Source organism: Yoonia sp. R2-816 (genome assembly GCF_046762905.1).
In the GTDB taxonomy this organism is placed as follows: Bacteria; Pseudomonadota; Alphaproteobacteria; order Rhodobacterales; family Rhodobacteraceae; genus Yoonia.
Genome location: NZ_JBKQXN010000151.1, coordinates 1 through 57,671 on the forward strand (window position 1 = coordinate 1; position 57,671 = coordinate 57,671).

Here is a 57,671-nt window from a genome sequence, read left to right on the forward strand (position 1 = left end):
ACCCGATTGGAACCTCGCTCGCGGAATTCATCAGGGCCAGCGGAACACCACCGCATAAACAGGCCGGACAGACGAAGGTACTGACGAAAATGACCGCAAACATCGCCAGAAAACGCTTGCAATGCAGGAGCCACCCACAGAGGTCATTCCCAATGTCGTCAAGCGCCGCGATGCAGCTTCACCAGACCGGACGTTCGCTGCGGCTGCATAATGAAGGTGCCCGCAAACTAACAGTCTGCTGAATTTACGACCGTTCTATCTGCCTAAATGAACGTTGGCTCTGGCGAACCGCTCAAACGGGCGGATCCTATGCTGGTAGTGAAGGGCACGATGCAACGTCAATCAACCGCAAAGTTCAGATCGTTGGACTTGATAAATCAAGTTACACACACGAACATGGTGTATTAGTCGGCGATTGCTAAAGTAATCGCGTCGGCGATCCTTTGAATAACACCCTGGTGGTTGAGAGATTACGGTACGAGAAGCATGAGATATCTATTGGCCTCCATCGCATTGATTGTGTCATCAACCGCAGTGCAGGCTTGTGAGGCCATGCGGCGGTTCAACGCGGTCGCAGTGCTGAATGTTGAGGGTGTACAGTCGTGCATCTCTGATGGTTATGACGTGCGAGCCAACGACGGTTTCAACGGAGAAGGCATTTTGCATCGTGTCGCTGCTATGCACAATGATCCAGCAGTGATGCGCGCAGTGATTGCAGCAGGTGCCGAACCTAATCAGCGTGACGATACTGGACTGACGGCCTTGCATTGGGCCGCCAATAAGAACCCAAACCCGCAGATCATAGACACGCTCATTTCGCTTGGCGCTGACCCCAACCTTAGACGTGCAGATGGCAGTAACGTCACCACACTTAACATGGCATTGTTCAATCGAAATCCGGCGGTGGTGAGTGCGTTGCTGGCTGGAGGTGCTGATCCGTTCCAAAACAGCCAGTACGACCGCAATGTCCTGCATTGGGCCGCGTCAATGGATGCACCACCGCAAGTGATAGAGACACTGCTCGAGGCGATTGGCGATGTTGAGGTACGGGATGACATGATGCAATCGACGCCACTTCATTTCGCGGCTCAGAACGGGGATGATCCGGCGACTGTGATCCTTCTTTTGGAACTTGGGGCTGATATTCAGGCCAAAGATTGGCGCAATAACTCTCCGCTTCATCGTGCGATCGAGAAGAATAATACAACCCAAATTGCAGCGTTGCTAGCACAAGGAGCCGATCCTAACGCGGCTGGGGCTGGTGGCATCACTCCGATGCATTATGCGGGAAAATATGCCCAGAATATGGATATGTTTGACATGCTCGTGAACGCTGGCGGTGATATAAATGCGCGCGCGCCGGAAGACGCCGAAACACCGTTGCATCATGCCGCTGAATACAATGACTATCCAGACGTTGTTCAACATATGCTGGCTTTGGGTGCAGATGCGGATGCGATGGATCGAGACGGAACACGACCTCTTTCCGATGCTGCTCGCGCTAGCGAAACGGTTGACGTTGTAAGATTACTGCTTGACGCAACAAGTGACACAACTGCTGCTAGCCACTCTGGCCGAACTGCACTGCAGTCGGCGTTAAGGTTCAATAAAAATGCCGAGATAGTTGCACTGCTCATCGAAAATGCGGGCACGACCAACCCAACAGCGTTACATCTGGCGACCGGGGCCAGCAATCATTCTTACGATGTTGTCGCATCGTTACTTGATGCAGGCGCTGACCCGAATGCCCTTGATGAAGATGGCGATACGGCGCTTCACAAGGCGTTTGAATTTGATGCTGATCCAACGGTAATTGAGGCGCTAATGGCCGCTGGTGCTGATGTGACGATCAAAGGCAATAACGGCAATACGCCACTGCATCTTATTTCAAGTAAGACTGAAGTAATGAATTTCTTTCAGATATTCGTCGCCGCTGGTGCTGATGTGAATGCGCAAAATGACCTTGGGTCTACGCTTTTGCACAGGCTTTCATATCGCGGATCGGCTGATGCTATTGGTATGGCTCTTGCTGCAGGTGCGGACGCGGATTTGCAAAATTCATCAGGTAGTACTGCACTGCACCTCGCCCTACAATCCGAGTATGATCGATCTCAGGCTGTGGTGGATCTTATACCGCATACTGACCCGAATATTAAGGATGAAGATGGCAATACGGCATTGCACCTAGCCCTAGCAAAACCGGTTTCAGCGCACCTTATCATTGACATTCTGGATGCAGGCGCTGATCCGAATACCCCAAATCGTTACGGAGTCACGCCGTTCGAATTAGTGCTGCGCAGGTCTAATCTCCTACAATTGGTTGAACCGTTCCTTGCAGCGGGTGCCGATGTCGCACAGCCAGGCAGTGAGGGGAGCAGTGCATTGCATGCCGCGGTGCAGACCGGGGATCATGACGTTATTCAGCGGCTGCTGGATCTCGGTGTTGATATCAATGCCCAAGATGATCTCGGCAACACGCCTTTACACAGTGTCTACGAGGCGGATCTGGCTGCGTTTCTATTGGCAGCTGGCGCCGATCCCAATGTAGCCAACCAACAGAGTTATACGCCCCTGCATAGTGCGGCACGATATGATTTAGCGCTGATAATGGTCTTGTTGGAGGCCGGAGCCGACCCAACGGCGCAAACGGATATTGGCCTAACCCCTCTTGCGCTCACATTGCAGGAAGAAGGGTTTGCTGATGATCAAATCATTCTTGCATTGTTAGATGCCGGGGCCGATCCGATTGATCTGCCCACGTCGTGGACACGAATGATCGATTTATTTGATATCCATACTGATTTTGCTGCGGGCAAGCCAAGGCAAAACCATGATTTTGGCGGGGCTGTCGCCTTTCATCAGAGTGATGTCTTGGTGACAAATATTGCCGGACGGTCATCCAGTACAGATGTAAATCGTGATGGGGTCGGATATCTTTATGATGTTGAAACGGGGCAACTCAAAACCGTTTTCGAAAACGCAACAGATCCACTGGTGACTGACTTTGGCCGAGCGGCGGCGCTGACTGGTGAATACGCACTGATTGCCGCGCCTGAATCTGATCGCCAGAGGTCGCAGGCCGCTTTGGATCGTGGTTCGGTCAGCATCTTTGCGTCGGATTCAGGTGCTGGAGTTGGGGTATTGGAAAACCCCAACTCCGACTCAAGCACAACTTTTGGCACTTCGGTCGCGGCACAAGGGAACACTGTAGCTGTCGGCGCGCCTGGCAATTTCAGCATGGTGTCGGATGGGGATACGACCGAAAACAGAGCGGGTTTCGTGCATATCTACGATCTGGACACGAAGGCTTTGCGCCAGTCATTCAACCTACCCGGGGCGAACCGCGCGTTGCGCTTCGGTGCGGCTGTTGCCCTGCAGGGTGACACCTTGTTGATTGGCGCGCCAGAGGACTACCGATCAAAGAACGCGCAAGGAGCGGTGTTTCTGATCGACCTAAAAACGGGTGATCTACTGCACAACTTCGAAAATCCGGACCCGGATTGGCTGCGCAGTTTCGGTGGACAAGTCGCGATAGATGGAAATCGCATCATGGTTTCAGCACAGGCAAGTTTTGACCATCCCGAAACCTTGGATACAGTGTTTGTTTTTGACCTGACCAGTGGCGATATGCTGCACCGGTTCGAGAATCCTGATCCGGTCATGTTTGACTATGGGTTCGGCGACGCAATTGATTTGCATGGAGACATTGCTGCGATTGGCGCACCTCACTCGATTCAAGAGGGCAACGGACCGCAGTTGGGGGCTGTTTTCATCTATGAATTGACTAGAGGCGGACTCGTTCAGCGGATCGACGACCCAGCGGGCGATCCAAATGTCGTATTTGGTAGTAAAATCGCACTGGATGACAAATGGTTGGTAGTCGCCAAAGGACATCGCGGCTTAAATGATGCCTCTGCACTAGAGGAATTACCTAATGTCGCAACGGCTTTTGGTCGGACAAACCTCTCTGTGCAAGCAGGATATCCCCAAAACTCCGGCCGTTAAACAACTGAGCGGCTCGGAATCGGCCCAAAAGAGCCATTGGCCCAGTGACCCGATGCCGCACTGCAGACTCCCGGAGCCGCCGCTCGTGCATCTCGCAGCATTTTTTCGGCCTCACCGTCCATCAGCGAACAAGACCTACCCGCTATTTGGGCGAGGCTTGCTCCGCTTCCTATAGCCGATGTCCGTACGTCGTGAAGCAGGATCTGGATTTTACACTTGGGTTTGACGCGCCAGTGCCAGATTCCAGACGATAAGCCTTGATAGGTCGTAAGCGCTTGTGTCCAGTCCAGTAGGAAGCGCGGCAGAGCGCAACTGTACTGTGCCGCGCTCGCAGTTAGATACTGTATTGCTCTCGGGCGTAGTCGCCCAGACCTACGGCATCAAGTTTGTTCAGAGGCGCCAGGAAAGTCACCTGGATCACACCCGGCGCACGTCCGATTTCGATGGCTCCGTTGACAGTTGCCCGATTGCGAATTTCAGCGACCGTCACATCCAGCAGCTTTGCCGCACGGGCCAGACCGTTTTCAATCGCCTCGTTCAGATTTGCAGCCGTTCCGATGACCGAAATCGGTGCCAGCGCCTCAATATCAGACACCTGCCACTTTTCAGCGAGGCGTGCGCCTTTGCTTTTTTCCGCAGCCGTGAATGGTTTTGCCAAAGGCGGCAGGTCTTCTTCCAGCGGAAACAGGACCGGCCCATCCAAAGGATAGTTTTTGACCACCTCCAGCTGCAGGGTCACGCTGCCTGAGACATCCATCGTATGGCCAGCGATTTCACCGTCGCCCTGGCCTGCATGCATATCGCCCATATAGACGCCTGCACCTTTAACCTTGACCGGACACACAAGAATGGCACCGGCGCGCACGGCGTCGATATCCATGTGTCCGTCGGTCTTATGTTCGGCCAACTGTTCCGCCGTGATGCCGTAATCATGGGGAGCGCCTACCAAGAAGGCTCCAAAATCACCTGCGTTGTGGCTGTCAGGCATCGGCATTGATGGGCAGGTGCCAAGTTGCCCCATGAATGGCCGCATACGAACAAGTGTGCCCGGCATATCCGAAGGCGCATATTTCAGAATGGAGTGCTGACGGCTTTCATCCGGCAATGCTGCATAGTGATCGGCACTCTTAGCGATCGTCTCGGCCGCATCTTTGGGCAGCGTCAGGCCAACGGTGCGCGTTTCGTCAAAGGTGACTGTGTAGCCGTGGACGATCTCAAATGGTTTGACCGCATTCCCGCAAGCATCACATTTGACCGAGTCTTGGCCAATACCCTCAATATGGGTCTCAGGCCAAACCGTATCACAGGTGGGGCATCGTGCAGCCACATAAGGGTCTCCGAGACAGAACCCCTCAGGAGAACTATCGTGGCCGGAGGCCGTCGCACTTGAGGTGACTGTGATGTCGCGAATGCGAATTGCGACACCATCGCCGATCTCGGCGCCTTCAACAAAGACAGGCTGTGTCACTTCGTGGCCGCCGCGCAGGCTCGGGGTGATCATCGGACCCCAGCAGCCTGGCGCGGTGTTAGCTATGATCGTTCCCCCATCCTCAATCGGGCCCAACATGGGGCCATCTGGGTCGAGGACGCTATTGGTGAATTCATGAACGACGACGCTGCGCCGTGCCGGGTTTCTCGCTGTGCTTCCGTCCGCCATTTTACTTCACCTCGCTTTTGAATTTGCAGGCGGCAATGATAGGTGCCATGGCGCAAACAGCAAGAACTTGTGTACTTCACCCGCAGCCAACCTTTGTTGGGATTTCGCCTTGTCAAAACCGGAAAGGAGCAACGTTTTCGGCCCATTGCAGCCGTTCACACTGCCTCTGTCATGCTGCGGCGCGGTCCGTCGAAGGAGACATTCGCTGCAGCGCCGCAAACTTGGGGTTGGCGAAGTGACAATTCGCGGACATAGTAGCCGCAGGCCACCGGGCAAAAAAGCTTCCTTATTAACTGATGGCGGACGGCCTGTTCCAATATTTAGAGCATGTGGTCGTTCGGCAACCTGCGAAACGCGTGTCATGGCGTCTCGACAGTTGTCTCTGATCTCATATTGCAAAGCACTTTGCACCCGCTTCAATAGAAGGCATGCTGCAACACAAGACTCCGAAATCGCGATGGGCAGGGATTGATGGTCGATGGCATAGATCTCGTAATTCAAGACGGTCAGGTGGTTACGCCCCACGGCGTTGTCCATGGTGATGTGGCGATTTCCAACGGCAAGGTCGTCTCCTTGGGTGCACCCGTCGCAGGCGCAAAGGCGCGTATTTCGGCGAAGGGAAAATGGGTGATGCCCGGCGGCGTAGATCCGCATGCCCACATCGAACAAATGTCGGGCATGGGACAGTGGAATGCTGACACGTTTGAAACCGCGACAAAATCGGCAGCAATGGGTGGCACAACCAGTGTCATCTCATTCGCCGCGCAAGCCAATGGGCAACTGCTCTCCGAAACCGTGGCCGACTATGCGGCGCGCGCCTCCAGAGGCGCTATGATCGATTATGCATTTCACATCACTCTGACGGACACCGATGTTGCCGGATTTGATGGCGATCTTGCCGCACTGATCAGTGCCGGCCACAGGTCTCTGAAAGTGTTCACGACCTATAATATCCAACTCAGCGACGCGCAGTTGTTGCGGATATTTCAAAGCGCGCGGCAAAGTGGCGCTTTGGTATGTGTCCATGCCGAAAACGACGCGATCATCGCTAAGGCGAGAGAAGATCTCATCAATGCTGGCCATGTCACCCCTCGGGATCATGCCAGGTCTCGGCCCCGTATGGCGGAGACCGAAGCAGTCGAGCGCATCTGCCGGTTTGCGGAATACGCAGATCAACCCGTGATGCTGTTTCACATCTCGACCCGCGAAGGAGCCGCCGCAATCAAGGCCGCGCAGGCGCGTGGCGCTCCGGTCTGGGCGGAAACCTGTCCACATTACCTTTTCATGACGGAAGACGTTCTGGACAAGCCCGGGCTGGAGGGCGCCAAATGGATGTGTTCGCCCCCGCAACGGACCGAACAGGATCAGGAAGCGTTGTGGACAGCACTGCTGAACGGAACGCTCAGCCTCATCTCGTCGGATCACGCGCCCTATCGCTTTGATGACACGGGCAAACTGTCGGCTGGCCGAAACCCTGGATTCCACCAGATTGCAAATGGTCTGCCGGGATTGGAAACTCGGTTGCCGCTTCTTTTCAACGCGATGGTCACAGAGGGCCGCGGCGGACCCGAAGCCTTTGTCGAACTGACGTCACACGCGCCAGCAAGGATTTACGGGCTGCCGCACAAGGGCGCGATCGCTGAAGGAATGGATGCGGATATTGTCATTTGGGACCCAGGGAAAACAGTGACCTACGGCGCCGACGATCTGCATGACAATGTCGGGTACAACCCGTGGGAGGGATATCAAGTGACGGGCTGGCCGGAACGCGTCATGCTCCGAGGGCGGACTATAGTGGAAAATGGCGAATTCCTGGGCGAGCCAGGACACAGCATGTGGATCGACCGACCGAAATTGGCCACAAAACCAAGGGGGCATGCCAGTTGAGCTCAAGCGAAATACGCCGCCCAGACACAAGCAATGAACTGGCGATCACGTTTCTCTATTATCGGGATCTGCCGAAGGCCACGCAGTTTTACGAGAATGTCCTCGGACTGCCGTTGGCAATCGATCAGGGGTGGTGCAAGATCTATCGGATTTGCCCAGGTGCTCATGTCGGCCTTGTGGACGAGACGAAGGGCATGAACAAATGGTCAGCAACCAAACCTTTACAGCTATGCATCCGCGTTCCCGAGGTGGATGATTGGTACGCCTACGCACAGACCAAGGAATTGGACACCTTGTCTCCGCTATTCGAGAACGATGAAATCGGCATCCGAGCTTTCGTCTTCAACGATCCCGAGGGCTATCAGATCGAGATCCAATCCGCGACACGGCCGGACGCATGAACTCACTGATTGTCATCAATCCAAACTCATCGCAGCATGTGACAGGCGGCATCGACGCAGCCGTTGACCCTCTGCGCAGCTTCGGAATTCCCATCCGCTGCCTCACCTTATCTGAGGGACCACCGGGTATAGAAACTCAACGACAGGCTGATCTGACAATTGCGCCGATGCTGGAACTAGCGGCAGCTCAGAACGATGCTGCAGGATATGTGATCGCCTGCTTTGGCGATCCGGGTCTGCACGCCTTGCGCGACCAGACGTCGAGTCCAGTTGTCGGGATTCAGGAAGCATCCGTCATGACGGCCCTGACATTGGGTCACCGGTTTGGCGTGATCGCTATACTGCCTGCCTCCGTTCCACGTCACTTGCGCGCCTTTGGCGCCATGGGGGTGCTAGATCGGTTGGCGGGCGACCGTGCCCTTGGTCTGGGCGTTGCGGACTTGTCCGACGGTGCAAAAAGCCTTGATGCGATGATCGCGACCGGGAGACGGCTACGCGACGAAGATGGCGCCGATGTTCTGATAATGGGCTGTGCCGGCATGGCCCGCTATCGCGACCCGTTGCAGGAGGCGACCGGCCTACCGATTGTTGAGCCCACCCAGGCAGCGGTGAGCATGGCATTGGGGCAAATCCGCCTCACACTGTCTCACAAATTGCAAAGAGCCGATCATGCTTAATGAATCCACTCAAGGCGTTTTTACCATTGCCGCAACGCCGTTCCTGCCTGATGGCGCGCTTGATTTTGACAGCATCGATCGCTTGGTCGACGCATACATTGAAAAAGGCGCCGATGGTCTCACGATTCTAGGCATGATGGGTGAGGCCGGAAAGCTTACGGCTGCGGAATCCGTGTCGGTTGTTCGGCGTGTCACTTCACGCAGCGCGGTTCCCGTGATTGTCGGGGTTTCCGCGCCAGGATTTTCGGCAATGACAGCGCTCAGCAAAGAAGCCATGGATGCCGGCTCAACGGGTGTCATGGTCGCTCCGCCCATGGGTCTGCAAACCGATGCTCAGATTGTCGGTTATTTTCACAATACGGCAGAAGCGTTGGGCAACATTCCCTTCGTTTTGCAGGATTTCCCACTTGCCACTGGTGTGCAAATCTCACCCTCGGTTGTCCTCAAGATCGTCGAAGACTGCCCGACATGTGTGGTGCTCAAACACGAAGATTGGCCGGGCCTTGAAAAGATCACGGCGCTGCGCAAGGCGTCCGATACCGGATCGCGCCGCATATCCATCTTGTGCGGAAATGGCGGGATGTACCTGCTCGAAGAATTGCTGCGCGGGGCAGATGGCGCGATGACCGGGTTTGGATACCCCGAGATGATGCGGCAGGTGCTGGACGCCTTTCAGGCCGGAGACCTAGAGCGCGCACGGGATATCTTCGACGCCTATATGCCAATGATCCGTTACGAGGCGCAGCCCGGTATGGGGCTGGCGATCCGAAAGCATTCGCTTGTCCGGCAGGGTATCATTCGACACTCAACGCTACGCAAACCCGGAGCTGGGTTGACGGCGAAGACGATCGCAGAAATCGATGCACTCGCCGCGCGGCAAACCAGGCGTTTGAGCGATCTGGGTTTGTAGCCACGATGTTGGAATGGCCGTCTGCATGAGACGCCGAGCTGCAATTTGCCGAACGCTCCGGAAGGTCGACTCTCGGCCGAACTCGGATACGGCGCGGAATCTGCGGCAGTTTAGAGAAAGATAAAGCCGCTCGCGGCCCATTCCGGCCATTGCCGGTGCTGTCTTGCGCTGCGGTGCGGCTTCGCCAAACCGGCCTTTCACTGCAACTGCAAAGACTAGCGCAGTTTTGGTGTCAGCTGTGCGGGACGACGTGGATGTTAGACCACCCAATGTTAAGGTCTGATTCCGGTCAGTCGCGGCCATGTGCGTTTAATACAGAGACGCGATCAATCTGTAGAATGCGTGCGGCTGTTCTCATCTTGGGAAAGCCTCAAACGATACCGCCACCTGCCCCACTCACGGCCGGTCGCTCTGCGGCCACCAGCGCGCGATAGCCTGACGCACGATACACCGCGACAGGGTCAATAGCCCCTCCACTCTCAAGCCGTGACATCGCAAGCACGGGTTCCACATCCGTCCGGAACCCATGCTTCAATGTGGTCGTCGCCATAAGTGCGTCGTTGTCGTCCTGAAAACCGACCAGGGCAGCGCGATCCACCAACAAAGCCTGCGCATAGGCGCGTTGCACTTCGGTGGCGGACACCATGAGGCTTTCAATCGGGTCCGTCACATTGTGACTTTGATCAAGCATGTGCATCGGATTGAAATCAGGGTTCGCCTCGGCCTCCACCAATTCGTTGAAGACAAGGAAAAGACGGTAAGGATCAATGCTGCCGGTATCCAAATCATCGTCACCATATTTGCTGTCATTGAAGTGGAACCCGCCCAGCTTGCCGAACTGGGTCAGGCGCGCGACGATCATTTCTATATTCACATTGGGCGCGTGGTGGCCAAGGTCCACCAGGCATTTGGCCTTGTCGCCCAACTGCTGTGCAATCAACAGGTTGGTGCCCCAATCCTGAACAACAGTCGAATAGAATGCAGGCTCGTACATCTTGTGTTCGGTCAACAGAGTCCAATCGTTCGGTAATGCGCCGTAAACCTGTTTGGCGGCGTCCAGGTAACGTTCGAATTGTTTGGTGAAGTTGGCCTGACCCGGAAAATTCGATCCGTCCCCGACCCAGATCGTCAATGCCTTGGACCCGATTTGCGCGCCCAATTCGATGCAGGCGATGTTGTGGTCCACGGCCTGCTGACGCGTCGCGGCGTCCACATGTGCTAAGGATCCGAATTCGTAGCTGTGTTCTTGATCGGGTTGATCCTGGAACGTGTTGGAGTTCATCGCGTCAAAGCGCAGTCCAATTTTCTCGGCTTTGCTGTTCAGATCGGCAGCGGGCTGTGTGTCCCACGGGATATGCAGCGAGACCGATGGCGTGGCGCATGTCAGCTGATGGATCACGCCGCAATCGTCCAACTTGTCAAAGATATTGCGCGGCTCGCCTGCTCCTGGAAAACGCGCGAACCGTGTGCCGCCGGTGCCAACACCCCAGCTAGGCACGGCCACACCATATTGGGCGACCTTCTCCTTGATCCTGGTAATGTCGATGCCGCGCCGGTCGAGGTGTTCGCCAAGCGCGTCATAGTCGGCCTTCAGTTTGGCCAGCGCCGCGTCATTGGCCTTTGAGATGATATCTGACTGAATCATGTGCCCGCCCCTTACCGTGTGAACGCTTGTACATTGCCTGCGTCCACGTTGATGATGTTTCCGGTCGATTTGGCTGAGAGGTCGGAGGCAAGGAAATAGGCCGCCTCGGCGATGTCTTCGGGCAGCACCGAGCGCTTGAGCATGGACCGCTCACGATACATCGCCTCAAGCCCGTCCTTATCGGTGCCATAAATGCCCGCGCGTTGATCAAGCCATTCGCCCTGCCAGATCTTGCTGCCCTTAAGAACGGCATCGGGATTCACCACATTCACCCGCACGCTCATTGGCGCGCCTTCAAGGGCCAGACACCGGGCGAGGTGAATTTCAGAAGCTTTCGCGGTGCAATAGGCCGACGCATTGGGCGACGCTGCAAGCCCGTTCTTGGACGCAACAAAGACAACCGCTCCGCCGATATTTTGCACCTTGAACAGCCTAAACGCCTCGCGGCTGACAAGGAAATACCCGGTCGACAGGATCGCCATGTTCTTGTTCCACAAATCCAGCGTTGTCTCTTCGACAGGCGCGGAGCTTGCGATGCCTGCATTCGACACCAGAATGTCGACACCGCCAAATTCTGCAGCGATCTCAACATAGGCAGCGGCCACGGCGTCTTCGCTAGTGACATTCATGTTGACCGTGCGCACGACGTCTGCGGAATACCGCGTGCTTAGCGCATCCGCCGTTTCAGCCAATGCCGCTTCGTCAATATCGGCCAGCATCACGCACGCACCTTCGCGCAAGTAGCGTTCCGCCGTGGCAGCGCCAATGCCGCCCGCCCCGCCCGTGACAAGGGCCACGCGGCCAGCCATCGACTTGGGCGCAGGCATGCGTTGCAACTTGGCCTCTTCCAGAAGCCAGTACTCGATGTCGAACGCCTCTTGTTCCGGCAGACCCTGGTATTCCGAAACCGCATCGGCTCCGCGCATCACGTTGATCGCGTTGACGTAAAACTCACCGGATATGCGCGCAGTGGCTTTGTCTTTGGCAAAGGTGATCATGCCAACGCCCGGGATCAAATAGACTACCGCATTGGGGTCACGGATGGCGGGGCTGTCGTCGCGTTTGCAGCGATCGTAGTAGGCCAAATATCCTTCGCGATAATCCGCAATAGCATCGGCCAACCCTGCCAAGGTTTCATCAACATCTGGTTTTGCGGGGTCAAAATCCACCACCAGCGGACAGATTTTCGTACGCAGGAAGTGGTCCGGGCAGGATGTGCCTAAGGCGGCCAGCCGCTCCATGTCTTTGGCATTCACAAATTCCAGAACCGCATCACTGTCGGTGAAATGACCCACCATGTGCTGCTGTCCGGATACCATGCCGCGAATGGCTGGCATGAGGCGGGCTGCCGTGGCACGGCGTGCGTCCGCGTTCAGGCTTTGATGAACCGCTCCGCCGAATGCCGACTTGCCTGCGGTCCTTTCGGCGAACCAATCCATCGCCGTCTGGACCACCTCCAGCGTCAGATCATAGCAATCCTGCGCATCATCAGCCCAGGTGAACAAACCGTGGCTTTCCAGAACCACACCCTTCGCATCAGGGTTCTTTTCGCAATAGTTCGACAGCCAGAGGCCCAGCTCATATCCCGGTTTCTTCCACGGCAACCACCCGATGTTATCGCCAAAAATCTCTTGCGTCAGTGCCTTGCTGTCCTTGGCCGCCGCTATCGCAATGATCGCATCTGGGTGCATGTGATCAACGTGTTTGGCGGGGACATAGGCGTGCAGTGGCGTGTCGATAGAGGCCGCGCGCGGGTTGAGATTGAAGGTGCAATGGGGCAAGTAGGCGACCATCTCGTCTTCAAATTCTACTCCGCGGTACAGCCCCCGCAGCGCATTTAGCTTGTCCATATAGAGCGTCGAGAACCCGTCCATCTTGATCGAACCGACATCCCCGCCTGACCCTTTGACCCACAACACCTCAACCATGTTGCCGCTCAACGGATCAACTTCCATCACCTTGGCGGATGTATTGCCGCCCCCGTAATTTGTGATTCTCTTGTCCGACCCAAGAAGGTTGGACCGATACAGCAGCTTTTCAGGCTCTGTCATCTTGTTAGAGAAGGTAGCATCCCACTTGTTTTCAAGGCGTTGCATATTTGTGGAAGAGGTCATGTGGGTCTCCGTGGACGACGGGTTTAGGCTGCTAACTCCAAATCAAGGTGACTGCACTGCGCGATCAAGTCAATCATTTTCAATCATAATCAATCATGCTGCACTGCAGAATGACTATTATTGACAAATAATGATTGACACTGAGCGGCGACTCAATTCACGTTAGGCCAATCGAAAGGGTATCCAATGCACGAGAAAGACAGACATCGCGTTATCCTCTCCGCCGTTCAGGACCGCTCTGTAGTCACGGTCGCGGACCTTTGCGCCCTGACTGGCGCGTCCGAGGCCACGGTACGGCGCGATATCAATACATTGGACGACCAAAAGCGCCTTCGCCGCATTCGCGGTGGCGCCGAAGCCTTGACCGCGACGCCTTTTGTCGGCCTGTCTGGCCGCCCATTCTCGGTCAATGAAACGATGAACATCGCCGAGAAGCAGGCGATTGCGGCCGCAGCGGTTGAGTTGTGCGAAGACGGCGAACCAATTATCATCAACGGCGGCACGACAACATTTCAGATGGTCCACCCGCTGGCATCGCGTCGGATGCAGGTCTTCACGAACTCCTTTCCGATAGCCGAGCACCTGCTCAAGAACACGACCAATACCGTTATGCTGTCGGGTGGCATTATCTACCGGGAACAGAATATTATCCTGTCGCCTTTCGATAATGATGTGACCCGCAATTTCTATGCCAAGCGAATGTTCATGGGTGCGGCGGGCATCGGCCCGCTGGGCCTGATGGAACAAGACCCGCTGCTTATTCAAGCGGAACAGAAGCTCATCGGTCAAGCCGAAGAACTGATCGTTCTGGTGGACAGCTCCAAATTCGCTAACCGCTCAAGTCTGGTGCTTTGCCCGCTTGACCGGATCGACACAATCATCACCGACGACCGGCTAGAGGACCGCACTGCGACCATGCTGGACGCGGCAGATGTAACACTGATCGTGGTGCCTTCCGGTTCCGCGCAGAAAGAAGGTGTGGCGACGCTGCCAGCCTGATTGAAACCACTCCAGGGAGGAAAACCATGAGTGTATTAAAGAGACTAGTAACTTCCGTCGCGTTGGCCGGCACCATGTTGGGCACACCTGCCCTTGCGCAAGACGATGTGCGTATCGCTTTGGTCGTCAAGGCACTGGGCATCGGGTTCTTCGAAGCCGCCGCTGAAGGCGCAGAAGAAGCCGCCGCTGAGCTTGGCAATGTCGAGATCATTTATACCGGCCCCACTGACACGACGGCGGAAGGTCAGATCGAGGTCATCAACGCACTGATCGCCCAGCAGGTCGATGCCATTGCGATCTCTGCCAACGACACCGACGCTTTGGTTCCTGCGCTGAAGCGCGCCATGCAGCGTGGTATCACTGTGATCAGCTGGGATTCCGGCGTGGCACCTGAGGGTCGCCAGTTGCACCTGAACCCATCGTCGAATTCGCTGATTGGCAACATGATCATCAAGCTGGCCGCCGATCATCTGCCCGAAGGTGGTGATGTGGCGGTTTTGTCTGCGACCACCACCTCGACCAACCAGAACATCTGGATCGAAGAGATGAACAAGGTCATGGGCAACTATCCGGGCATCAATGTGGTCTCGACCGTGTATGGCGATGACCTTGCCGATAAATCCTACCGCGAGGCCACTGGTCTAATGCAGTCTTTCCCAGATCTGGACGCGATCATCGCGCCGACGTCCGTCGGCATCGTTGCCGCAGCACAGGCTGTTGTGGATGCAGGTAAAGTCGGTGAAGTGAACGTGACTGGCCTTGGCCTGCCGTCCGAGATGGCTGGTGCAATCGAGAGCGGTGCGTCCCAGTCCTTCGCGATCTGGAACCCGATTGATCTGGGGTATTCCGCCACTATGCTGGCCTATGAGCTCAGCCAAAACGGTGTCGAAGCCGCCCCCGGTGCGGAAATTCGGATGGGCCGCATGGGTGCCCTTACGCTGGACGAGAACAACGAAGGCGCCATGGCCGATCCGTTCGTCTATGACGCCAGCAACATCGACCAGTTCAAGTCGATCTTCTAAACGACCCTCCCTGACTGGTCCGGCGTACTACGGTGCGTCGGGCCGGACAACGTCGCCCCGCTCCAAATGAGGTTTCGAATGACGACGCAACCCGCGCCAAATTCGCCCGTCGTGTCCCCGGTTGTTTCCATGGACATGATCACCAAGACCTTCCCCGGAGTGAAGGCATTGGATGAGGTCAAACTGGACCTGTATCCCGGCCAGGTTACCGCCCTTGTGGGCGAGAACGGCGCCGGCAAATCCACCACGGTCAAGATCCTCACTGGAATCTATTTCCCTGACGGCGGCACAATCCGCATCGACGGCGACCCCATCGCCTTTTCCAATCCCAATGATGCCTCCGACGCGGGCATTACCGCGATCCATCAGGAAACCGTGCTGTTTGACGAACTCTCCGTCGCCGAAAACATCTATATCGGCCATGCTCCGCGCACGCGGTTCGGATTGATCGACAACGCCGAAATGCACCGCGCTGCTACCGCTCTGCTCGAAGAAATCGGCGCGCCGTTCAGTTCACACACCCAATTGCGCGATCTTGGCATTGCCAACAAGCACCTGGTCGCCATCGCCCGCGCCCTATCCGTTGATGCCCGCGTGGTGATCATGGACGAACCCACCGCCGCCCTGTCGCACAAGGAAATCGAAGAGCTGTATGAACTGGTCGAGACCTTGAAATCCCAGGGCAAAGCAATCTTGTTCATAAGCCATAAGTTCGACGAGATTTTCCGCATCGCCGACCGCTACACCGTCTTTCGCGATGGCGCGTTTGTGGGCGACGGTCTGATCGCAGACATCGACGAAGACGCGCTGGTTAAAATGATGGTTGGCCGCGCCGTAGACCATATTTTCCCCGACCGTAATCCTGTTGTAGGCGAGGATGTTCTACAAGTCGTGGGCTATCATCATCCGACCGAATTCGCCGACATCGGTTTCACCCTCAAGCGCGGCGAAATCCTCGGGTTCTATGGGCTTGTGGGCGCGGGTCGCTCCGAATTCATGCAGGCCTTGTTTGGCATAACCAAACCCAGCAAAGGCGTGACCAAAATCAACGGTGATATCTGCGTCATCCGGTCCCCCGCAGATGCCGTGAACAACGGGATCGTCTACGTGCCCGAAGATCGTGGTAAACAGGGCGCGATTATCGGATTGCCGATATTCCAGAACATCACCCTGCCGTCCCTTGGTCGCACGTCCCAGCGTGGCTTCCTGCGGCTCGCCGAGGAATTCAAACTGGCGCGCAAATATGCCGAGCGGTTGGATCTGCGCGCTGCATCCCTTGATCAGGACGTAGGCAATCTGTCGGGTGGCAACCAGCAAAAGGTCGTCATCGCCAAATGGCTGGCGACCCAACCACAAGTCATCATCCTTGATGAACCCACCAAAGGTATCGACATCGGATCAAAGGCAGCGGTGCACGAATTTATGGCCGAACTGGCAGCACTTGGCCTGTCTGTGATCATGGTCAGCTCTGAGATCCCTGAAGTGATCGGCATGTCTGACCGTGTGATTGTCATGCGGGACGGGCGTATCGCGGCTGAACTCGTAGGCGATGACCTGGCCCCGGAAACGCTTGTTCGGCACGCCGCAGGCATCTCTACAACTCCCGAGAGTTTTCCGGCATGACCCGTCTTATTCCTGTCCGAGAAACCATACTTGCCGCCGCCATTCTGGTGCTGATGATCCTGATCGCCTCGCGGTTTCCCGGCTTTGTCGCGCCCTCGAACCTCGCCAATGTATTCAACGATACAGCACCTCTGATCATCCTTGCCTTGGGGCAGATGGTCGTGATCCTGACGCGCTGCATTGATTTATCTGTGGCGGCTAATCTGGCGCTCACGGGCATGGCCGTGGCGATGATCAACGTCGCGATGCCCGGCCTGCCAATCCCTGTGATCATTGCGATTGCCATCGGATTGGGCGCCGTCATGGGCGCGATCAATGGGCTGCTGGTCTGGAAGCTGGCGATCCCGCCCATCGTGGTCACTCTTGGCACAATGACCATTTACCGCGGCATGATCTTTCTGATCTCGGATGGCAAATGGGTTAACTCGCACGAGATGTCGCCCGCGTTTACGGCGTTCCCGCGAGCCGAATTTCTTGGTTTGCCAGTTCTGTCGTGGATCGCAATAATCTGCGTTATCGGCTTTGCGGTCATGATGTCTCGCACCCCGCTGGGTCGGTCCGTCTTTGCGGTGGGCGGCAACCCCCATGCTGCGGTCTATACCGGGATCAATGTCGGCAAGACGCAGTTTCTGGCCTTCGTAATTTCCGGGGCTCTCGCTGGATTGACCGGCTATCTTTGGGTGTCCCGCTTTGCCGTAGCCTATGTCGATATCGCAGGCGGATTCGAGCTTGAGGTTGTGGCTGCCTGTGTCATTGGCGGCATCTCGATCGCGGGCGGTATCGGATCGGTCGGTGGTGCAGTCCTGGGCGCGATCTTCCTTGGGGTCGTGAAAAATGCATTGCCTGTCGTCAACATCTCACCGTTCTGGCAACTCGCTATCTCCGGCAGTGCGATCTTGATTGCCGTGGCCTTCAACGCCCGTGGAGGCCGCACCAAAGGCCGTATCATCCTCAAGTCAGCCGAAAAACCGCTGGAGGCCGCGGAATGACCGATACTAGCCTTCAGACCCGCCATGTGCCCGACCGTCTGCAAAGCCGCGCGTATCGGACATTCCGCAGTTGGGAAGCGCTGTTGCTCGCTGTCGCGTTGGCGATCTTCATCGTCAACAGTTTTGCCTCACCCTATTTCCTGAGCGCTTGGAACCTCAGCGACGCGACCTTCAACTTCACCGAAAAAGCCATGATCGCCTTTGCGATGGCGCTGCTGATCATCTCGGGCGAAATCGACCTCTCGGTTGCGTCGATCATCGCCCTTGCCAGCACCGCGATGGGCCTTGCGTTGCAATACGGCGCGGGCACGCCGGAACTAGTGATCATCGGCCTCACAGTCGGCCTCTTATGCGGAGCGTTCAATGCGGTTTTCGTCACGATCCTTGGGTTGCCGTCCATTGTCGTCACCATTGGCACGATGAGCCTTTTTCGTGGCATCAGCTTTATCATCCTGGGCGATGACGCCTTCCGGGGTTACCCTGCCAGCTTTTCGTGGTTCGGCCAAGGGTACATCTATTGGGTCTTCACAGTTGAAATGCTGCTCTTCGTGATCATCGCGATCATCTACTTTGTGCTCTTGCACAAAACCAACTTTGGCCGCGCGGTGTACGCCATCGGCAACAACCCCACCGGGGCGGTGTTCAGTGGCATCCGGGTTCAGCGTGTGAAGTTCATCTTGTTCCTGCTCACCGGCCTGATGTCCGGCGTGGCGGCGGTTTGCCTGACCTCACGCCTCGGTTCCACGCGCCCCAGCATCGCCACGGGGATGGAGCTCGAAGTAGTCACGATGGTCGTTCTGGGTGGCGTCAATATCCTTGGCGGATCTGGGTCGATCCCCGGCGTGGTCATTGCAGCCTTTGTCATGGGACTTGTCACCTTTGGCTTGGGTCTGCTGAATGTGCCGGGCATCGTCATGTCTATCTTCATCGGCTTGCTGCTGATCGGCGTCATTGCCTTGCCACGCCTCTGGACGATGGCCGCAGCTCGGAGCGCAACATGACTGAACGCTACGTGTTTCGCATGCGTCTGAATGATGGAATGGAGGCCGAATACAAGCGCCGCCATGATGAGATCTGGCCGGAGCTGGTGGACCTTTTGCACGACGCAGGGGTCAGCGATTACTCAATCCATTTTGACTCGGAGACCCTGTTGCTGATCGGTGTTCTCGAGCGCCGGTCAGATCACACGATGGACACGTTGGCAGAACATCCGGTCATGCAGAAATGGTGGGCACATATGGCCGACATCATGGAGGCCGGCCCCGACAACGCACCCGTCGCTGTGCCGCTGGAACGCATGTTCCATTTGCCATGACAGCACCCCAACATGTCGCGGTGATCGACGTCGGCAAAACCAACGCCAAACTCGCGTTGGTCGATCTGCCGAGCCTCGTGCTAACCCGCCCGAACATCGTGCTGACCGACGGTCCGTGGCCGCACTACGATGTCGAAGGGCACTGGGAGTTTCTGCTCGATGCGCTCAGCCAGTCCCACAAAGAGCACCGCGTGGATGCAATCTCCGTCACGACCCACGGTGCTTGTGCCGCCTTGCTGACCCACGAAGGACAACTCGCCGCGCCGATCCTCGATTATGAACACGAATATCCTAACCACATCGTAGAAGCCTACACGGCTCTCAAGCCGGACTTCGCTGAAACCGGATCACCGACATTGGCAGGCGGCTTGAACATCGGCGCGCAACTGCATTGGCAGTTCACCCAAGTCCCATCATTGCGAGACCGCACCGCGCATATCGTGACATACCCGCAATACTGGGGACATCGCCTTACTGGCGTTGCGGCAACCGATGTTACGTCGATCGGCTGCCACACGGATCTCTGGCAGCCTCGAAAAGGAGTGTTTTCGGGCCTACCTCGGCGTTTGGGCATTGCTGACAAGATCGCGCAGGTGCACAAACCCTCTGATATTTTGGGTGCAATCCGACCTGAAATTGCGCAACTTACCGGTCTGCCCGTCGATACCAACGTTGTCGTTGGCATTCACGACTCCAATGCATCCCTTTATCCTCACCTTCTGACCCAAACAGGTCCGTTTTCTGTGGTCTCGACTGGTACATGGGTTATTGCCATGACACTGGGCGGTGCAGACATTTCTCTGGACTCCAGACGGGATACGCTCATCAATGTCGACGCGCGCGGTGCGCCCGTTCCTAGCGCGCGATTCATGGGCGGGCGAGAATACGAGCTCATCCAACAGGGCCACGCAGCACCATCGACAGCCAAGGACGTGGTAGAGGTCCTAGAACAGCACGTGATGGTTTTGCCAGCAGTAGAGCCACAAACGGGGCCGTTTCAGGGTCGAAAGATGCGCTGGACACCGACAGAGCCAGATCTCGGCACGGGCACAAGATCCGTAGCGCTTTCATTCTACCTTGCCTTGATGACAGACACCTGCCTGCAGCTGACCGGCGCAACCGGCCCAACAATCGTTGAAGGGCCTTTCGCCCGAAATCGTGAATTTACCGCCATGCTTGCGGCCGCAACCGGGAGGGAAGTTCTAACAAGTGACGCCGTTACAGGCACCAGCATTGGGGCCGCTCTCCTTTTCGATCAAAGCGATGGATTGGCCAGGCCAAACTTGGCTCACCCTCCCGGAAATCTTCCAGATCTTCGCAAATACGCAGCCCTCTGGCGATCTGAAACAATTATCTGACCGCACAACCCCACATTCAGCCATGCCCAATTCGCGAGTGGAGAAAACGTCCGCTCTTCGCCTTTTCCGGGCAACAGAGTGTCTCCCAGCACCTGAGATCTTGGGCTCTGACCGTCCTCAGGCGTTGCGACATCGCTTGAACACTACTCATCCTTTTGACCAACACGAAGGGCCTACAGCTGGCCTCGGGCAGGTTTTCGAATTCTGCGCTTGCAGCCCGCATTTCCGACATTCGCGACATGAGCGAAGCAGCTTGGCCATGTATTGCGCCTGACAAATGTTGCGGGCAGTAACACTGTCTGCCACCTTGCCTTGAGAAATTGGAAGGGAGGTTAGTTGGTTACCAAAAGCAACACAGAGACGGAGCGACATACGATTACGCCTTACTTCACGGTCCAATCCGCAGATCGATTGATTGATTTTCTGACCACTGCGTTTGGCGCAACACTGGTCAAAGAGAACAGGTACAGCGACAATCGCATTCAGCACGCCAGATTGCTGATCGGTGACTCCCTGGTCATGCTGAATCAAAGCACGGACGACTATCCACCGAACATTTCTCAGATGCACATCGTTGTGGAAGATACCGACCAAACCTACCAGTTAGCGCTCGAACTTGGTGCGACTAATCTGATGGAGCCAAACAATCGGCCGCATGGGGAGCGGATGGCGGGTATTAAGGATCCATGTGGGAATGTCTGGTGGATAGCGTCACCAAACCTCTGGTAGCTACACCAGCCCATTGCTGCCTTTCGTTTTACCAGTCGGCGCCGCTGTCCCACAGCGGACACTGATCGTGAACGTAGCATGCTAGGTTAATCGAAGACGAAATCGCTACTGCCGAAAAGCTTAGATCGCGAGGCATGGCGTATGTCTTCACTGCCGCACCACGGAACCCTGTCCGACAGGTTGTGGTGTATTTTTGTCTCCGTGGTTATCACTTGGAAATTGCCCTTTGTGTTTTCTTGTGTTCCGATAGGATCGCGCCACTTCGCCCCAGTACGATCCAAAGCGTAGCAGCGATGATCAGTGCAGCCCCTACCCAGAACCCTCGCTGCGGTAGCTCGTCGAAGATGAGGTAACCAACAGCGGTTGAAAAAACCAAACTTGCGTAGGACAGCACAGCAAGAAATCCCGCCTGCCCATATCGGTGGGCGCGCAGGAAACAGAACTGCGCGGACTGAGCAAAGACTCCAATGGCCAGCAACGTGGACCACTGATCCTCAGGCACCGGTTGCCATGTGAGGAGAGCAAAAGGTGCGGCGATCAGGGTCAAGCCAGCAGTGTAGAACGTCATCATGACCACTGTGGGGGCCGCGACCAGCATGCGCGTCGTGATGACCGCGCCGGTGGCCGCAAAAACCACCAGCACCTGTGCTGCCAGACCCCAACCGCCCGACAATCCAGACGGGTCCACCGCGATCACAACGCCAACCAACCCCACAACTGCAGCTATCCAACGGTCACGTGTAATGGCCTCCCTCAATAGCCAGGCAGCCGCTATCATTGTCAGGATCGGGCGGGTAAAACTGGTGGCTGTGAACAGCGCGAGCGGTAGTCGCGAAACCGCAAAGAAACTCGCAGTGAGGGCAATCGCGGAAAACCCGACCCGCAGGGCGTGAAAGTGCAAGTCAGGCAGTCCAAAAAACGCGCGGCGATACTTCCAGATCCAAGGAATCATCAGTAACAATCCAACACCTGCCCGCAGAAACACCAACTGGAACGCCGGGTATCCCAGGCCCAGCGCCTTGACGATCGACAGCGCCCATATGTTCAATGCCATATCCGCAAGCAGCCAGCCGGCTGCAAGCCCATTGCGGGGTGGGTCAGTTGCGCTTGGCAAGCAGATTGGCCGTCAGACGAAACGCACCGGGGGTCAGTTTCTCCATCTGGTGGTGCAGGATGAGTGAGGTATGCACATGTCTGCCCTTCCCGACATCGGCCGCCAGCAACGCGCCGTTCAATGGTGCCTCGCCGACATCGCTCATCGCGATGAGAGGGGTATAAGCTGCATCCCAATCCTTGGCGAAATAGAGCCCGCGCTCTTTGTGCCAATCGACCCAATCGGCATCACCGATGCGATTTGGGTAGTTCATCAGCGGATGATCAGGGGCAAGGACTGTCACCGCGGCAGCTTCATCCGTGACCCGCCAACGCAGCGAAGGCTGGCCAATCTCAAGCCGAAATGGTGCGGTGGTGTCCGGGTCCCAGTTATCCCACGGACGGTGATACAGCGTGACCATCGTTCCACCCGCGCGGACCCAGTTGTGAATACGCGGCATCGCAGCGACCAGGTCAGGCCGGAACCGCATGGCGAAGATACCGACCACCAGCGTGTCGAAGGCCGCAAGTGTCGCATCGCTTAGCGCTGCACCCGATAGATCCGTCACCCGCGTTCCCATGCGGTCCAGCCAGTGCCCGACCCGGTCATTGCCACCGCCGATATAGCCAACCAGCACATCGGGAAGCGACGCATCGACGACACGCACGCGAGCAACCGCCGGACGCGTCAGAATCCGCGGCGCAACATGGTCTCTGCGGATAAGTTGCACGCAGCTAGCCTCTTGCCCGTCCAGCGTTACCGCCAGATCGTATAGGCCCGGCTGCACATCGTCGGCTGCCGTCACCGTATGGTGCCCATCGCGTGCACCAACGACCCAACGGTCTGGAGCACGCAACGCCGTTTTCGCCGATACCGGTGCGATATCGCTGACTTCAATTACCACGGACCGTCGGTCGTGGGCCAGATTGATCACGTCTGCACCCGGCGATATGGTTGCAGAGCGTTGCGGCAACACCAAAGGCGGCACCTCGAGTGGAATGTCGACGGTGGCCGTTACCCCTTTCACTATCAGGGCCACCTCCACGCAGGGAGCTATGGCTTGGCCGGGAAGATAACTTACAGGGTAGGGGTTGCTGGTCGCAACATCTGCGCCCAAGGTCACTGTGGTCCCATCGATCGACCAATCACGGGGGAGCTTTGGCGTAAGCGAGACGTCGCCCGCTTCCGTTGCGATCTCACTGATCATGGTTGTGCTGTCGTGGGGGTAAAGAACGTCATCCTGCAACGCGACCCGCACATCGACGCCTGCGGCAAGCTGAATCACGCGTGCTAATTGTTCGTCCTTTCGGGTCAGTTTGTGAGCGACCTCCGGCGGGGCGTCACGTGCCGCTCCGCGCAGCGCTCCCAATGCATCGCAAGCATGCTTTAAGACTTTTTCGGCATTTGGAAATGCTGCCGACGCCGCGTCACAGACATCTTGCACTACGTCCAAACCAGCCACGTTCAGATCGCGCAGGGTTTGCGCCAAGCCGGATGCGATCCCCTGATCCGGTCCCGTTACATGAGACACCGCCAGATGTAGGGGAAAATCAGTCTCTTCACCGGCGGGAACCCAGCGCCCCATGGCTTGTGTTGCATGCAAGACGCGACTTTGCTGGCCGATACGCGCATAGGACCAGCCTGTCACCGGATCGCGGCCAGACGCGGGGATGGTGGTCGTCGCGGACGGTGGCGGCAAGTCATCGTCGTAAGCTTGACCGGCACCCGACCATGCGGGCAGATACATCTTCTTGACCTGCCAGATCGGTTGCAAACTGCCATCAAATTCGGGATCGGCGGCAAGGTCCATGACCTTATGTGCGGCCTCGGTCATTGCACGGTGGTGACCATGCTGGCCGGGAACATCAAGAAAAGTTGGGCAGATAATGTCAGGTCGCTCCATACGAATGATATCGACGAAACGCGCCATGGTGCGGTCTCTGCCCCATTTCGCAAGTGTTTCATCGCCGGATTTGGAAAAGCCGAAGTCAAAAATTGTGTCCTCGGGGCTGACTGACAGCCAATACATACGCAGGTCAAGACGGTCGCAGGCGGCCTCCATCTCGGCGGTGCGCAATGTGCCAAGGGCTGCTTCTGTCTCGGTCCCGATATCATTTTGACCGCCTTCTCCGCGGGTAGAGCACGCGTAGGAGATATCGAACCCATTACGAAACCGAAGGGCCGCCAGCATCGCCGAGGTTTCATCATCTGGATGCGCCCCGGTGTTCATGAAAGACACAGTGCTTTTTAACGCGCTGAGTGCCTGCCACAGTGCCACAATACGCGGGCGATCGCGTTCATCGGCAATTCGGGCCTGATCTGAAAGCGGCATGGAACGTGTCCTTCAATGAGCATGAGAAATTGGCGAACTGAGTGCCCGGTTCAGGATCAATGCAGCCGCCCCCAAGGTCGCTGTCATCCGCCCAGACGCGCCTCGCATCAGACGGGGATGTTGCGCCTGCGGGCGGTTTGATACCGACAGTTCCGGCAATGGCGCATGTTCCACAAGATAATCCAGAATTTCATCTGGCATCGCCCCACCGAGCACGACTGTCTGTGGATCAAAGATGTTCTCCACAATCGCCATCGCATGGCCGAGCGCCACACTTGCAGTATCTAACCACGACAACAATTCGGGGTCGCTCTGCTGAAACAGCTGAGCGAGCGCATCGACATCGCGCGCGTCTTTGCCCGCCCGTTGTAAATGGCGCTGAACAGACAGACGGCTTAACACGTCCTCCAGCTTGCCACTTTGGTCAGGCATAGGGATGTGGCCAATTTCGCCAGCATTCCCAAAAGCACCGCGTACAAGCTGACCCCCATGAACCAGCCCAAGCCCAAGGCCTGCGCCAAAGTAAAGATATGCAAAGGACGTGATATCCTGCGCGACACCATTAATCCGCTCGGCCATCGCGGCGGCGTTGGCGTCGTTACTCAGAACGACGGGCAATTCGGTCGCCTGTTCAAAAAGGGCTTCGGCATCGACCTCATGCCAGCCAGTCAGATCAGACCCCATTCCCGCGATGCCAGTTACACCAAAGGGTCCAGGCATTACGACGCCAGCCCCCAACATGCGCCCTCGGGCAGCCGGGACCTGCGTCAGAATGCGGGCGATCAGGGCTTTAACATGCGCGATCACCACGTCAGGCTTGGTCCGGTTGATGGCGACACGCTCAGTCGTTACGGCGGTGCCCGCCATATCCAGCAATGCCAGAAAGATTGCATCGGGTCGTACCTCAATCCCAAGCGCGTAACCCCCTTCGGGATTAAGCGCATATTGGATGGCAGGCAGGCCGCGTCCGGAACTCAACCGTCCCTTTTCCAAGAGCATCCCATCTTCCGACAGCTCTGCAATGATGTTGCTGACGGTCTGCGTCGTTAGCGAGAGCGCACGCGCGATTTCTGCGCGGCCTATAGTGCCTGCGAGGCGTACCTGCCCCAAGACGGCCTGCCGGTTGCGATGTTTCGATCGCTCGGCGTTGCTGCCTTTCACGAGGGGTTGGACAATCATGAGGTCGGATTAACTCAAATTATTTGAATTATCAATCCAATTGAGTTAACCCTGACCCATGAGTTCGAAAATGAACCGCCTTTGCCATCATGGGAGACGTAAGATGAAATCACATTTGAAAGGTCTGGTCCTTGCCGGGCTGACATCCTCTGCCGCGTTATTTGCAAGTGCTGCGAATGCGGTCGAGATTGAATATTGGCAGTATTTCTTTGATGCGCGTGTCGACGCGATGGAAACGCTGATCGACAATTTCGAGGCGGCGAACCCCGATATCACCGTCACGATGACGCATTTCCCATATGCAGACTACCGCACCAAAGTCGCCGCTGCCATTCCAGCAGGTGAGGGCCCTGATGTGGTTCAGTTGTTTTATGGCTGGTTGAACGACTACGTGGAAGCAGAGCTGATCCAGCCTTTGCCTGCCGATACCTTCCCTGCCGATCAGATCGACGCTGATTTCTTCCCAATGGTACAAGCCATGAAGGACGGCGACGCTTATTGGGCCTTGCCAACGGCTGTGCGCAGTCTGGCGCTTTTCTACAACGAACGCCTGATGGAAGAGGCCGGGTTGGACGGCCCACCGGAAACGCTGGAAGAGATGATGGCAGCCGCCGCTGCGATGACCAAAACCGACGCGGCAGGTAACATCACGCAAGTCGGCATTACTGCTGGCATGACCGCGCAGGACCACCACTGGTGGCGCGAAGGTCTGATCCGTCAGAACGGCGGCGAGCCATACACTGATGACTACAGGACGGTGAATTATAACGACGAAGCCGGCCTCGCGGCGTTGGAATTCTATACGAACATGTTCCTTGGTGATCCGCCAGTGACGGCCATCGGGTTCATGGATGAACCGCAAGCCGCCTTTAAGGCCGGGCGCGCAGGCATGCACATTGACGGGTCATTCCGGATCGGATCGCTTGCCGATCAGCGTGGTCTGAACTGGGGCGTTACAGAGTTGCCCGCCAATGCAGATGGCACACGATCAAATTACTCGTCCTACTGGGTGAACGCGATCACAACAAAGGCCGAGGGCGAGAAATACGACGCTGCGGTCAAGTTCATGGAGTATATTACCTCTGACGAGGCAATGCAGATCTGGCTGGATGTTGTGGGCGAACTACCGGCAAAGCCCTCTGTCGGCATGACCGAAGCAAACGCCAATGACGAAACCTTTGGCCCGTTCATTCGCGGGTTGGAATATGCCAACACCACAAAGTTCGCCAACGAATCCGGCCAACGTCAGCTGATGGTGGAAATGGTTGAGCGTATTCAGCTTGAAGGTATGTCCCCCGCTGAAAGTCTGGCGATTGCCGCCGAGGCCGAGCAGGCACTGCTTGACAACTACTACTCAGAATAAGGTGCCTCCCACCGCCCCAACCTTTGTGGGTTGGGGCGTTCTTTCATCAAGGCAACGTCCATGTATCGCAACTTGACCATCCGCCAGAAACAGATCGTCTGGGCTTGGGCCTTTTTGGCGCTGCCGGTACTTTTCTACACAGTGATCCGGTTCTATCCGACCGGCAACGCGATCCTGATCAGTTTTCAAGACTGGAACCTGCTGGGCAGCCGCACATGGGCAGGGTTGGAAAACTACGAAAAGCTCTGGAACGATCCGGTGTTTTGGAAGGTATTCCAAAACACGTTTGTTTATCTGTTGCTGGGCACGCCGATCAGTTTGGTCCTGTCGTTTGTGATCGCCTACCACCTCGACAAGTTACGGTTCATGCACGGCTTTCTGCGGATGCTGTATTTCCTGCCGTTCATGACGTCTGCTGTGGCAATGGCCTGGGTCTGGCGCTGGTTTTACCAAGACGTACCGATCGGGTTGTTCAATAACATCCTTGCTGGTTTTGGCATCCCACAAATCGCATTCCTACAATCGACGACCAATGCGCTCCCTGCGGTGCTGGCGCCCGCCGTCTGGGCTGGTCTTGGGTTTCAGGTGATTATCTTTATGGCCGGGCTGCGCGCCATCCCGACAAGCTATTATGAGGCAGCGAAGATCGACGGTGTTGGTTGGTTTACCGTGCTGACCCAAATCACCATTCCGCTCTTGCGGCCCACGATCGTTTTTATCGTCGTCTTTTCCTCAATCGGGTTTCTGCGCATCTTTGATCACGTCTTCAATATGACGACTAACAACCCCGGCGGGCCGCTGAACGCGACAAAACCGCTAGTCCTAATGATTTATGATACGGCCTTTAACGGGTTCGATATGGGTTATGCTGCCGCCCAAACGGTGGTGTTGTTCGTGATCTTGCTGATCGTTTCGCTTATTCAGTTGCGCCTTTTGAGGAGCAACTAGATGACCGATATCGCCCCCACAGCCGATGCGCTTTTGATGGCCAAGCCCGCGCCAAGGTCACGCAACATGGGCCAGATCATCAGGTGGCTGCTGCTGTTCATTGGTGGGATCGTCATGGTCATGCCCATCGCCTATATGATCTCAACCTCGCTGAAATGGCCGCATGAGGTCTACAACGTCAATCTGATCCCTGAAGATCCGACGACCGAGAATTACACCTACGTCCTTGAAGACGGGCGGTTTTATTGGTGGTTTGTCAATTCCGTCATCATTGCGACGATCACGACGATCTGTAATTTGTTGTTCGATTCTCTCGTCGGTTACACCCTGTGTAAATTCCGCTTTCCGGGTCGCACCCTTGTTTTCATCGCAATCCTGTCCACGCTGATGATCCCGACCGAGATGCTGGTGATCCCCTGGTATCTGATGAGCCAAAGCTTTGGTTGGCTCGACAGTTATTGGGGTATCATGTTCCCCGGCCTGATGACCGCGTTCGGCACATTCTTGATGAAACAGTTCTTTGAGAGTGTGCCGGATGACTTTATCGAGGCCGCGCGCATTGATGGCTTAAACGAATTGCAAATCTGGTGGACTGTCGCCATGCCATTAGTGAAACCCGCCTTGGCGGCACTGGCGATCTTTGTGTTTTTGGGCAATTGGACTGCGTTCTTGTGGCCTTTGATCGTCACCAATTCGGTCGATATGTACACGATCCCCGTCGGCCTGTCCGGCTTTGGGGATGAGGCTGATGTGGCGTGGGAGTTAATCATGACAGGGGCCGCGATTTCCACCATCCCCACGCTGGTTGTATTCCTGATCTTCCAGCGCTTTATCATCCGCGGCGTTGTCATGGCGGGGCTGAAGGGATGACCGATCACAGCACCTTCCCCGATCCAACCTACAAAGACACAGTCCTCGGCCCGCTTTTTGAAGGTGTGAAAACCCATTATGCTGGGCACATGGCCGCAATCAACCGGGCGCATCTGGTGATGCTGGTCGAAACAGGTATCCTGACCGCTACTAATGGTCGGCAAATAGCCCGAGCGCTGGATGCAATCGACGCTGACACCGATGTTGCTGCCCTGACTTATACGGGCGAACACGAAGACTACTTCTTCTATGTTGAGGCCGAATTGCGCCGTCGCATTGGTGATCTTGGTGGCGCGTTACATACCGCGCGGTCGCGCAATGATATGGACCACACGCTGTTCAAGATGGCATTGCGCAGCCGTGCGGAAGATTTGCTGGCCCAGATCACTTCCCTGACCGAGGCGTTGATTGCAAAGGCACGTGCTGAGGCGGACACATTGATCGTCGCCTATACCCACGGTCAACCTGCGCAACCAACAACCTTTGGGCATTACCTTGGCGCCATGATCGAGGTGTTGAATCGCGACGCAGAACGGCTGTCGGCGGCCATTGACAATCTGGGTCACTGTCCGATGGGGGCTGCGGCAATCACGACAACCGGTTTTGCCATCGACCGGGCCCGTATGGCGGCGCTTTTGGGTTTCGAGGGCCCTCTTGTAAACTCATACGGATGCATCGCGAGCGTCGACTACGTCACAGGTCTGTACTCCGCAATCAAACTTGTATTCCTGCATCTGGGCCGTGTCGTGCAGGACCTCGCGTTCTGGTCCAGCTTTGAGGTGGGCCAGCTTTATGTTCCCAACGCTCTGATCCAAGTCAGCTCGATCATGCCGCAAAAGCGCAACCCCGTGCCAATCGAACACATGCGCCACCTTGCTTCGGCCACTTGCGGGCGCTGCGATATGGTTGTGAACACGATGCATAACACGCCCTTCGCAGATATGAACGACAGCGAAGGTGAGGTGCAGCAGGCAGGTTATGCTGCATTTGAAAGCGGTGGTCGGGTGTTGGAACTCATGACAGCGTTCCTACCCGCCTGTTCAATCAATGCTGCCAATGTGCGCCGGAATACCGACGCCGCCAGCATCACCATAACTGAGCTCGCTGACACATTGGTTCGCAACGAAGGGCTGACCTTTCGCCAGGCGCACGAGATTGCCGCCGATATCGCGCGCAATCTGGATGGCGCGCCCCTGTCAGACGGATACGCGACGTTCCAATCCGCCTTTCAGGCAGCAACTGATCGTACAACTAATCTAGATGAAGCCGCCTTTCGGACCGCCACAAGCCCCGAAACATTCGTAACCCGTCGAGACCGCATTGGTGGACCGGCACCCGCGGCGCTCGAAGATGCGCTGATGTCGTATGCACAGGCTGTGTACGGGTTGTGTACGCAATCTGCATCACGAAGACAGCGTATCACCGACGCCGAAACGGCCCGTGCCACCGCCTTCAACAAATTGCTGGAGACCTGAACTTGGCCAACCTTGCCCTGCGCAAACTCACGAAATCTTACGGAACCACAGAGGTTCTGCACGGCATCTCTTTGGATGTTACAGATGGCGAATTCGTCGTCCTTGTTGGACCGTCCGGCTGCGGTAAATCCACCACCCTGAGAATGATCGCAGGACTTGAGGAAACCAGCAGCGGCATCATCGAAATAGGCGGGCGCGAGGTGAATAACCTTGAACCCAAGGAACGCGATATCGCCATGGTTTTCCAAAACTACGCAATCTACCCGCATATGTCGGTCAAGAAAAATATCGCCTTCGGCCTGCGATCATCAAAGATGCCAAAACCTGATAAAGAGAAGCGTATTCAAGAAGTTGCGGGCATCCTCGATATGATCGATCTGCTCGATCGCAAACCCAGCCAACTGTCTGGTGGGCAGCGTCAACGGGTCGCTATCGGGCGGGCTATGGTACGTGATCCTGCTGTGTTCCTCTTCGACGAACCGCTTTCAAACCTCGATGCCCAACTGCGCACCCAGATGAGGCTGGAGATCAAGAAACTACATCAACGCGTCGGCAATACGATCATCTTCGTCACCCATGATCAAGTCGAGGCGATGACCATGGCCGACCGGATCGTCATCATGAAAGACGGGCATATCCAGCAGGTTGGCACCCCGGCAGAAGTGTTTCACAAACCCGCGAACACCTTCGTCGCCCGCTTCATCGGTGCGCCATCAATGAACCTGCTTGCCGGTCAGATCGAAGGCACCACCTTAACTCTTGATACTGGACAGCGAATTTCCACACCGGCTCTGGCGCCGACAAGTAACAAGAACGTATTGTTGGGCGTTCGGCCGGATGATTTGCACCCCAACAGCACCAATCCGATTATCAAGGGCCAGGTCACACTGCGCGAACCCCTCGGGCCGGAAACACTGATTTATGTCGAGACACCAACAGGCGAAATTATCGCCAAATCTGATGGCCGCAAGCCTCCAGAAGTGGGCGAAACCGTCCAACTCGGCGCCGATCCAGAGAACTTGCATGTCTTTGAGGCCACAACCGGAGTGGCGCTGTCGTGAAGAGGAAACCGATACTTTGTGCGGGCAGGCTTTATTGCGATCTAGTCTTTGCTGATGCGCCCCGTATGCCAACGCTCGGGACAGAGGTTTTCGCCCCCAGCCTATCTATGCATGCAGGTGGAGGGGCGTTCATTACGGGGGCCAAACTGGCCGCACTAGGGCACCGTGTGTGGCAGTTCTCAATATTACCGGTCGCTCCCTTTGATGCCATGGTTATGGCTGACATGGCTAAGCACGATGTTGTATCAGCTGCATGCAGCCCGGCACTTGCGGGAACCGACCCACAAATCACGGTGGCAATCGGCATGGCCGGCGACCGCGCCTTTCTGACCCGTGCAGATGGACCGGCGCTACCGGATCCTACCTCTATTAAGTTTGCTGATTTTTCTCACCTGCACGTCGGTGAATTGAGCACATTGCAAGAAATGCCAGAGCTACTTGCGATGGCGTTTGATGTCGGGCTCACAGTATCTCTCGATTGCAGTTGGCAGGACGCTTATGACAAAAGCGTGGCCGAGTTGATCGCTGCAGTTGATGTCTTCTTGCCAAACGAGCGCGAGGCTGCAGCCCTCGCCGCCATCGGTGTGCCGGAAACCTGTGCACCACTAACTGTGATAAAGAGCGGCACGCAGGGAGCGCGCGCGCGTGCACGCGACGACAACACATGGACGCGAAGTGCTGCAATGTCAGTCGAAGTCCTAGATGCAACCGGGGCTGGCGATGCCTTTAATGCCGGTTTCCTGTCAGGCTGGCTGGATCACGCCCCTCTTGCTGAATGCCTATCAAAAGGGAATGAAAGTGGCGCAGCTGCAGTGCAGGTCATTGGTGGGGCAGGCAGGTTAGAGCAACCTGTTTCAGCATGACTCTACGACCTTCGCGACACGTTGCCCACAGCCTGCCTCGAGGCTTCCAGAGTGAAATTCGTGACCTTGGCGTTGAGCCTGGCGACAGTCCATTGTACCACCCGAACTTTGTTGCAGTGAGTAAACACGCCACAATTCTTCCAAATGCAGCTGCCGACGAAGAGCCCTCCCATAAATAATTCTTGGCGGAGCATGGTGGAATGGTTGGTCTGGTTCATCGGCCGGTATTCTGGAAACACGTCTCAAAGCATTCGAAGAGCTATTGTGTCATCCTTCGGAAACCATTCGAGCCTCTGCTAGCGAGAAGCAGGAGTTTCTGAAACTAGCGGCTCGTCGAAACCGGGAAACGAAAGACAACGAACACAACAAACCTGAATAGCGGTATGAGTCTGTTTTTCAGATTGAACACGGAATGGCTTCTCAATGTCCGCGTTGGTAGACGAGGCTTTTATCAATGCAATCGCAGCGAATGATTGCTTCCCGCCGTTGGCGTAGATTTGCTTGCGACCGAAGCGAAGGTCTAACGTAAACCCAATTGCACACTAACTTGCCAAGCGTCGAAGCGAGGATAATCAAACAGCAGCAGAGCAAAGAAAGGGTACCAAAAGGGGGACCCGAACATGCATGATACATATAACATATTGATTTTATTCTATTTTTTTCCTGCCCTGGTGCGGTCGGGGGGACTCGAACCCCCACGAGTGTTACCTCACAGCGACCTCAACGCTGCGCGTCTACCAATTCCGCCACGACCGCATGTCCACAGGCTGGTAAGTGCGGCGTACATAGACGAGGCGGTTTGCTTTTCCAATAGGGAAATCGCGCCCTTGGCAAGCGGTCCGCGGAGCGTTACCCAAACCCCATGGTAGACTGGATCATCAGCGACGGATTGACCGATTACGCGCATGCGCTGACGGTGATGGAAACCCGCGCCAACGCCATCGCGCAAGGCACGGCGAATGAATGTATCTGGCTGCTCGAACACCCCCCGCTTTATACCGCCGGCACCTCGGCCAAGCCTGCGGATCTGATCGACCCCGACCGGTTTCCGGTCTTCGATGCACGGCGCGGCGGTGAATACACCTATCACGGACCCGGGCAGCGGGTTGTCTATGTGATGCTGGATGTGGGCAAACGCGGACGTGACGTGCGCAAGTTCGTCGAGGACCTGGAAAACTGGGTCATTGCGACGCTGGACACGTTCAATGTGAAGGGTGAAATCCGGGAGGGCCGGGTTGGCGTCTGGGTCGAACGGCCCGGCAAACCATTGCAGCCCGATGGGTCACCCGCCGAGGACAAGATCGCCGCCATCGGCATCCGCCTGCGCAAATGGGTGTCATTCCACGGGCTGTCGATCAACGTGGACCCGGACCTGAGCCATTTCGACGGGATCGTCCCCTGCGGGATCAGCCAGCACGGGGTGACCAGCCTTGTGGACCTCGGGCTGCCGGTGACGATGACCGATCTGGACGTGGCGCTGAAGAAGACGTTCGAGGCTGTGATGTAGGGTGGGTGGAAACCGCGCGGTGGCCCCATAATTGCGCGCAGTCGATAGACAACAAATTGTGACGATTGCGCAAAAGATTGATGCAATCAGACCAATAAGCTATGATTGCCCCCAATTTCGCAACGATATCGCATTGAACGCTCGTATTTTGGGCACAGGAGTTTTTGGTTATGACAAGTGTGCGATTACAGCTTTCCTCAGACAATCTTTCAGATGCCGCTCTGCAAGACAGGGTGCGATCATTGGCATACGACATTGAAAAACACAGCGAAACGAGTGCAGTTCCTGACGTTGGCCAGACCGTGATGAATGCCAAGGGAGAGCCGATTACGATCGGCCTGATCCTCGTCACTTTCATGACAAGCGGTGCGGCAGTCGCCGCTCTCAACGTGCTGAAGTCATACTTGGAACGTGATCGAAGCATGGCGATGACCCTGGAAAATCCAGACGGTACAAAAATCATTTTAACAGCCGCCAACATGGGCGATGTCGCCGCGTTGACTGACCGCATCCTGACCGATCACACCGGCGGGTAGATTCAATGCAACCGAAACGTCATGCCATTCTGATCGCCAATCAGGACTACGGCCCAGACAGCGGTTTTTCGCCCCTCAAATGCCCGCTTCGCGACGCCGAAGCAATGCGCGAGGTCATGTCCGACCCGGCATATGGCGGGTTTGACAATGTGACCGTCCTGCCAAACAGAACACGAACTGAAATACTGATGGCATTCAAGGATACACTGGATCAGGCGGGCCGTGACGACCTGATATTCATCTATTTTTCAGGACACGGTCAGACCGATGAAGAAGGTGTTTTGTATCTGGCGGCAAGCGATACAACAAAAAGCCATCTAGAGGCAACGGGCATACCCTCACAAACCATAAGCAACATGATCCGTCGCTCTCGCGTCTCCAAAAAGGCGCTAGTTCTGGACTGTTGCTATGCCGGGGCGTTCACCAGAAGTTGGAAAAGTGGCGAAACAATTGTCGCAGACCGGATGCAGAAATTTGCGCGGGGTAGCGGCACCTACGTGTTGATGGCAACGGGTGAGTTGTCGCTGGCCGAAGAAGATCCCGAACACGGGCTTAGCATTCTGACGCGGCATCTGGTTGATGGGCTGCGCGGCAATGCGGACGCTGATCGCGATGGTATCGTCACGATCCGCGAGTTGTCGGGCTATATCTTTCAACAGGTCACCCGGCTGCATGCGCAACGTCCAACCGAAGGCGGATTGGACATTCAAGGCGATGTCGCGATCAGCCGCTCTGGGTTCGGCAGCGATGCCGAACGCAAAGAAATTATTCGGAAGAAACTGCTGGAATGGGTGGCGGTAGACGGGATCACACCGGCCATGTTCGCAGAGGCATCCGATGTGTTGTCCCGCGATCATGCCAATCTAACGGCGTTGGACCAAATGCATCGCAAGGCGTTAGACCGGATTGCGACACATGAAATCAGTTTAGGCCAGTTTCACTCCGAATGGTTCAGCAGGCCAGAAAACGAGCATCGACAGCAGATGCCAAAACCAAAACCAAAGCCAACCCCGAAACCAACGCAGCAGGACGCACAACCTGCTTCCAAACCGAAGACCACCAAATCAGTCGACAATGAACATCCACCGATACCGAATGATTTTTTTGGCGGGGACGGTCTGTTCGGCCTTTTGCCATGCATGGCGGCAATCGCCATAGGCGCAGGCATGCTCAGCCTGATTTTGCAGGTACTCACCGAAGGCAGAGGGACCTGGAATGAAACTATTGTGCCGAATGCTGCAGTGACAGCCCTGGCCATCGCACTTTGGCGTTGGTGGAACATGCGAAACTATCCCGCTCCTGCAGGATTCGTTCTTGGTTATAAATTTTCACTTACATTTCTCTCGTTAATCGGCGTGCTCGCAAGTTTTTTGGCGATCTATCTGTTCCGCTACTTCACAAGATAAGTTCGACTACGATCCCCCCGTCACCTTCCTGACACCAACTGTCAGCATGCGGGGTTGAACCGGACCAAAAGAAGAACAATTATAGACCTCTGCCTCAAGGAACAGTTTCATGTCCGAAGCCGAAGTCTACCTGTCCAACCCCGCCCCCGATGTCAAAACCCGCGAAAAGCTGGAAGGCGGCAGGCCATTTGTGCTGTCCACCGATTTCGACCCGGCAGGCGACCAGCCCACCGCGATCCGCGAACTGGCCCAAGGCGTCATGGACGGCGAGCAAAACCAGGTCCTGTTGGGGGCCACCGGCACCGGCAAAACCTTCACCATGGCCAAGGTGATCGAGGAAACCCAGCGCCCCGCCATCATCCTTGCCCCGAACAAAACCCTCGCCGCGCAATTATACGGCGAATTCAAAGGCTTCTTCCCCGAAAACGCCGTCGAATACTTCGTCAGCTACTACGACTACTACCAGCCAGAGGCCTATGTCGCCCGCTCCGACACCTACATAGAAAAAGAATCCCAGATCAACGAACAGATCGACCGGATGCGCCACTCCGCCACCCGCGCGCTGCTCGAACGCGACGACGTCATCATCGTCGCCTCCGTCTCCTGCATCTACGGTATCGGCTCGGTCGAAACCTACGGGGCCATGACGCAGGACCTGCATGTAGGCCGCGACTATGACCAGCGCAAGATCATGGCCGACCTCATCGCCCAACAATACAAGCGTAACGATCAGGCCTTCCAGCGCGGCAGCTTCCGGGTCCGCGGCGACAGCCTGGAGGTTTGGCCGGCCCACCTTGACGATCGCGCCTGGAAACTGTCCTTCTTCGGCGAGGAGCTCGAAAACATCACCGAATTCGACCCGCTCACCGGCGAAAAAACCGACACGTTCGAGAAAATCCGGCTCTACGCCAATTCCCACTACGTGACCCCGCGCCCGACGATGCAGCAGGCGATCCAGGGCATCAAAAAGGAACTGCGCATCCGGCTCGACCAACTGGTCGCCGATGGCAAACTGCTCGAAGCGCAGCGGCTGGAACAGCGCACCAATTTCGACCTCGAAATGCTGGAGGCAACCGGCGTCTGCAACGGCATCGAAAACTACTCCCGCTACCTCACCGGCCGCGCCCCCGGCGAACCGCCCCCCACCCTCTTCGAATTCATCCCCGACCATGCCATTGTTTTCGCAGACGAATCCCACGTCTCCGTCCCGCAAATCGGCGGCATGTACAAAGGCGACTACCGGCGCAAATTCACGCTGGCCGAACACGGGTTCCGTCTGCCGTCCTGCATGGACAACCGACCGCTGAAGTTCGAGGAATGGGACGCCATGCGCCCGCAATCCGTCTTCGTCTCCGCCACCCCAGCCGCGTGGGAACTGGAACAGGCGGGCGGCGTCTTTACCGAACAGATCATCCGCCCCACCGGCCTGATCGACCCCGAAATCGAAATCCGGCCTGTCGAAATGCAGGTCGATGACCTGCTGGATGAGGTCCGCAAGGTCGCCGCCGACGGCTACCGCACGCTGGTCACGACACTGACCAAACGCATGGCCGAGGATCTGACCGAATACATGCATGAACAGGGGATCCGCGTCCGCTACATGCACTCCGACATCGACACGATCGAACGGATCGAGATCCTGCGCGATCTGCGCCTTGGGGCCTTCGACGTGCTGATCGGGATCAACCTGCTGCGCGAAGGCTTGGATATCCCCGAATGCGGGCTGGTCGCGATCCTTGACGCGGATAAGGAAGGGTTCCTGCGGTCAGAAACCTCGCTGGTGCAAACGGTCGGCCGCGCCGCGCGGAACGCCGATGGCCGGGTCATCATGTATGCTGACCGCATCACCGGCTCCATGGAACGGGCGATGAAGGAAACCGAGCGCCGGCGGGTCAAACAACTGGCCTATAACAAAGAACACGGGATCACCCCGCAAACGGTCAAGAAAAACGTCGAGGATATCCTCGCCGGCCTCTACAAGGGCGACGTGGATATGAACCGGGTCACCGCCAAGGTCGACAAACCAATGGCCGGGGCGAACCTGCAAGCCGTGCTCGACGGGCTACGGACCGACATGCGTAAAGCGGCCGAAAACCTCGAATTCGAAGAAGCCGCGCGGCTGCGGGACGAGGTCAAACGGTTGGAGACAGTCGAACTCGTCGTCAGCGACGACCCCCTCGCGCGGCAACAGGCCGTGGACAAGGCGGTTGGAGATGCGCAGAAGGCTGCGGGGCGGAGTACTGCAGGAAGGCCGGGGCAGCGTGGTGGTGTGAAAAGAAGGGGTAAGCGGTGACATTATCCTTTGCTGGCGTGAAAGATGGCCACCTAAGAGTTGTATTCGAAGTCAGTGAAGACGGTCAGGTTTCAGAGCGGTTTGCTAGCAAGCAGGTAACTTGGCCGTGGCAGACTGCGGCAAAGTCTTTTCGAAAAGCTGACATCGGCAGCAAGAAGGCGGAAGGTCTTAGGAAAGCTTGGCACGAACATCTAAGAAGCATCGATGCAATCGGTCTGCGGGGCGCATTCTTGGATAGTATAGTTGAACTCCAACTTCCCCCTCACCACGCATTCCCGCGAATGGCACGAACAAGCTTTGGCGATGCAAAATCACCGCCTTGGGTTGGTGCATTTGGGAGTGATCTACAGAATGAAGCTGCCCGATTTAGAACTGAGCTTGTCAGTCAACTTTCTAGGTTGAATTCAGTTTGTAGGGTAATTGAACCAAGAGCGGAAAACCTGAACGCTTTTGGCGCCGAGATTGGTGAGCTTCTAATTCTGTCGTGTGTTGGAGTTGAGACTTGTTTATCATCTGTTTTGAGGGCCAACTCTCATCCCAAAACCCGTTTTACTACCAATGACTTCTACGAACTATGTGAGCCACTTCGCTTGCGAGAATACAAGCTGGCATTCGCAGACTATCCTTGGCTTGAGCCTTTCTCGCCGTTTCTGGAATGGAACAGCGCATCACCTACAAAGTCTCTTCGTTGGTATGACCGCTACAACGGCGAGAAACATGATCGGACAAATTGTGTACGCAGGGGCAAGTTGATTGACTCTTTTAATGCAATTTCTGCATTTGCGGTCCTTCAAGTCGCCCAATTTGGTGTCCAACCTCTGCGTGATGGTGCTGGCCCCCTGAACAAACACTTCTCGCTTGTAGCCCATCCGGTTTGGCCACCTGAACAGCAATACATTGAACTTCATATGCAGGCAGGGAGAATTCCCTGGTGTCTGACACCATTCTTCAATGCCAAGCATACCTAGGGCTCGTAGGGTGGGCGTTCATGCGCACCATCCTCAAAACTTGCCGATGCGCGAACCTCAGCTACTTCACCCCCATGCGCCTCGCTCTCGCTCTCACCCTCCTGACCTCCCCCGCCGCCGCGTGGGAGTTTTCATCCGCCCCGATCTGCACGCTGACCAACACAAGCGACGCCGGCGAAATCACAGTGACCTATGACGCCTCCCTACCCGAATACACCATCACCCTGACGCTGACCGACGGCCAGTGGCCCGACGCCCCCGTCTTCGGTATGGCCTTCGACGGCGGGCGCTCCATCGCCATTCAAACCGACCAGCATATCCTCAGCCCCGATGGCCGCAGCCTGACGGTCAAGGATCGCGGCTTTGGCAATGTTCTCAACGGGTTGGAATTCAACACCATGGCGATGGGAGCCTCCGGCGACACGTTCCTCACCATGCCGCTGGCAGGCATCGGCCCGGCGATCCAGGCCTTCCGCGACTGCCCGGCGGACCAACTGTCCTGATATGGCCAAGCGCGATCCCGTAAACCCCACCAACGAAGAAGCCCGCGCACTCGCCCGTGACCTGCTGACCCAAACCCGCTTCGGCGCCCTTGCCGTTACACTGCCAAACGGCGCTCCTTACGTCGCCCGCGTTGCCATGCTGGCCGACCAGGGCAGCCTTCTGACGCTCATCTCCACCCTCTCAACCCACACGACAGCGCTGCAGACCAACCCCGCCTGCGCCGCCCTGATCGGTGAACCCGGCGCAAAGGGCGATCCGCTCGCCCACCCGCGCATGACGCTCATGTGCACCGCGACCGAAGCCGACAAATCCGCCCAGAAAGAAACATGGCTGAACGCCATACCAAAGGCGCAGCTTTACTACGATTTCACCGATTTCCTGATGTTCCGGCTCACCCCGACAGACATCCATCTGAACGGCGGCTTCGGCAAGGCGTGTCGGCTGACACCCAGCGATCTCTGATCAGAAGAAATCGAACATTTCCGACAAAAAGTTGTCTTTCTTGCGCGGTTTGCCGCGATAGTCGTCGCGATCACCATGGCCCGGTTGCGGCGGCGGTGGCGGCATCGCGGATTGCGACCGTTCGATGATCTTGTCCAACTCGCCCCGGTCCAGCCAGACACCCCGGCATTGCGGGCAATAATCAATCTCGATCCCGTTCCGGTCGGAAATGACAAGGGTTGATCCGTCAATCGGGCATTTCATCGGCGCACTCTCCTGTGGCTTGCTTGTGGTTGATATGGGGATGCGCGTGGCGGTTTCAAATCTTAACGGCGTGTTTACGCTTGCGCCGTGCGGGGCGTTAAACCGGTGGTTTCGCAATTGGGGGTCCGACGCTTTGCCGACTCAAAGCCGACAGGGCGAAATCCGTTGTTTTGCGGCGTTAATACATGATTCGGCGCATCGGCCCTGACCGTCAGCGTGCGCACCCCATCGCGCGTTGCTCAGGCCCGGCCCAGACCCAGCAGAATGACGCTGCCTTCTTTCCAGATTCCCTTGATCAGGAACCCCTTCTCGGCCACTTTTGGAAAGCGCTGTTTCCAGTCAAGAAACCGGTCATTGGTCACCACCCGCAGCCCGTCCGACACGGCCCGTTCCAGCAGCACCTGATCGGCGGTTGTCCGGCTGGGGGCGAGTGTCACCTGCACCGGTGACAGCCCCAGTTTTTCGGCCAGTTCATCAGGTTCCACATGCCGGTCGAACAGCGTGTAGCCGACATTGGCATCGAAATAGACATGCGGTTGCAGGCCGCGTTTTTCCAATTCTTTCAAGACCCTGAACAGAACTTTCAGCGATGGCTCACCCGACCAGTGCATCACATTTGATCCATCTACGATCACCAGTTCGCCAGTAAGGATCGGTGCGGCAGCGGGTCCGGGTTTGCGCGGCGCGCGGCGGCGCCACAGATAGCCAAGGACAACCAGCCCGAAACTGGCAAAAACACCTTTGCCAATCCCGTCGATGATCCGGGCCTTGTCGGCGTTTTCGGGCAGGACCACGGCGCTGACGACCATCAGCACCAACATGCAAACCACAAGCCATTCCAAAAAACGCACGGTCTTATCCCAAATTGGTCAAGGCCTTCCTGTCACACGTAAAAATTGCAGTCTCAAGGCAGGATCAGGGTGATTTCATGGCCCCTCGAGCCCTTTGAGGATCGGACAATCCGGCCTGTCGTCGCCCGCGCAATCGCGGACCAGTTCGGCCAGCGTGTCGCGCATAGCCACCAAGCCTTTGATTTTGCTTTCGATATCGTCCAGATGCCCCTTGGCGATGGCCCGCACATCGGCGCTGGCGCGGTTACGATCCTCCCACAGGGCCAGCAGATCGCGGCATTCGTCGATGGAAAACCCAAGCTGCCGGGCCCGACCCAGAAAGGTCAGTTTATGCGCATCGGTGTCGCGGAAAACGCGGTAGCCGTTGCTGCCCCGCTGCGGTGTCACGAGCCCGATATCTTCGTAGTAACGGATTGTTTTTGCAGGCAAACCTGTCCGCTCTGCCACGTCACCGATGTTCATGCGACCCCCCTGACACGCCGCAGGCGCAGCGCGTTTGTCACCACCAGAACGCTGGACAGCGCCATGGCCCCCGCAGCCAGCGCAGGCGACAATAGGATCCCCCAAAGCGGGAAAAGCAGCCCCGCCGCAACCGGGATCAGAAGCACGTTGTAGCCAAACGCCCAGACAAGGTTTTGTTTGACGTTGCGCATGGTTGCCCGGCTGATCGTGAGGGCGTTGAGCACGCCCAAAGGGTCGCCCGACATCAACACGACATCCGCGCTTTCCACTGCCACATCCGTGCCGGTCCCGATGGCGATCCCGACCTCGGCCGCGGCCAGCGCGGGGGCGTCGTTGATCCCGTCACCGACAAAGGCGACCTTGCCACCATCAGACTGCAGATCGCGGATCGCGTCGACCTTACCGTCCGGCAGAACGCCAGCGACGATATGCGAAATCCCCAGCGCCTTGCCGATCGCCGTACCGGTCTGCACCGCATCGCCGGTGACCATCGCAACCCGCAGGCCCTGATCTTGCAGCCGTTGCACGGTATCTTTAGCCGTCGGGCGTAGGGTGTCGGCCACGCCGATCACGCCGGCGGGTGTGCCGTCGATGGCCACCATCACCGGCGTCTTGCCCGCCTCGGCCAATTCATCGGCCATTGGCACCAGAACGTCCGTTGCGACACCGCTTTCGGTCATCAGACGGGCGTTGCCGACGATGACGGTCTTGCCGTCCAACGTTCCGCGCAGCCCCTGCCCCGGGATCGCAGCGAAATCCGACACTGTAGCCACAGGCCCGTCGACCGCCGCCACGATAGCGCGGGCCACCGGATGTTCCGATTTCGCCTCGACAGCGGCGACAAGGCGCAGCAAATCGTCCTTTTCACCCACAATCGGGATCACATCCGTCAATGACGGTTCGCCCATCGTCAGCGTGCCGGTCTTGTCAAAGGCGACGGTGTCAATCCCGCTGAGCGCCTGAAGCGCATCACCTTGCCGGAACAACACGCCCAAGCCCGCGGCCCGCCCGGTACCGACCATGATCGCGGTTGGCGTGGCAAGACCCATGGCACATGGGCAAGCGACGATCAGGACGGAGACCCCCGCCACCAGCGCGTAGGACAGGACCGGCGCAGGGCCGAAGATCAGCCAGACCACGACAGCCAGCGCCGCGATGGCGATCACAACGGGGACGAACCAGAGCGTCACCCGGTTGACCAGGTCCTGCACCGGCAGGCGTGCGCCCTGCGCCTCCTGTACCATCGCCACGATCCGGGCGAGGACGGTATCCGCACCCACTGCCGTTGCGCGCATCGTTAATGCGCCGGTGCCATTGATCGTCCCGCCGACCAGCGCGTCGCCGACGGATTTTTCTACCGGGATCGGTTCGCCGGTGATCATGCTTTCGTCAACATAGCTGGCCCCTTCGGTGACCTGCCCGTCTGTCGGGATCCTTTCGCCGGGGCGGATCAGCAGCAGATCGTCGCGCAGCACTTCGGCCAATGGCACATCCATGGGCGCGCCGTCGCGGATCACGCGGGCGGTTGTTGGCTGCAACCCGATCAGGTGTTTGATGGCCGCTCCTGTCTGGCTTTTGGCCCGCGCTTCAAGCCAGCGGCCCAGAAGGATCAGCGTGACGATCACCGCTGCGGCTTCAAAATAAACCACACGGGTGCCTTCGGGCAAAAGTGCGGGGGCAAACAGGGCCACAGTCGAGAACAACCAGGCTGCGCCGGTGCCAAGCACGACAAGCGCGTTCATGTCAGGGGCCATGCGCCGCAGGGCCGGAATGCCCTTGACGAAGAATTCCCGCCCCGGCCCCGCCAGCACCAGCGTGGTCAGGATGAACTGGATCGTCCAGCTGGCCGGTGTGCCGATTGTGCGGGCGATCCAGTGATGGAACGGCGGGAAAAGATGCCCGCCCATTTCCATTATGAAAACGGGCAGCGTCAGTGCTGCGGCGATCAGGAAACGCCAGAACCAGGCGGCGGCCTCATCCGCTTGGCGTGTATCGGCGGGCTGATCGCTGCGGGTGGGCGCGGCGTGATACCCCACACTGGCGACAGCGTCGATCAGCGGTTGGGTGTCGCCCAATGTGCTGACCTGTGCGGTGCCGGTGACCAGATTGACCTGCGCTGTCAGCACGCCGGGCACCGCAAGCAACGCGGTTTCGACCCGGCCGACGCAGGAGGCGCAGCTCATCCCGTCGATAGTAAGTGAGATATCCTGTGCACGCGCGGGATAGCCTGCGGCCAGTAGCGCGTCAGCCACCCCTTGCCCGGTGCCGTCCGTGGCCAAGGTCACCGTCGCAGACGCATCGGCCAGATTGACATGCGCGGCGGCCACCCCCGGTGCGGCAACCAATGCCCGTTCGGCGCGTCCCACACAGGACCCGCAGGACATGCCTTCAATTCCAAATCTGATTTCAGCGGCCGCGGCCATGATGCACCTATTTCTGAGTTGTGCCCCTCACATAAGGGTTCCAGTCACGGGAAGGTCAATACCCTCGCAAAAAAGAACGGGCAGAGGTGACCCCTGCCCGCTTCTCGTGACGTTGTTTTGAGAGTTGGGCGTTAGCCCTTGCCTTTCCACGGCACCAGAATCCGTTCGGCCCAGCGCATCAGCATGTCGATGCTGAACCCGATGATCCCGATCAGGATAATCCCCATCAGCACGATATCGGTGCTTTGGAATTTCGAGGCCACCATGATCATCATGCCCGCGCCCTTTTCGGCGGCGACCAGTTCTGCCGCCACCACCGTACCCCAGCAAACCCCCATAGCGACACGGGCGCCGGTGAAGATTTCGGGAAGCGAGTTCGGGATGATCACATGACGCATGATCTGCCATTTGGAGGCGCCCAGCGAATAGGCCGCATGGACCTTGGAAATGCGGACCCCAGACACACCGGACCGCGCCGCAATCGCCATGATCCAAAGTGCTGCCAGGAACAGCAGGATGATCTTGCCGACCTCACCGATGCCCGCCCAGATGATCACCAGTGGGATCAGCGCGAGTGGTGGCACCGGCCGCATGAATTCCACGATCGGATCAAACCAGCCGCGGAACCAGTTGGACAGGCCCATCGCATAGCCCAAGGGAATGCCGACCAAGGCCCCCAGCAAGAAACCGACGATAACCCGGAACAGCGAATACCCCAGGTGTTCGGCCAGGGTCGAGTTGCGGTAACCGGCTGTCGCGATCTCGGTCATGCGGACCCAGACGGCTTCGGGCGCAGGCAGCCAGATCGGCTCCATCTGAATGCCGGTTGCCGGGATGATGTTCAGCGTCCCCTTGTCAGACATGGCCACGGTGCCGAAATCGACCCTGACTTCGTCGCCGGGTGCAATCGGTTCACCATTGACGGCGGTGATAAAGGTCTCCTCGTCCCGGCCCATGTCATCGTTACGGTCAACGCGCAAAAGCTGGCTGCGATAAGCGCCAATGGCCGTGCTGTCGTTCTTGGCAATGCCATCCCCCGGCTCAATCTCGGGTGCTGCGGTTTCGACCGTGGCGGGATGCACGATAACCGCAACAGTCGCATCATCGGTCTGCCCGTCGGGGGTTGTGATCGTGTAGGTAAACGACGCGTCACCTGTAAACGGCCCCGGTACATGCAGGAAACCGGGAAGCAGTTTCGACCCGGTGAATGCGCCCCAAAGCACAAAAATCAGAACAACGGAAACAACCGACGCGACAGTGTTCGACGTCACCGCGCTTTCGTCTCCGAAGGTCACGGTTTTCAATGAGCTATAGTCGTGTTTCGGGGTCAGGAGCCGTTTGATCCCGCTCCAGATCACCATCATCAGCAGGATCAGCAGGATATAGCCAATAATATAAGGCGCTGCGGCGAAAAGCGTTTGCAGGACAGCCCAGAGTTCAGCACCAAGATTTCCCAGAAGTTCCATTATGCGGTCTCCGTCCGGCCCATGATTTCTTCTTCCATATCCCAGATCATGCCCAGAATTTCCTCGCGGGTTTCACCGAATTGCGGATGCTTCTTGACCTCACGCAGGTCCTGTCCAACGCCCATTTCGGCAAATGGCAGGCGGTATTCTTTGTGGATCCGCCCAGGACGCGGGGCCATCACGATCAGTCGCTCACCCAGCAGCAGCGCCTCTTCGACCGAGTGGGTGATCAGGATGATGGTCTTGCCAGTTTCCTTCCACAGCTTCAGCACCAGGCCTTGCATCTTTTCGCGGGTCAGCGCGTCAAGCGCGCCCAGCGGTTCGTCCATCAGGATCACATCGGGTTCATTGGCCAGACAACGGGCCAGGGCCACGCGTTGCTGCATCCCGCCAGACAGTTCATAAACCGCCTTTTCTTTGAAATCTTGCAAGCCAACGACATCCAGCAGATGATCAACAATCTTGGCTTTCTCGGCCTTCGGCATACCTTTCATTGAAGGACCAAAGCCCACGTTTTCACGCACGCTCATCCATTCGAAAAGGGCACCCTGCTGGAACACCATGCCGCGCTCCGCCGCGGGGCCGGTGACTGTGTGACCGTTGAGGATGATCTGCCCTTCGGTGGGTGCCAGAAACCCGGCCACGATGTTCAGCAATGTCGTCTTGCCGCAACCCGATGGTCCCAGCACCGACAAAAGCTCGCCCGCCTTGAGGTCAAGCGAGACATCTTTGAGAGCCTGTACGGATGATCCATTCGGCAAATCGAACCGCATGGACACCTTGTCTAATTGAAGTCCCGACATATCCCGTCCCTTGTTGTTCCGGAAAATACCTGCGCCGTTATCGTCGCGCCGCGCGGCGGCTGGCAGGGATTTTCGGGAACAAGATGGGATGACTGGCGCAGGCCCGCGCCCGCGCCAGTCAAAAGGTCTTTATTGTGCGCTGATCGTGGCCAGTGGACCGGTATTGACGTTGCCGGTGTAGCTGTCCAGCGCGCCATCAATTGAACCGGACTCAACAAACACGTCTGCGACGCCTTTCATAAAGGCAGGTGCCGCACCGCCAAGCCAACGCTCTGACAATTGGTCTTCTACGCTGGGGAAGACGAATGTTGCCATCGTCTCGCGGGTGGCGTCCTCGTCCATACCGGCATCCTGTGCGATCACGGGGAGCATTTCTTCGACGCCTGATCCGTCATTCCAGGAGGCATTGGCGGCTGCAGTCACTTCCAGGAATTTGGCAACCAGTTCAGGATTTTCGGCGACAAAGGATGCTGGTGCCGATGTCACGTCAAAGACCAGAATGCCCAGCTCTTCTTTTTCTGCACCGGTCAGCAGCACATTGCCATGCTCTTTCATCCGGCGCAGCGCGCCACCCCAGCCGCAGGACATATCGACCTGGCCTTGTGCCAGCGCCGCTGCACCTTCGGCAGGGGCCATGTCCACAACTTCGAGCGAGGCCAGATCAACGCCGAAATGGTCCATCTGCCGCAGGAAGCCATAATGGGCCGCTGTACCAAGTGGCACGGCAACCTTCTTACCTGCCAGTTCGTCCGCGCTGTCCTTGTCGATTTCAAGGCCGGAGGACACGACGCAGTTGTCGTTTTCGGCATAGGACACGGCAACATCAAGGATCTGCAAATCCTGCCCGGCAGAGGCCGCAACCACGAAAGGCGGCACACCCTGGCTGACGGAAATCTGCACATCGCCCGATGCCATAGCAGCCGACATCGCGGTACCTGCATCGAAGCTGACCCAGTTGACCTTGACGCCCATCGCCTCGTCATATGTCCCGTTGACCTTGGCGAACTGGAACGGCATCGGCCATTCGAGGAAGTACGCCACCGTGATCTCTTCATGGCCGTCTGCAAACGCTTGTGTGGTACCCGCCATCAGGGCGACACCTGCAACTGCGCTCATCAGTGTTTTGGTGAATTTCATTCGTTTTCTCCCGTGTTGCTGACCCTTGTATTGGGCCGGTTCGTGGACGGAGTTTCCCCGCCTTTATGGTGTTAGCTGACCACGATTCTGGCTGGCTTCATAGCCCCCATCGCATTCAGCGTGATCAATGGCCAAAACAATGGCCGACGCGTCCCTGTCGGCGCAAAAACAAAGACGATGCGCGACAAGTTACCGGAGAGCGAAGGTAATTCCCGACCCCGCGTCAATCATAAGAAACCTTCGGAAAATCCGAAAAGGTGACGTGAAATTGATGCTGAATTCCTGTCTTTTATATTTAATTCAGATATTTATCCCGTAATTTGGTTGATTGAGCGAACCAGTCCCGCCCCCTTTTGGCTATACGCATGCACGCCAACTGGCCCTATTGGTAAGGCGCCCGCTGCAGGCAAAATGCAACAGAACGCGGCAGCTTGCGAACCGGATTCGAACTGTCCGCCCTTCCACATGCTTTTGGAGAAGCCACATGGATACGCAATCATTCGCAAACGATCCCGGACACGTTGTCGAGGCGGACCGCGCCCATGTGTGGCACCACCTGTCCCAGCACAAGCCTTACGAGACGATCGATCCGCGCATCATCGTCGAGGGCAAGGGCCTGCGCGTCTGGGACATCAAGGGCAAGGAGCATATCGATGCCGTGTCCGGTGGTGTCTGGACCGTCAATGTGGGCTACGGCCGCGAGCGGATCAGCAAGGCCGTGGCCGACCAGCTGACCAAGATGTGCTTTTTCGGTGGCATGGCTGGGACTATTCCGGGCGCACAGTTTTCCGAAATGCTGACCGACAAGATGCCGGGGCTGGACCGGGTTTACTATGCCAACTCAGGCTCTGAGGCGAATGAGAAGGCGTTCAAGATGGTGCGCCAGATCAGCCACAAGCATCACGGCGGCAAGAAGTACAAGATCCTGTATCGCGAGCGGGATTATCACGGCACGACGATCACATCCCTATCAGCCGGCGGTCAGGAAGAACGCAACGCACAGTACGGTCCGTTCACCCCCGGCTTTGTGCAGGTGCCGCATTGCCTGGAATATCGCGCACAGGACGGTCTGGCCGGTGAGGAATATGGCGTCAAAGCGGCCCAGGCGATCGAGGATGTGATCCTGCGCGAGGGCCCCGATACCGTCGGCGCGCTGTGCCTTGAGCCGATCACCGCAGGTGGCGGCATCATCGTCCCGCCCAAGGGCTATTGGGACCGGGTGCAGGAGATCTGCAAGAAATACGACATCCTGCTGCATATTGACGAGGTTGTCTGCGGCGTGGGCCGGACCGGAACATGGTTTGGATATCAACAGTTTGGCGTTCAGCCTGACATCGTGACCATGGCCAAGGGCGTGGCCTCGGGCTATGCCGCGATTTCGTGCTGCGTGACCACAAATGCGGTGTTTGAACAGTTCAAGGACGACACCGATCACCTGAGCTATTTCCGCGATATCTCGACCTTTGGCGGCTGCACGGCGGGGCCCGCTGCGGCCATCGAAAACATGAAGATCATCGAGGAAGAAGACCTGCGCGGCAATTCCACCCGGATGGGCGAGCATTTGAAGGGCAACCTCAATGCCTTGATGGAAAAGCATAAATGGATCGGCGATGTACGCGGCATGGGCCTGTTTGCAGGCGCCGAACTGGTGCTGGACCGCGACACCAAGGAGCCTGTTCCGGAAAAGCAGGTGGCGGCGATTGTGGCCGATTGCATGGCGCAAGGTATCATCATCGGGGCCACCAATCGGTCGCTGCCGGGGTTCAACAACACGCTGCTTTTCGCCCCGCCGCTGATTGCGACCAAGGACGATCTGGATCAGGTCACCGATGCGGTTGATCAGGCGATTGGGCGGGTTTTGGGTTAACCTTTTGCTCGCGCAGGGGCGTTTTGACGAAACCCCTGCGAAGCAAAGGTTAATGGGCAAATCAGCGTCGATTTTTGCAGTCGGCATCGCGTCGGATTTGCGTCGGCAAAACGTCGGACCCCACCGTACGGTGCCCCCGGATAAATGTAGCGGGCGCCGCGTTTGCACGCTGGAAAGGATTGCTGATGTACAAACCCGCTGCCTTCGCCGAAGACCGCCCCGATGTATTGGCGCGGGCCATGGCGGATATTCAGCTTGCCGCCCTTGTCACCCCATCGGCGGACGGGCTGGTGATTACGCATGTGCCGATGGTCGTCCGGCATCTGGCCGACCAGATCGTGCTGGAAACCCATGTTGCCCGGGCCAATCCGCATTGGCGGGCAGAACCGGTCGGGGTGAATGCGGCGATCTTTCAAGGCCCGCAATCCTATGTGTCGCCATCCTGGTATCCATCAAAGCAAGAGCATGGAAAGGTCGTGCCCACATGGGCCTATATCGCGGTCCATGCCCATGGCACGCTGGAAACCTGTCAGGATGACGATTGGCTGCAGCAGCATTTGAACGCCCTGACAGATGCCAACGAGCGCGACCGCGATGCCCCCTGGCACGTCAGCGATGCGCCGGACCGCTTTATCGGGTCCCTGTCACGCGGCATTGTCGGCTTGCGTCTGGTCATTGACCGGCTGGAGGGCAGCTGGAAAATCAACCAGCATAAATCAGATGCCGATCAGATCGGAACCGAAGCCGGATTGCGCAGTGCCGGACCGGATGGCGCGGCATTGGCCGCAGCGCTCGCACAGTCGCGGGGTTAGGGCTGGGGCACAGGCGAAACGCAGACCGACTTTGCGATAGTCACTTCAGGGGCCGAACAGGTTGCTGGCGGTCCGTCGGCGTGCAGGGTTTGGGATGTCAGAAAGGTCGCAAGGCTGAGCGCGCCTGCGATCAGGATAAAGGCGTAGGCAGATAGTCTCATGGCGATCTCCGACCGGTGCATGAGGTTGATACGTGTCAGCCCCGGCTTTCCGTCGCAGATGCCGAAGATTTGCCGTTACATGGCGATCCGCATGGTGGCCGCCCGGTCATCCTGCGTCTGGCGGATGATGTCCTGCGTGGCGGCAAAGGCGGCTTTCGCCAGATCGGTTTGGCGCTGATCCGCTTGCGCCGCGATGTCATCGCGCGGGGCGGCCTGCTGCGGGGCGTCGGTATCGGGAAGTGGCAGCATGCGGTTTTCGACCACGCTGCGCGCAATCTCGGGGCCGCGGCTGCTGGGACCTGCATCAAGGGTAATGGGCCGGGCATCCGCATCGCGCGCGGCATCGGCCCGGTCGGTGCGGGTCGTGGCGGTTGGTGGCGGCCCTTCGGTGCCTGCAATGGTCGCGCGGTCCCTGATCTGGGTGGCCGTTGGCCCGGTGGGCATCATCGCCGCAGCGGCGCGGCTGTCGGCCATACTGTCTGTCAACATGACGAGATTTCCATTCGTACTTCACTGACCCAATCGGTCGCATCAGCGGGTTAAGGGAACCTTAATCCCGACGCCTCTGGCGCTGTGAATCTTACGGGTTGGTTAACGTCGACATCAGGCCGGGTCGAGCAAGACGACCGCGACCGTCCGATAAGTCCATACCCGTGGACCACCGGTGCGATGACGTTCCAGCAGCGGCCTGATCCAGCGGGGCTGCGGTTTGATCAGTGCATCAAGGTTGCGAACCTGATGGGAGACCTCCTGTGGAACGATCTGCGTCTGCCCGGCCAGATCGCCGCGCCTGCAGATCACCTGAATGGGGGGAGAGGCCCGCCCGTAATCCGGCACTGTTATACTGGCGGGCGTCGTGAAGGTCAGCCGGAATGCGCTGGTCTGCGCGACGCACTCCGCGCCCTCGACCAGGCCACGCCCCGCAATGGTGTCCCAGACCTCTGGCCCTCTGATCTGGGTATTGACGTTGACCGGCAGCATGCCTTGAAAACCGGGTGCTGCCTCGGCAAAGGACGTGGCAGTCGGCATGGCAGTATATGTCTGCAGACCGGGTGTGCAGCCCGAAAGACCGAGTAGTGCGCAGATGAGAAATCGTTTTGGCATCGGCATTTTTAGAATAATGAACTTTGTTCATATCTTACAAGCACTGTCTTGTAAAGGCTTGCTCTCTGGTGTCGATACGTCCAGTGTGGCCCAACACTAAGGCCAGTCCATGTCGATATCCGTCGAGACCTTTTTTCTTGATCCTGCCGCCGAAGGCACGTTGCAGTCGCGCATCCAGCAGATGGTTGCTCAGGGCATTCTGGAGGGCCGTTTTCGCCCCGGTGAACGCCTGCCATCGTCCCGCAAGATGGCGCAGCATCTCGGCGTCAGCCGCATCACAGTCACGCTGGCCTATACCGAACTGGTGGCCGATGATTATCTGACATCCCGGGGCCGGTCGGGCTATTTCGTATCCGAAAACGCCCCCGAACCCCCCGCCTTTCCCGCCCAACGCTTTGGTACCGGCACGGTTGACTGGACCCGCGCCATTGGGCGGCAGTTCACGCCGGGCCTGAGCATGGACAAGCCGGCCGATTGGGCCAGCTATCGTTATCCGTTCATCTATGGGCAGGCTGACAAGACCCTGTTCGATTCCGCCAACTGGCGCCTGTGCGCTTTGCAGGCGCTGGGGATGCGGGATTTTGTGGCGCTGACATCGGATTACTTCGATGGTGACGATCCGAAACTGGTCGAATTCATCACCCGCCAGACATTGCCCCGGCGCGGCATTCTGGCCAGCCGTGATGAGGTGCTGGTGACCATGGGCGCACAGAACGCGCTGTGGCTCGCAGCACAAGTCCTGCTGAACAGCCGCAGACGGGCGGCGATCGAAGACCCGTGTTATCCCGCCCTGCGCACGATCCTAATGCAGTCGCGCTGCCAACTCAGCACGGTGCCAGTGGATGCCGACGGATTACCGCCCGATGCGTTGCCAGAAGGCACGGATGTGGTGTTTACCACCCCCAGCCACCAATGCCCGACCACGGCGACCATGCCCATCGCCCGGCGCAAGGCGCTGCTCGACAAGGCAGAGGCCGAGGATTTTGTGATTGTCGAGGATGATTACGAATTCGAGATGTCGTTTCTGAAATCGCCCTCCCCGTCGCTGAAATCGCTCGATCAGAACGGGCGGGTGATCTATGTGGGGTCCTTCTCCAAATCGCTGTTTCCGGGGTTGCGGCTGGGCTACCTGGTTGGTCCTGCCCCGTTCATCCGCGAGGCCCGCGCGCTGCGCGCGACGGTGCTGCGCCATCCGCCGGGTCATATCCAGCGCACGGTGAGCTATTACCTGTCGCTGGGCCATTACGACGCGCTGGTCCGCCGGATGAGCCGCGCCTATCACGAGCGCCGCAAGGTACTGGACGAGGCGCTGAAGGCGCATGATCTGACCGTCGCCGGGCAAGGCACCTATGGCGGATCATCGGTCTGGCTGCGCGCCCCGGATGGGGTGGATACGACGCTGCTGGCCGAAAGATTGCGCGCCGATGGCGTGTTGATCGAACCCGGTGCGCCGTTCTTTGCAGGCGAAGACCCACCGCGCGCATACTTCCGGCTGGCCTATTCATCGATTGATACAGGGCGTATCCCCGAGGGTATTGCCAGGATTGCCCACGCCATTCGAAATTGATGATTATTGAGACCTATATTCTCAAAAAAAATCGCTCTGGACTTAATGGCCATCACCGGTTGGACCTAACGCGACTCTGTGGGAAAACCTAGTGTCCGCTCAGCAAAACGGGGCATTTGGCACCGTCATTGACCGATCCACGGGGAAGGGACCATTCCAATGAAGATGACCACCGAAGAAGCATTCGTCAAAACGCTGCAGGCCCACGGCATCCGCCACGCCTTTGGCATCATCGGATCGGCCATGATGCCGATTTCGGATATCTTCCCCGCCGCCGGCATCACGTTCTGGGACTGCGCCCATGAAGGCTCTGCCGGCATGATGGCTGATGGCTACACCCGTGCGACCGGTGAGATGTCGATGATGATCGCCCAGAACGGCCCCGGCATAACCAACTTCGTCACTGCCGTGAAAACCGCCTACTGGAACCACACCCCTTGCCTGCTGGTCACCCCGCAGGCCGCCAACAAGACCATCGGTCAGGGTGGTTTCCAGGAAATGGAGCAGATGAACCTGTTCGCCGATTGTGTGGCCTATCAGGAAGAGGTCCGCGACCCGTCCCGCATCTGTGAGGTGCTGGCCCGCGTGATTGCCAAGGCACATCGTTTGTCCGGCCCCGCCCAGATCAACATTCCGCGTGACTTCTGGACCCAGGTCATTGATATCGAAATCCCCGAGCCGGTGATGTTCGAGGTCAGCCCCGGTGGCGAGACGTCGATTGCCAAGGCGGCCGAACTGCTGTCGAACGCCAAGTTCCCCGTGATCCTGAACGGTGCCGGTGTGGTGCTGGCCGAGGGCGGTATTGAGGCATCAAAGGTTCTGGCCGAGCAGTTGGACGCCCCTGTTTGCGTGGGCTACCAGCATAATGACGCGTTCCCCGGCAACCACCCGCTGTTTGCAGGGCCATTGGGCTATAATGGCTCAAAGGCAGGCATGGAGCTGATCAGCAAGGCCGATGTCGTGCTGGCGCTTGGCACCCGGTTGAACCCGTTTTCGACCCTGCCCGGCTATGGCATTGATTACTGGCCCAAGGATGCAAAGGTCATTCAGGTCGATATCAACCCTGACCGGATCGGTCTGACCAAGAAGGTCACGGTGGGTATCGTGGGGGACGCGGCGAAGGTGGCCAAGGGGATCACCGCTGCACTGGCCGATACTGCAGGCGATGCAGGCCGCGATGAGCGCAAGGCGATGATCGCGCAGACGAAATCGGCCTGGGCGCAGGAGCTGTCATCGCTGGATCACGAAGATGACGATCCCGGCACCACATGGAACGAGCGTGCGCGTGCCGCCCGCCCGGACTGGATGTCACCCCGTCAGGCATGGCGTGCCATTCAGGCGGCAATGCCGGAGAACGCGATCATTTCCTCCGATATCGGGAATAACTGCGCGATCGGGAACGCTTATCCGTCCTTCCCGACGGGTCGCAAATATCTGGCCCCCGGCCTGTTCGGCCCTTGTGGTTATGGTCTGCCGTCCATCGTTGGTGCCAAGATCGGCTGCCCCGATGTGCCGGTGATCGGTTTTGCCGGTGACGGTGCATTTGGGATTGCGGTGAACGAGCTGACCGCCATTGGCCGCGATGAATGGCCTGCCATCACACAGATCGTGTTCCGCAACTATCAGTGGGGCGCGGAAAAGCGCAATTCGACCCTGTGGTTCGATGACAATTTCGTCGGCACCGAGTTGGACATGAAAGTGTCTTATGCGGGCATCGCGCAGGCCTGTGGCCTAATCGGGGTGCAGGCCAAGACGATGGATGAACTGACTCACATGCTGAAACAGGCGATCAGGGATCAGATGGAGAACAACAAGACCACGCTGATCGAGGTTATCCTGAACCAGGAACTGGGCGAGCCGTTCCGCCGTGATGCCATGAAGAAACCTGTGCGTGTTGCTGGCATCGACAAAGCGGATATGGCGGCCGAGTAATCGGTGCCATTCGATCTTGGCCCCGGCACGACGGCGGCCCTGGCTATTGCACTGCTGGGGGCCGCGTTCGTCCGGGGCTATTCGGGTTTCGGGTTTTCGGCGATCTTCATTGCCTTCGCGGCTTTGCTGACCAACCCGCTCCCGCTGATACCGGTGGTGTTTTCATGCGAAATGCTCATGACAGTCTTTCAGGCCCGCGGCATTCAAGGGGCTGTGGACTGGCGGCGGGTGTTTGCGTTGCTGGCGGGGGCGGCGGTGGTTTTGCCCGCGTCGGTCTGGTTCATCCTGTCGCTGGGCGAAGGAACGGTACGGCTGGCCGTATCGCTGATCGTTCTGGTGATGTCCTTGGTCCTGCTCTCGGGCTGGACGTTGCAGCGCACCATCCGCAGCCCCGGTCATATTGGCGTCGGCATGGTGTCGGGCCTTTGCAACAGCGCAGGGATCGGCGGGCTGCCGGTCGCCGCATTCATGGCGGCCCAACCGATGGAAGCCTCCCGGTTTCGCGCCACGATGATCGTTTACCTGACGGGCCTCGACCTGATCACCATGCCTCTTCTTTGGGCCGGTGGATTGGTCACATGGGAAACCGCGTTGGGCGTTGGTCTGGCCTTTCCGCTGCTGGGTCTGGGTGTCTGGCTGGGCGGGCGTCAGTTTCTGGCTGCTTCCCCCTCCACATTCCGGCGATTTGCGGTGATGTTGCTGTTGACGCTGTCCGTGCTTGGACTGCTGCGCGCCATGATAGGGATCTGACATGACATCACCGTTTCTTTCCACCCGCGAGGCACAGGCCCCGCAAGACCTGATCGACCGGGCCAAGCGATTTGGTGCGCCACGGGTGGCCATCGCACGCGCCGGGGCGCCCTTGCCGATGGAGGCCGCAGAGGACGCGACAAAGGCCGGTATCATGGTTCCGGTTTTTGTGGGCGAGGCGGATATGATCCGCGCCGAGGCGGACAAGCTGGGCTGGGATATCGCGGGTTATGCGCTGCACGACACGACGGGTGAGGAAGAGGCAGGCCGCGTTGCCGCCGCCCTGTGTGGTGCGGGTGAGGCCGATGTTCTGATGAAGGGGCAGTTGCACACGGATGTATTCATGAAGGCCGCCGTGTCCCGTGATGCGGGCCTGCGTACTGGCCAGCGGTTTGTGCATATCTTTCATATCACCCATCCGGATGGCGGTCGTCCGATCCTGATTTCGGATGCCGCCGTGAACGTGGCCCCCGATCTGGCGACGCGCCAGTCGTCGATTGTCGAGGTCAAGGATCTGCTGAACCGGTTGGGCAATGACCGCCCGAAGATCGCGATCCTGTCAGCGACAGAGAGCGCAATTCCGTCGGTGCCGTCTTCGATGGACGGGCAGGCGCTGGCGGGGTGGGCGCGAGAGAATGTGGATGGTGTAGATGTATCGGGCCCTCTGGCGTTCGATCTGATCATGTCGCCCAGGGCGGTGGCGACCAAGAAACTGACCGCTGATCCGGTGGCGGGGCAAGCCGATGCGATCATCGTGCCGGATATCGTCTCGGGCAACGCGCTCTTCAAAGCCTTCGTCTATCTGACTGGGGGTTGTGCGGCTGGGGTCGTCACGGGAGCGAAGGTGCCCATTCTGTTGACCTCACGGGCCGATCCTCCGGCGGCGCGAATTGCTTCGGCGGCTTTGGCATCGATCAAATGCGGGTTGGCGAAATGATCCTAGTTCTAAACGCCGGCTCATCCTCATTGAAAATCAAGGTCTTCGACGAGGAACTAAACAGCATCATCAAGGGACGGGTGACCAACCTTGGCACATCCGGGCAACTGCGGATGGGCGATGACGTAAAAGAGGTCGAAACCCGCGATCACGCCGAGGCACTTGATCTGATGCTAAACGCACTGGCCGCCGCGGGATATCCGCTGACCGCGTTTAAGACAGCCGCGCATCGTGTGGTCCATGGTGGCACGATCTTGACTCAGCCGGCCCGTCTGACGCCGACAGCGATTGCCGCGATTGAAAGCGTCATTCCGCTGGCCCCGCTGCATAACCCCAATAACCTCGCTGGCATCTACGCGCTGCAGAAAACTGCACCCGACATGCCGCAATACTGCAGCTTCGGCACCGCGTTTCATGCCACTAACCCGGCGGTTGCGGTACGCTACGCCATTCCGCAGACGCATCATGATGCGGGCATACGGCGGTACGGGTTTCACGGGTTGAGCTACGACAATATGGTCTCCGATTTCGGCGATGCATTGCCCGAGCGTCTGCTCGCATTCCATTTGGGCAACGGCACCAGCCTCTGCGCCATTCATCACGGCAAATCCATCGCGACCTCAATGGGGTATTCGCCGCTATCGGGTCTGACGATGGGAACGCGCGCCGGTGATATTGACGGGGCAGCGGTGCTGCGGATGTCAAAATCGTTGGGCGAGGATGAGACCGACCGCATGCTCAACAACAACTCCGGTCTGCGGGCGCTGGCGGGTGATTGGAACATGAAACATCTGCTGGAGCGCGAGGACGATGCCGCCAAATTCGCGGTCGAGCATTTCTGCTATTGGGCCGCCCGCCATGCCGGATCGGCCATTGTCGCGATGGGCGGCTTGGATGCTGTCGCATTTACCGGGGGGATTGGTGAGAATGCCGCCCCTGTCCGCGATAGGATCATGCAGCATCTG

Annotated in this window: 48 protein-coding genes, 1 tRNA gene and 1 pseudogene (1 of these 50 running past the window's edge); 33 read left to right on the top strand and 17 right to left on the bottom strand. The window is 57.7% G+C overall.

Translation table 11 applies throughout. The annotated features are described in order from the left end of the window. Window positions 1-486: 486 nt before the first annotated feature. Entirely contained in the window at window positions 487-4,005 is a 3,519-nt protein-coding gene (locus ACFWW2_RS04840) for an ankyrin repeat domain-containing protein (protein WP_393926611.1), read from the top strand. 334 nt (window positions 4,006-4,339) lie between these two features. On the opposite strand, the gene ACFWW2_RS04845 is transcribed toward ACFWW2_RS04840, so the two are convergent. Continuing rightward, a complete protein-coding gene (locus ACFWW2_RS04845; RefSeq protein WP_393926612.1) occupies window positions 4,340-5,662 on the bottom strand; it encodes an acetamidase/formamidase family protein in 1,323 nt (440 codons plus the stop codon). 471 nt (window positions 5,663-6,133) lie between these two features. Between ACFWW2_RS04845 and hydA the strand changes: the two genes are divergently transcribed. From hydA to ACFWW2_RS04865, 4 genes are read left to right on the top strand one after another with little or no spacing between them, the layout of a single operon-like run. After that, complete coding sequence (gene hydA / locus ACFWW2_RS04850; protein WP_393926613.1) at window positions 6,134-7,549, top strand: dihydropyrimidinase; 1,416 nt, start codon at window positions 6,134-6,136, stop codon at window positions 7,547-7,549. After that, entirely contained in the window at window positions 7,546-7,950 is a 405-nt protein-coding gene (locus ACFWW2_RS04855; RefSeq protein ID WP_393926614.1) for a VOC family protein, read from the top strand. The genes hydA and ACFWW2_RS04855 overlap by 4 nt, the downstream gene beginning before the upstream one ends. Next, a complete protein-coding gene (locus ACFWW2_RS04860) occupies window positions 7,947-8,627 on the top strand; it encodes an aspartate/glutamate racemase family protein (RefSeq protein WP_393926615.1) in 681 nt (226 codons plus the stop codon). Before ACFWW2_RS04855 ends, ACFWW2_RS04860 begins: the two co-directional genes overlap by 4 nt. After that, window positions 8,620-9,537, top strand: a complete 918-nt coding sequence (locus tag ACFWW2_RS04865; protein WP_393926616.1) for a dihydrodipicolinate synthase family protein — start codon at window positions 8,620-8,622, stop codon at window positions 9,535-9,537. Before ACFWW2_RS04860 ends, ACFWW2_RS04865 begins: the two co-directional genes overlap by 8 nt. A 370-nt stretch (window positions 9,538-9,907) precedes the next feature. Here the strand turns inward: ACFWW2_RS04865 and rhaI are convergent, their stop codons facing one another. After that, window positions 9,908-11,182 (bottom strand): L-rhamnose catabolism isomerase, encoded by a 1,275-nt coding sequence (gene rhaI / locus ACFWW2_RS04870; RefSeq protein ID WP_393926618.1) that lies wholly within the window; start codon window positions 11,180-11,182, stop codon window positions 9,908-9,910. A gap of 11 nt (window positions 11,183-11,193) precedes the next feature. Next, entirely contained in the window at window positions 11,194-13,296 is a 2,103-nt protein-coding gene (locus ACFWW2_RS04875; protein ID WP_393926619.1) for a bifunctional rhamnulose-1-phosphate aldolase/short-chain dehydrogenase, read from the bottom strand. Window positions 13,297-13,482: 186 nt separating this feature from the next. On the opposite strand from ACFWW2_RS04875, the gene ACFWW2_RS04880 reads away from it, so the two are divergent. The 8 genes from ACFWW2_RS04880 (at window position 13,483) to ACFWW2_RS04915 (ending at window position 21,331) form a co-directional block, all read left to right on the top strand. Beyond that, window positions 13,483-14,295, top strand: a complete 813-nt coding sequence (locus ACFWW2_RS04880) for a DeoR/GlpR family DNA-binding transcription regulator (RefSeq protein ID WP_393926620.1) — start codon at window positions 13,483-13,485, stop codon at window positions 14,293-14,295. A gap of 26 nt (window positions 14,296-14,321) precedes the next feature. Next, the gene (gene rhaS, locus ACFWW2_RS04885; protein ID WP_393926621.1) at window positions 14,322-15,317 is read left to right on the top strand and encodes a rhamnose ABC transporter substrate-binding protein; all 996 of its coding nucleotides are present in this window, start codon (window positions 14,322-14,324) and stop codon (window positions 15,315-15,317) included. Between the two features lie 78 nt (window positions 15,318-15,395). Beyond that, window positions 15,396-16,940 (top strand): sugar ABC transporter ATP-binding protein, encoded by a 1,545-nt coding sequence (locus ACFWW2_RS04890; RefSeq protein ID WP_393926622.1) that lies wholly within the window; start codon window positions 15,396-15,398, stop codon window positions 16,938-16,940. Next, window positions 16,937-17,929 carry an ABC transporter permease gene (locus ACFWW2_RS04895; protein ID WP_393926623.1) on the top strand — a complete coding sequence of 331 codons (993 nt, stop codon included), beginning with the start codon at window positions 16,937-16,939 and terminating at the stop codon, window positions 17,927-17,929. The genes ACFWW2_RS04890 and ACFWW2_RS04895 overlap by 4 nt, the downstream gene beginning before the upstream one ends. Continuing rightward, window positions 17,926-18,930, top strand: coding sequence for an ABC transporter permease (locus ACFWW2_RS04900; protein ID WP_393926624.1), 1,005 nt, complete (start codon window positions 17,926-17,928; stop codon window positions 18,928-18,930). The genes ACFWW2_RS04895 and ACFWW2_RS04900 overlap by 4 nt, the downstream gene beginning before the upstream one ends. After that, a complete protein-coding gene (gene rhaM / locus ACFWW2_RS04905; RefSeq protein WP_393926625.1) occupies window positions 18,927-19,244 on the top strand; it encodes an L-rhamnose mutarotase in 318 nt (105 codons plus the stop codon). The genes ACFWW2_RS04900 and rhaM overlap by 4 nt, the downstream gene beginning before the upstream one ends. After that, window positions 19,241-20,602, top strand: coding sequence for an FGGY-family carbohydrate kinase (locus ACFWW2_RS04910; protein ID WP_393926626.1), 1,362 nt, complete (start codon window positions 19,241-19,243; stop codon window positions 20,600-20,602). Before rhaM ends, ACFWW2_RS04910 begins: the two co-directional genes overlap by 4 nt. A 336-nt stretch (window positions 20,603-20,938) precedes the next feature. After that, complete coding sequence (locus ACFWW2_RS04915; RefSeq protein WP_393926627.1) at window positions 20,939-21,331, top strand: VOC family protein; 393 nt, start codon at window positions 20,939-20,941, stop codon at window positions 21,329-21,331. Window positions 21,332-21,539: 208 nt separating this feature from the next. Here the strand turns inward: ACFWW2_RS04915 and ACFWW2_RS04920 are convergent, their stop codons facing one another. The 3 genes from ACFWW2_RS04920 to ACFWW2_RS04930 are packed head-to-tail and all read right to left on the bottom strand — an operon-like array spanning window position 21,540 to window position 25,935. Next, on the bottom strand, window positions 21,540-22,445 hold the full coding sequence (locus tag ACFWW2_RS04920) for a DMT family transporter (protein ID WP_393926628.1): 906 nt from the start codon (window positions 22,443-22,445) through the stop codon (window positions 21,540-21,542). Next, the gene (locus ACFWW2_RS04925) at window positions 22,429-24,756 is read right to left on the bottom strand and encodes a PIG-L family deacetylase (RefSeq protein ID WP_393926629.1); all 2,328 of its coding nucleotides are present in this window, start codon (window positions 24,754-24,756) and stop codon (window positions 22,429-22,431) included. The genes ACFWW2_RS04920 and ACFWW2_RS04925 overlap by 17 nt, the downstream gene beginning before the upstream one ends. A 12-nt stretch (window positions 24,757-24,768) precedes the next feature. Continuing rightward, entirely contained in the window at window positions 24,769-25,935 is a 1,167-nt protein-coding gene (locus tag ACFWW2_RS04930) for an ROK family transcriptional regulator (protein ID WP_393926630.1), read from the bottom strand. Between the two features lie 103 nt (window positions 25,936-26,038). Here ACFWW2_RS04930 and ACFWW2_RS04935 point away from each other — a divergent pair, with 103 nt between their 5' ends. From ACFWW2_RS04935 to ACFWW2_RS04960, 6 genes are all read left to right on the top strand, one after another. Then, complete coding sequence (locus ACFWW2_RS04935; protein ID WP_393926631.1) at window positions 26,039-27,298, top strand: extracellular solute-binding protein; 1,260 nt, start codon at window positions 26,039-26,041, stop codon at window positions 27,296-27,298. Between the two features lie 60 nt (window positions 27,299-27,358). Then, on the top strand, window positions 27,359-28,246 hold the full coding sequence (locus ACFWW2_RS04940; protein WP_393926632.1) for a carbohydrate ABC transporter permease: 888 nt from the start codon (window positions 27,359-27,361) through the stop codon (window positions 28,244-28,246). Continuing rightward, entirely contained in the window at window positions 28,247-29,116 is an 870-nt protein-coding gene (locus ACFWW2_RS04945; protein WP_393926633.1) for a carbohydrate ABC transporter permease, read from the top strand. Beyond that, a complete protein-coding gene (gene argH / locus ACFWW2_RS04950; RefSeq protein WP_393926634.1) occupies window positions 29,113-30,591 on the top strand; it encodes an argininosuccinate lyase in 1,479 nt (492 codons plus the stop codon). Before ACFWW2_RS04945 ends, argH begins: the two co-directional genes overlap by 4 nt. Before the next feature lie 2 nt (window positions 30,592-30,593). Beyond that, entirely contained in the window at window positions 30,594-31,652 is a 1,059-nt protein-coding gene (locus ACFWW2_RS04955) for an ABC transporter ATP-binding protein (RefSeq protein WP_393926635.1), read from the top strand. A 65-nt stretch (window positions 31,653-31,717) separates the two neighbouring features. Further along, entirely contained in the window at window positions 31,718-32,515 is a 798-nt protein-coding gene (locus tag ACFWW2_RS04960) for a carbohydrate kinase family protein (RefSeq protein ID WP_393926636.1), read from the top strand. 669 nt (window positions 32,516-33,184) lie between these two features. On the opposite strand, the gene ACFWW2_RS04965 is transcribed toward ACFWW2_RS04960, so the two are convergent. Then, window positions 33,185-33,271 (bottom strand) — tRNA-Leu (locus ACFWW2_RS04965). Between the two features lie 94 nt (window positions 33,272-33,365). Here ACFWW2_RS04965 and lipB point away from each other — a divergent pair. The 7 genes and pseudogenes from lipB to ACFWW2_RS05000 all read left to right on the top strand — a co-directional run. Continuing rightward, window positions 33,366-34,022 (top strand): annotated as a pseudogene (gene lipB / locus ACFWW2_RS04970) (lipoyl(octanoyl) transferase LipB); the annotation flags it as partial. A 170-nt stretch (window positions 34,023-34,192) separates the two neighbouring features. Beyond that, window positions 34,193-34,558 carry a hypothetical protein gene (locus tag ACFWW2_RS04975; RefSeq protein ID WP_393926637.1) on the top strand — a complete coding sequence of 122 codons (366 nt, stop codon included), beginning with the start codon at window positions 34,193-34,195 and terminating at the stop codon, window positions 34,556-34,558. A gap of 5 nt (window positions 34,559-34,563) precedes the next feature. Next, the gene (locus ACFWW2_RS04980) at window positions 34,564-35,964 is read left to right on the top strand and encodes a caspase domain-containing protein (RefSeq protein ID WP_393926638.1); all 1,401 of its coding nucleotides are present in this window, start codon (window positions 34,564-34,566) and stop codon (window positions 35,962-35,964) included. 109 nt (window positions 35,965-36,073) lie between these two features. Beyond that, on the top strand, window positions 36,074-38,257 hold the full coding sequence (gene uvrB, locus ACFWW2_RS04985; RefSeq protein WP_393926639.1) for an excinuclease ABC subunit UvrB: 2,184 nt from the start codon (window positions 36,074-36,076) through the stop codon (window positions 38,255-38,257). Further along, window positions 38,254-39,225 (top strand): hypothetical protein, encoded by a 972-nt coding sequence (locus ACFWW2_RS04990; protein ID WP_393926640.1) that lies wholly within the window; start codon window positions 38,254-38,256, stop codon window positions 39,223-39,225. Before uvrB ends, ACFWW2_RS04990 begins: the two co-directional genes overlap by 4 nt. A gap of 74 nt (window positions 39,226-39,299) precedes the next feature. Beyond that, on the top strand, window positions 39,300-39,728 hold the full coding sequence (locus tag ACFWW2_RS04995) for an excinuclease ABC subunit B (protein WP_393926641.1): 429 nt from the start codon (window positions 39,300-39,302) through the stop codon (window positions 39,726-39,728). 1 nt (window position 39,729) lies between these two features. Beyond that, entirely contained in the window at window positions 39,730-40,191 is a 462-nt protein-coding gene (locus ACFWW2_RS05000) for a HugZ family protein (RefSeq protein ID WP_393926642.1), read from the top strand. On the opposite strand, the gene ACFWW2_RS05005 is transcribed toward ACFWW2_RS05000, so the two are convergent. From ACFWW2_RS05005 to ACFWW2_RS05035, 7 genes are all read right to left on the bottom strand, one after another. After that, complete coding sequence (locus tag ACFWW2_RS05005) at window positions 40,192-40,434, bottom strand: zf-TFIIB domain-containing protein (protein WP_393926643.1); 243 nt, start codon at window positions 40,432-40,434, stop codon at window positions 40,192-40,194. Between the two features lie 239 nt (window positions 40,435-40,673). Beyond that, window positions 40,674-41,285, bottom strand: a complete 612-nt coding sequence (locus ACFWW2_RS05010; protein ID WP_393926644.1) for an NYN domain-containing protein — start codon at window positions 41,283-41,285, stop codon at window positions 40,674-40,676. Window positions 41,286-41,360: 75 nt separating this feature from the next. Continuing rightward, window positions 41,361-41,747, bottom strand: coding sequence for a Cu(I)-responsive transcriptional regulator (gene cueR, locus ACFWW2_RS05015; protein WP_393926645.1), 387 nt, complete (start codon window positions 41,745-41,747; stop codon window positions 41,361-41,363). Continuing rightward, complete coding sequence (locus tag ACFWW2_RS05020) at window positions 41,744-44,170, bottom strand: heavy metal translocating P-type ATPase (protein ID WP_393926646.1); 2,427 nt, start codon at window positions 44,168-44,170, stop codon at window positions 41,744-41,746. Before ACFWW2_RS05020 ends, cueR begins: the two co-directional genes overlap by 4 nt. Window positions 44,171-44,301: 131 nt before the next feature. Then, window positions 44,302-45,534, bottom strand: a complete 1,233-nt coding sequence (locus ACFWW2_RS05025) for an ABC transporter permease subunit (protein ID WP_393926702.1) — start codon at window positions 45,532-45,534, stop codon at window positions 44,302-44,304. Between the two features lie 101 nt (window positions 45,535-45,635). Next, a complete protein-coding gene (locus tag ACFWW2_RS05030) occupies window positions 45,636-46,439 on the bottom strand; it encodes a taurine ABC transporter ATP-binding protein (RefSeq protein ID WP_393926647.1) in 804 nt (267 codons plus the stop codon). A 129-nt stretch (window positions 46,440-46,568) separates the two neighbouring features. Beyond that, complete coding sequence (locus ACFWW2_RS05035) at window positions 46,569-47,576, bottom strand: ABC transporter substrate-binding protein (protein ID WP_393926648.1); 1,008 nt, start codon at window positions 47,574-47,576, stop codon at window positions 46,569-46,571. Window positions 47,577-48,060: 484 nt separating this feature from the next. Between ACFWW2_RS05035 and ACFWW2_RS05040 the strand changes: the two genes are divergently transcribed. Together ACFWW2_RS05040 and ACFWW2_RS05045 are read left to right on the top strand one after the other, a co-directional pair. Beyond that, window positions 48,061-49,443: an aspartate aminotransferase family protein gene (locus ACFWW2_RS05040; RefSeq protein WP_393926649.1), complete on the top strand. Its 1,383-nt coding sequence runs from the start codon at window positions 48,061-48,063 to the stop codon at window positions 49,441-49,443. Between the two features lie 185 nt (window positions 49,444-49,628). Then, window positions 49,629-50,255 carry an FMN-binding negative transcriptional regulator gene (locus ACFWW2_RS05045; protein ID WP_393926650.1) on the top strand — a complete coding sequence of 209 codons (627 nt, stop codon included), beginning with the start codon at window positions 49,629-49,631 and terminating at the stop codon, window positions 50,253-50,255. On the opposite strand, the gene ACFWW2_RS05050 is transcribed toward ACFWW2_RS05045, so the two are convergent. The 3 genes from ACFWW2_RS05050 to ACFWW2_RS05060 form a co-directional block, all read right to left on the bottom strand. Then, window positions 50,252-50,416, bottom strand: a complete 165-nt coding sequence (locus ACFWW2_RS05050) for a hypothetical protein (RefSeq protein ID WP_393926651.1) — start codon at window positions 50,414-50,416, stop codon at window positions 50,252-50,254. The genes ACFWW2_RS05045 and ACFWW2_RS05050 overlap by 4 nt on opposite strands. Before the next feature lie 75 nt (window positions 50,417-50,491). Then, complete coding sequence (locus ACFWW2_RS05055) at window positions 50,492-50,905, bottom strand: hypothetical protein (RefSeq protein WP_393926652.1); 414 nt, start codon at window positions 50,903-50,905, stop codon at window positions 50,492-50,494. 114 nt (window positions 50,906-51,019) lie between these two features. Next, window positions 51,020-51,520, bottom strand: a complete 501-nt coding sequence (locus ACFWW2_RS05060) for a hypothetical protein (RefSeq protein ID WP_393926653.1) — start codon at window positions 51,518-51,520, stop codon at window positions 51,020-51,022. 109 nt (window positions 51,521-51,629) lie between these two features. Here ACFWW2_RS05060 and ACFWW2_RS05065 point away from each other — a divergent pair, with 109 nt between their 5' ends. The 5 genes from ACFWW2_RS05065 to ACFWW2_RS05085 form a co-directional block, all read left to right on the top strand. Next, a complete protein-coding gene (locus tag ACFWW2_RS05065; protein WP_393926654.1) occupies window positions 51,630-53,087 on the top strand; it encodes a PLP-dependent aminotransferase family protein in 1,458 nt (485 codons plus the stop codon). A gap of 159 nt (window positions 53,088-53,246) precedes the next feature. Continuing rightward, window positions 53,247-55,019: a sulfoacetaldehyde acetyltransferase gene (gene xsc / locus ACFWW2_RS05070; RefSeq protein WP_393926655.1), complete on the top strand. Its 1,773-nt coding sequence runs from the start codon at window positions 53,247-53,249 to the stop codon at window positions 55,017-55,019. 3 nt (window positions 55,020-55,022) lie between these two features. Next, window positions 55,023-55,769 carry a sulfite exporter TauE/SafE family protein gene (locus tag ACFWW2_RS05075; RefSeq protein ID WP_393926656.1) on the top strand — a complete coding sequence of 249 codons (747 nt, stop codon included), beginning with the start codon at window positions 55,023-55,025 and terminating at the stop codon, window positions 55,767-55,769. Between the two features lies 1 nt (window position 55,770). Continuing rightward, window positions 55,771-56,706 carry a phosphate acyltransferase gene (locus tag ACFWW2_RS05080; protein WP_393926657.1) on the top strand — a complete coding sequence of 312 codons (936 nt, stop codon included), beginning with the start codon at window positions 55,771-55,773 and terminating at the stop codon, window positions 56,704-56,706. Further along, window positions 56,703-57,671, top strand: the 5' portion of a protein-coding gene (locus tag ACFWW2_RS05085; RefSeq protein WP_393926658.1) for an acetate/propionate family kinase. The gene runs 96 nt beyond the window's last position; the window shows 969 of its 1,065 coding nt (coding positions 1-969); it begins with the start codon at window positions 56,703-56,705; its stop codon lies beyond the right edge, outside the window. Before ACFWW2_RS05080 ends, ACFWW2_RS05085 begins: the two co-directional genes overlap by 4 nt.

Coding starts and splice junctions, on each gene's coding strand:
- ACFWW2_RS05035 (WP_393926648.1), bottom strand. CDS start 47,576: ATGAAATTCACCAAAACACTGATGAGCGCAGTTGCAGGTGTCGCCCTG.
- ACFWW2_RS05050 (WP_393926651.1), bottom strand. CDS start 50,416: ATGAGACTATCTGCCTACGCCTTTATCCTGATCGCAGGCGCGCTCAGC.
- rhaI (WP_393926618.1), bottom strand. CDS start 11,182: ATGATTCAGTCAGATATCATCTCAAAGGCCAATGACGCGGCGCTGGCC.
- ACFWW2_RS04980 (WP_393926638.1), top strand. CDS start 34,564: ATGCAACCGAAACGTCATGCCATTCTGATCGCCAATCAGGACTACGGC.
- ACFWW2_RS05045 (WP_393926650.1), top strand. CDS start 49,629: ATGTACAAACCCGCTGCCTTCGCCGAAGACCGCCCCGATGTATTGGCG.
- ACFWW2_RS05020 (WP_393926646.1), bottom strand. CDS start 44,170: ATGGCCGCGGCCGCTGAAATCAGATTTGGAATTGAAGGCATGTCCTGC.
- ACFWW2_RS04960 (WP_393926636.1), top strand. CDS start 31,718: ATGCCAACGCTCGGGACAGAGGTTTTCGCCCCCAGCCTATCTATGCAT.
- ACFWW2_RS05080 (WP_393926657.1), top strand. CDS start 55,771: ATGACATCACCGTTTCTTTCCACCCGCGAGGCACAGGCCCCGCAAGAC.
- ACFWW2_RS04995 (WP_393926641.1), top strand. CDS start 39,300: ATGCGCCTCGCTCTCGCTCTCACCCTCCTGACCTCCCCCGCCGCCGCG.
- ACFWW2_RS04940 (WP_393926632.1), top strand. CDS start 27,359: ATGTATCGCAACTTGACCATCCGCCAGAAACAGATCGTCTGGGCTTGG.
- ACFWW2_RS05060 (WP_393926653.1), bottom strand. CDS start 51,520: ATGCCAAAACGATTTCTCATCTGCGCACTACTCGGTCTTTCGGGCTGC.
- ACFWW2_RS04860 (WP_393926615.1), top strand. CDS start 7,947: ATGAACTCACTGATTGTCATCAATCCAAACTCATCGCAGCATGTGACA.
- argH (WP_393926634.1), top strand. CDS start 29,113: ATGACCGATCACAGCACCTTCCCCGATCCAACCTACAAAGACACAGTC.
- xsc (WP_393926655.1), top strand. CDS start 53,247: ATGAAGATGACCACCGAAGAAGCATTCGTCAAAACGCTGCAGGCCCAC.
- ACFWW2_RS05030 (WP_393926647.1), bottom strand. CDS start 46,439: ATGTCGGGACTTCAATTAGACAAGGTGTCCATGCGGTTCGATTTGCCG.
- ACFWW2_RS04875 (WP_393926619.1), bottom strand. CDS start 13,296: ATGACCTCTTCCACAAATATGCAACGCCTTGAAAACAAGTGGGATGCT.
- ACFWW2_RS04930 (WP_393926630.1), bottom strand. CDS start 25,935: ATGATTGTCCAACCCCTCGTGAAAGGCAGCAACGCCGAGCGATCGAAA.
- ACFWW2_RS04895 (WP_393926623.1), top strand. CDS start 16,937: ATGACCCGTCTTATTCCTGTCCGAGAAACCATACTTGCCGCCGCCATT.
- rhaS (WP_393926621.1), top strand. CDS start 14,322: ATGAGTGTATTAAAGAGACTAGTAACTTCCGTCGCGTTGGCCGGCACC.
- ACFWW2_RS04840 (WP_393926611.1), top strand. CDS start 487: ATGAGATATCTATTGGCCTCCATCGCATTGATTGTGTCATCAACCGCA.
- ACFWW2_RS04945 (WP_393926633.1), top strand. CDS start 28,247: ATGACCGATATCGCCCCCACAGCCGATGCGCTTTTGATGGCCAAGCCC.
- ACFWW2_RS04925 (WP_393926629.1), bottom strand. CDS start 24,756: ATGCCGCTTTCAGATCAGGCCCGAATTGCCGATGAACGCGATCGCCCG.
- ACFWW2_RS05025 (WP_393926702.1), bottom strand. CDS start 45,534: ATGATGGTGATCTGGAGCGGGATCAAACGGCTCCTGACCCCGAAACAC.
- hydA (WP_393926613.1), top strand. CDS start 6,134: ATGGTCGATGGCATAGATCTCGTAATTCAAGACGGTCAGGTGGTTACG.
- rhaM (WP_393926625.1), top strand. CDS start 18,927: ATGACTGAACGCTACGTGTTTCGCATGCGTCTGAATGATGGAATGGAG.
- ACFWW2_RS05000 (WP_393926642.1), top strand. CDS start 39,730: ATGGCCAAGCGCGATCCCGTAAACCCCACCAACGAAGAAGCCCGCGCA.
- ACFWW2_RS04890 (WP_393926622.1), top strand. CDS start 15,396: ATGACGACGCAACCCGCGCCAAATTCGCCCGTCGTGTCCCCGGTTGTT.
- ACFWW2_RS05040 (WP_393926649.1), top strand. CDS start 48,061: ATGGATACGCAATCATTCGCAAACGATCCCGGACACGTTGTCGAGGCG.
- ACFWW2_RS05065 (WP_393926654.1), top strand. CDS start 51,630: ATGTCGATATCCGTCGAGACCTTTTTTCTTGATCCTGCCGCCGAAGGC.
- ACFWW2_RS05005 (WP_393926643.1), bottom strand. CDS start 40,434: ATGAAATGCCCGATTGACGGATCAACCCTTGTCATTTCCGACCGGAAC.
- ACFWW2_RS04880 (WP_393926620.1), top strand. CDS start 13,483: ATGCACGAGAAAGACAGACATCGCGTTATCCTCTCCGCCGTTCAGGAC.
- ACFWW2_RS04935 (WP_393926631.1), top strand. CDS start 26,039: ATGAAATCACATTTGAAAGGTCTGGTCCTTGCCGGGCTGACATCCTCT.
- ACFWW2_RS04865 (WP_393926616.1), top strand. CDS start 8,620: ATGCTTAATGAATCCACTCAAGGCGTTTTTACCATTGCCGCAACGCCG.
- uvrB (WP_393926639.1), top strand. CDS start 36,074: ATGTCCGAAGCCGAAGTCTACCTGTCCAACCCCGCCCCCGATGTCAAA.
- ACFWW2_RS04845 (WP_393926612.1), bottom strand. CDS start 5,662: ATGGCGGACGGAAGCACAGCGAGAAACCCGGCACGGCGCAGCGTCGTC.
- cueR (WP_393926645.1), bottom strand. CDS start 41,747: ATGAACATCGGTGACGTGGCAGAGCGGACAGGTTTGCCTGCAAAAACA.
- ACFWW2_RS04975 (WP_393926637.1), top strand. CDS start 34,193: ATGACAAGTGTGCGATTACAGCTTTCCTCAGACAATCTTTCAGATGCC.
- ACFWW2_RS04910 (WP_393926626.1), top strand. CDS start 19,241: ATGACAGCACCCCAACATGTCGCGGTGATCGACGTCGGCAAAACCAAC.
- ACFWW2_RS05055 (WP_393926652.1), bottom strand. CDS start 50,905: ATGTTGACAGACAGTATGGCCGACAGCCGCGCCGCTGCGGCGATGATG.
- ACFWW2_RS04900 (WP_393926624.1), top strand. CDS start 17,926: ATGACCGATACTAGCCTTCAGACCCGCCATGTGCCCGACCGTCTGCAA.